Origin of the sequence: Pseudomonas cavernicola (assembly GCF_003596405.1) — a bacterium.
GTDB classification, from domain to species: Bacteria; Pseudomonadota; Gammaproteobacteria; order Pseudomonadales; family Pseudomonadaceae; genus Aquipseudomonas; species Aquipseudomonas cavernicola.
The window spans coordinates 2,451,993-2,509,663 of the sequence record NZ_QYUR01000002.1; the positions used below are offsets into that span (position 1 = coordinate 2,451,993).

A 57,671-nucleotide genomic window follows, 5' to 3' on the forward strand; every position below is an offset into this window, starting at 1 on the left:
CGGCCTTCGATCCCGACTATGCCAGCCTGCCACTGACATTCTTCGAGCCGATGCTGCGCCGAGTCTTCGCCCAGCCGAAAAACTCGATCTATACAGCAGCCATGGAACAGGGCCAACACTAAGCCCAGTTGACCACTGACGCCCCTTGCGCCGCCTTTCGGCAGCCATGCTTGGCTGCCGAACCTTTGCTGGTTATGATCCCCGACCAGTCAAAAGCTTGGCCTCTGTCTTGCAGAGTGCATAGACGTCCGCCAGAGACGTCAGAAAATCAGCAGGGATCGTGTCACCGCCATGAAGCCAGTCCATTTCGAGCGCCGCCATACCGATCTACCGTCGCTACCTCTGCGCGAGTACTACTCCCGCGTACTGGCGTATATCGCCACGGCAGCCAGCATCGCGGCGGGCACTTATGTGCAATATTTCGGTTACGACATCCTCTGGCTTGTGCCCTATGCCCTGCTCTACCCACACCTGGCACATCACCTGAGTCAACGATTCAAGGGCGAGCATCCACGACAGACCAACCTGGTACTGCTGTTCATCGATGCCCTGCATGCCGGTGCCGGTGTGGCGTTACTGGGTTTTTCAGTCGTCCCGAGTTCGATGTCCCTGCTCATCCTGAGTTTCACCGCGTTGATCGTTGGCGGCCTGCGCCACCTCGGGCTATCGCTGTTGATCGCAGTCAGCGGGCTGGTACTGACCAGCGTCGTCGTCCAACCCGAATTGAAAGCCACCACGCCAACCCTGGTGGCGCTGGTCAGCGTGCTGTTCACCACGCTGTACATCGGCATTACCGCCTACTTCATGCACCAACAGGGCATCCGCCTCGGTGTCGCGCGCAGCGAGATTAAACGCGAGCAGGAAAAGGCCGCGCGGCTGGCGCGCAACCTGGCCAAATACCTGTCGCCACAAGTCTGGGAATCGATCTTCAGCGGCAAAAAGAGCGTGCGCCTGGAAACCCAGCGCAAGAAGCTCACGGTGTTCTTCTCCGACATCAAAGGCTTCACCGAGCTGTCCGAGGAGCTGGAAGCCGAGGCCCTGACCGATCTGCTCAACACCTACCTGAACGAGATGTCGAAGATCACCCTGAAATACGGTGGCACCATCGACAAGTTCATCGGTGACTGCGTGATGGTGTTCTTCGGCGATCCGACCAGCCAGGGCGCGAAGAAGGACGCGGTAAACGCGGTGTCCATGGCCATCGCCATGCGCAAGCATATGAAAGTGCTGCGTCAACAATGGCGTGCCCAGGGCATCACCAAACCGCTGGAAATCCGCATGGGCCTGAACACCGGCTACTGCACCGTCGGTAACTTTGGCGCCGACACGCGCATGGACTACACCATCATCGGCCGCGACGTGAACCTCGCCAGCCGCCTGGAAAACGCCGCCGAGTCCGGCGAGATCCTGATCTCCCACGAGACTTATTCGTTGGTGAAAGACGTGATCATGTGCCGCGACAAAGGCCAGATCAGCGTCAAAGGCTTCACCCGCCCGGTGCAGATCTATCAAGTGGTGGATTTCCGTCGCGACCTCGGCTCCACCTCCAGCTATGTCGAGCACGAACTGCCGGGCTTCTCCATGTACCTGGACACCAACGGCATCCAGAACTTCGACAAGGAGCGGGTGATCCAGGCGCTCAACCTGGCGGCCGAGAAGCTGCGCGACAAAGTGATTCTCTAAGCCCGCGCAACGCTAAACCCTTGCTGGGTTTCGCCGAAAAACGGCTCTACCCAGCCTACGCCCACCAGGCCCGGCTACTACGGGTTGACGAATACCTCGCCTATTTCGCAAGGCCGACCATCCAGCAACGGCTGCTGCATCAGGAACTCCAGCGCCGAGGCCCGCCAGGACTGCCGCGCCGCCCTCTCGGCGCAGCCTGTACGGTCCAACTCCAGCGCCGCCAGGCAGGCCTTGGCCAAATCCTCATCCAGCACACCCGTCACGCCTGCCTCCAGCACATCCAGCGGCCCGGCTACCGGGAAGGCCGCGACCGGCGTGCCGCAGGCCAGCGCCTCCAACATCACCAAGCCATAGGTGTCGGTACGCGAGGGAAAGACCAGCACGCTGGCCTCACAGTACGCCTGGGCCAACGCCTGACCATGCCGATAGCCGAGAAAACGCACCTGCGGATAACCCGCCTCCAGTTCTGCGCGCTGTGGCCCGTCGCCGACCACGCGCTTCTCCCCCGGCAGCTCGAGGCGAAGAAATGCCTCCAGGTTCTTCTCCGGGGCGATCCGCCCGACATACAGAAACACCGGTTGTCTCGGCTGCGTGTGCGCCAGCGCCGGTTGGAATAGGCGCAGATCCACGCCCTTGCGCCACAACCGCAAACGCTGCAAGCCCCACCCGGCGAACTCACTGCGCAAGCGCTCGGTCGTCACCAGCACGGCCTGACTCGATCGGTGAAAGGCGCACAGATAGGCATAACCCCAGGCCAGCGGAATCCATGGCCAACGCGTGTGGAGGTATTCCGGAAAGCGCGTATGGATTGCCGTGGAAAAGGCCAAACCACGCTTGACCAACCAACGTCGCGCCGCCCAGCCGACCGGGCCTTCGGTGGCCAGGTGCACGCAATCCGGGCGGAACTCGCGGATCGCCGCGCCGACCTTCCACAGCTCCCACACCAGCGGGACTTCCGGGTAAGACGGACACGGCCGGTGGCGGAACTCCAGCGGCGACAGCAGTTTGACCAGATGCCCCAGTTCACGCAGCTCGGCGACCAGCGCTTGCAGGCTGGTCACCACGCCATTGACTTGCGGCAGCCAGGCGTCGCTGACGATCAGGATTCTCATGCCGCCGGCTCGACTGCCAGGAGTTGCTTGGCGTCCTGCTGAGCCAAGCGCGCCTGATCATCGGCCAGGCGATACAACTCGATCGTACCGTCCAGATGCTCGATCAAGGCCGTGCAGGACTCCACCCAGTCACCACAGTTCATGTATTCCACCTCGCCCATCTGGCGGATTTCGGCATGATGAATATGCCCGCAGACCACGCCATTGAAGCCCCGTTTGACGCATTCGTGGGCGATGGCCTCCTCGAAGTCGCTGATAAAGTTTACCGCACTTTTGACCTTGTGCTTGAGGTAGGCCGAGAGCGACCAGTAGCCATAGCCGTAACGGCGGCGCCAATGATTGAGCCAGCGATTCAGGGTCAGGGTGATTTCGTAAGCCGAATCACCGAGAAAGGCCAGCCAGCGGTGGTAGCGGGTGATAACGTCGAACTGGTCGCCATGCACGATCAGCAGGCGGCGGCCGTCAGCCGTGACGTGCTCTGCCTCGTCGACCAGTTGAATATTGCCCAGTACCAGTTTGGAGTAACGACGGAGAAACTCGTCATGGTTGCCGGTGACGTAGATAACCTCGGTGCCGCGCTTGCTCATGGTCAGTAAGCGGCGGATCACGTTGGTGTGCGCCTGCGGCCAGAATATCCCGCTGCGCAACCGCCAACCGTCGATGATGTCGCCGACCAGGTAGACCTTGTCCGCCTGATAACGTTTGAGAAACTGCGACAAATGCTCGGCCTGGCAATCGCGGGTGCCTAGGTGGACATCCGAGATCCAGAGGGTACGGACGCGTTGCTTACGACTGGGTTTGACAAGCTCAGCGCTGCTCATGGGGCGGCCTCCGGCAGGGTTTTTCCGAGCTTGAACGCCCGTGGTGAAACGCCCATGACAAGCAAACGACAAACTGATGACAGCGCCACCGCCAGCAACTGTAGGTAGACTGAGCACCTCCGCCGAGGATGCCGCGATGAGTTCGATTCTCTCCCTGCGCCAGTACAGCCATGACCTGATAGCCCACAGCCACGACCACGCCCAGATGGTGTTCGGCCTGATTGGCCAATTGGACTTTGAAGTCGCCGGGCATGGCAGCCAGGTCATCCGCCAAAGCCTGGTCGTGGTGCCCGGCGCGACCCACCATGCCTGCGGTAGCCCAAGTGGTAGCCAGTGCCTGGTGCTCGATGTGCCGCCCACCGAGTGGTTGCAGCACACCCTCGGCCCGCACGCAGACAGCAGTCGCCGCCTGCTGGAGAAACCCGCCGCCCTCACCCTCAGTCCGGCGCAAAACCAGTTGGTCAACTGGCTGGCCGCCAGCCCGATCAATGATCCGGTGATCGCTCAACAAGGCGCGGCCCTGCTCTTGGCCAGCCTGGCGACCGACTGCCACAGCGCCGGCGAAAGCCAGCGTCTGCCGCTCGCCGCGCTGGACACCTATATCGACCAACACGCCGCGCACCCGCTGCAGGTCGCCGACCTGGCACGCCTGACCGGCCTCTCTAGCGCGCGTTTTCACGCACGTTTTCTCAGTGAAACCGGGCAAACGCCGATGGACTACGTGCGCAGCCGTCGCCTGCAACAGGGCCTGGAACTGCTGCGCGGGACACAACTGGCGGTCGGTGAGATTGCCGCCCAGGTCGGCTACAGCTCGCAAAGCGCCTTCACCGCGGCCCTGGCCCGTGAGTTTGGCGCCACGCCTCGCACCCTGCGCCGCGAGTCGCGCGACAATTCCCGCTAGCCGCGCGACAGACAGCCCCGCGCGCAAGCTCTAGACTGCCGCCATCACTCAGGAAGACGCGTCATGGAGCCACTATGCAGACTATCGATTGGCAGGATTTCGAGCGTGTGGAACTACGCGTCGGCACCATCCGCAGCGCAAAACCCAACGAGAAAGCGCGCAAGCCCGCCTATGTGCTGGAAGTCGACCTCGGCCCACTCGGAGTGAAAACCTCCAGCGCGCAACTCACCGCCCTTTATGCAGCTGATAGCCTAATCGGCCGCCAAGTGCTCTGCGTGTGCAATTTTGCGCCGAAATCGATTGCCGGCGTGCGCTCGGAGATTCTCGTCACCGGCGCGTACGACGCGGAGAATCGCGTGGTCTTGGCCAGCTTCGAGCATTCCCTACCGAATGGCAGCCGCCTGGCCTAATTCCAGTTCTATTTCAGAGTAGAACGCGAAGGCGAGCGAGCAGCGACGAGACAGTACAGGTAGTACGGCGAGGAGCGGCGCAGCGCTGCCGACAAAGTTATACGAATGAAAGAGAACTGGAGTTCAGCATGAACCACCGCTCAGCCCTAACCGCCCTGCATTGCGGCGCCCTGTTCTTTGGCTTTACCGGTGTACTCGGCAAACTTGCTGCGACTACGCCCGCCATGATCGTCTTCGGCCGCGCCGCGTTTGCCGTCCTTGCGTTGGCTGTATTTGCCGGGCTGATCACGAGCACATCCTGGCAACGCCTGAAAACCAGCGACTGGGCACGCCTGACGCTGGGTGGTTTGCTCTTGGCCGGACACTGGGTCAGTTTTTTCATTTCGGTGAAAGTGGCCGGTGTCGCCATCGCGACCCTGGGCTTCACCAGCTTTCCGGCACTCACGGTGATACTCGAAGGGCTGATCTTTCGCGAACGCATTCGCCGCCATGAAATCATCCTGGTTGTGCTGGTGAGTGTCGGCCTGGTGCTGGTCACGCCGGATTTCAACCTGGACAGCGGCGCCACGGTCGGGCTGCTCTGGGGCGTGCTTTCAGGCTTGCTCTTCGCGTTGCTATCACTGACCAATCGCGCCGGCTCCGGCAAAGTGGCTCCGGTGCAGGCAGCCCTCTGTCAGAACCTGGTCGTCGCGGTGTGCCTGCTGCCTTTCGCCGCGCCAATCCTACCCACGGTTCAAGCGCTGGATTGGCTATGGCTGGCATTGCTCGGCGTGCTCTGCACCGGCTTGGCCCACAGCCTGTTCGTCGCCAGCCTGGACGTACTCAAGGCGCGCACCGCAGCCGTGGTGTTCGCCCTGGAGCCGGTCTATGGCATCACCTTCGCCTGGTTGATCTTCGCGGAAACACCGACGCTGCGGATGGTCGCCGGCGGTGCGCTGATCATCTTCGCCATCTTCCTCTCGGCGCGGATGGGCGGCACCAAGCATGCCGCGCCGGTCGATGGCCAAGTGGCGTAGTCCTGAAATAAAAAGGTTCAGTGCGTTTTGCCGGGTAATGCTGGCGAGGGACGCTCAATCCCCAGTCGGCGCAACCCGGTCGCTGTGACCCAGATCGCGCGCCGGGTCGATCTGATCCCGCAGCCGCTGCTTGAGCACCTTGGCCTCGGGGAAGCCGCCATCGGCTTTACGCTCCCAGATCTGCACGCCGTCGCAGGTGATGCGAAACACCCCTCCAGTGCCCGGCTCCAGGCTGACCTTGCCGAGATCGTCGCTAAAGGTACTGAGCAGCTCTTGCGCCAACCAGGCCGCGCGCAGCAACCATTGGCACTGCGTGCAGTAAGTGATTACGACTTCGGGTTTCGGCTGACTCATCTTAACGGCGCTCCAGGTTTGCCAGAATCCGCGCATGCACCTGCTGGCAGCGACGGAGTTCTTCCTCATCGATGCCATCGAAGAGTTCCAGGCGCAGCTGGGTGGAAATTGCCTCGATCTGCTCAATCAAGGGCCGTGCTGACGGGCTCAAAGCGATTTTCTTCGCCCGGCGATCTTCCACTACTGCCTGCCGGCGGACCAAACCCTGGGCTTCCAAACTGTCGAGCAAGCGCGCCAGGGTCGGCCCTTCAACCCCAACGCTCTGCGCCAGCTCACGCTGAGTCGGCAACTCGCTGAAACGTGCCAGGTGCAACAGTACGAGCCAACGTGCCTGGGACAAGCCAAGCCCGGCCAGGCGCCGATCCAGCTCGGCGCGCCAAGAACGCGACAGTTGGGCGAGCTGCATAGCAAAACGATGTTGATCAGTGTGCGACATAACGAAAGGCTCTTGATTACCGCCAAAGCTAATTATTAGCCAGCTAATCATAACCCCGACCACAGAGGCAAGACCCCAACGCCCCTCACCACTTCACATATTGCTCTTCAACAAAGCCCCAGAGATTGTCGATGCTGATTGCCGCTCGCCCGTGCGGCCGCAACACGCCACGGAACTGGCCGAAGATCTGCTTGAAGTTGCTGGCCAGCACGCCCAGATTCATCCGCTCCTGGTGTAAGCCACGCGCCTCGAACTGCAATGCCACCTGACCATCGTAAGAATCGATCCGCCAAGGCTGCAGCGGCTGCTCACGGTCATAGCTAAAGCGCACCGTATCGACCTTGATCAGCTCGCCATCCAGCCAAAAACAGTTCTCGGTAAAGCTGGTCTCGTTCACCCCGCAGGACAGGTTCAGCCCCACCCGTTGCGCACCGGCCTGGCCAGACAAACAGGCCCAGTTCCAGCAGGTCTCCGGGCGCATATAGCCAGCCGACCAGTCGTGATGGGCAAAGGCCTCGATGGCTGCCAGGTCGAAGTCACCCAGGGCGCTTTTGACCTGTCCGGTGCAGCGCACTCCGGCGACTTTTTGCGCATACACCCAGCCGTTCACCGCGGTAGGCGTATTGATGCACATCGACTGAAACGCCGGTGTGGCCTCGGTAAAACAGGCGTCGATCCGCGTGCCATCGTCCAACTCCACCAGCAGCCGCTTCTCTTGCGAGGCAGCATGATTTTCCAGGCGCAGGAGATTGCGCCCACTGCGCAGCTCACACACGCCGTCATTCGGCTGCTGTGAGAAGCGCGTGCCAAACCCCAGCGGTAACTTGAACTGCCGCTCGATCATCCGCCCGCTGGCGGGATGGAACAGGTAGACGAAGCCGATCCCCGCCAGGCTGAGGTTGGCCAGCGCGCAGCCACCGATCAGTTGATCGCTGATCAGGCCGAAGTACTGAAATTGGTGAAAGCGCCGCCACTTGGCCAGTGGCCCCAGCCGACGGCCCATGGGGGAACGAAAGTCGAAGTCGCGGTAATTGATCACGCTGGGCGCGGTAGGAAAGATACCGTAATGCGGCTGGCCGTTGGCCTGGATCAGTGGGTCCATCAAGGTGCGGCTCGCTGCGAGGGAATTTCGCGATGCTAGCACTCACGTGCCAAGCCCGGCATTCACCGCCTACGCCAACCCCAAGGACAAAATCGGCCAGCCGAGACGATTTAGATCAACGCACTATCGCGCTCCTAAGCCACTACCTGATTACGGCCAAAGGCTTTGGCCTCATACAGCGCGCGATCCGCGTGCTCATACAGCTTGGCTATCTCGCCACCGTCAGCCGGACGCAGACAGGCCACGCCGATTGACATGGTGACCATGCTGGCGGTATCCGAACGCTCATGGCGAATGTCCAGATGCTCCAATGCTGCCCGCAGAATCTCGGCACGCTGGCGCGCCTGCTCTTCGGTGATGTCATAGAGCAGCACCGCGAACTCTTCGCCGCCGAGGCGCACCGACATATCGAACGGTCGCCGCGCGGCCTCACTGAATACCGTGCCAACCCGTTGCAAGACGTTGTCCCCGGCCTGGTGACCGTAGCGGTCGTTGTAGGCCTTGAAGTGGTCGATATCGCAGAGCAGCAGGGCCAAGGGCTGGCTTTCCCGCTGGGCCTGGCGCCACAGACGTTCTAGTTGGCGGTTGAAACTGCGCCGGTTGTGCAGCCCGGTGAGGCTATCGCGCTCAGCCAGCACGCGCATCAGCCGGCTGACCAGGAAATGCTCCCGCGACTTGAACTCCAAGAGGTAACAACCCAGCGCCCCCATCAGGTTGCCAAACAACAGAAACAGTACATTGTTGACCAGCCGTGGGATCGGCAAACCGGCCAGCAGCTCAAAGCCGACATAGGCCAGCAGCAGCACCAGGGAGCTGGCGAGCGCCTCGGAAAGCCGCAGGCCGACCAGAAAGTAAGCCGCCATGCAGACCAGCAGCACACCTTCATAGGGATAGTTCGGATCGACCGTGTGGGCGATCGCCACGACGGCCGCCGAACCCAGCCCGAGCGCCCCGATGCAGGTCAGGCTCAAGGGCACCAACAGCTGTGTATGCCGGCGTTGCAGCATCAGCCCGCCGCAGGCCAGCAGCAGCAAGAGCACGCCCAAACGCACGGCAAGCATCCACCAGAGTGGCTGGGTTTGGATCAGGAATGAGTCGAGGCCGGCAAACGCCAGCCAGATGACCATGCCGACGCTTAGCGCAATGCGTTTGAGGTCGAAGCCGTCCTCGCGCATATGGGCGCGGTACTCACGCTCCAACGGACGGACGAAGCGCAGCAGGCGGAAACCAAGCGCTAACTGATCGGCATACGGATTGGGGCGGACATCGTCTAGCCAGGCATGATGGAACGACACCTTTACCTCTTCTCATTGTGGAGGCTTTCGAGACACCTTAGCCGCTGGTGACAGGCGTCACAAGTTTGTCGTTTTAATGCGCCAACGCTTTGGCGAAACTGCCCCCAGTAACAGCCGACTGAACCGTCTCAGACCTCAAACTCCGACTGCAACGCCGCACGCACGCAATAGAGCACCCCGTCCGCCACCCGCCCGGCGAACTGCTCGGATAACGCCGCCACCGCGGGCAGCTCGCCTTCGCCGTCGAGGAATGCGTCCTGAATCTCGCCAAGTAGCTCTTGTGGCAGATCCAGCGCCTGTTCCAGCGACAACTGTTGCCGGCCAATGGCTTCGGCCAGCAAGCTGTAGACGTTCTTTTCGCTGCACTTGAGCTGCCCCGCGATCTGCTGTGGGGTCATCCCTGCGCGCGCCAAGCTGATCAGTTCGTGACGTAGATCGACCACCACCTGCGGCGCCTCGACCGCGCCGTTGAGCACTTCGAGGAAGGCCTCGCCATAGCGCTCCAGCTTGCGCGCCCCGACCCCGCTGACTTGCGCCATTTCGGACAGCGAACCCGGTTTGCTGCGCAACATCTCCAACAAGGTCGCATCGGGAAAAATCACATAGGGCGGTACTGCATGCTCCTCGGCCAGTTTCCGCCGTAGTGCACGCAGGGCTTCCCACTGCTCGCGCTCCTCGCCACGCACCAGTTGGCTGGCGGCGCTGGCCGAGGGTTTGGCGCTCTGCTGCGGTTTCAGGTCCCGGCGCAACTGCAAAGCAACTTCACCGCGCAACAACGGCCGGCAACTGTCACTCAGGCGCAGGCCGCCATAGCCCTCGAGATCGACATCAGCCAAACCGCGGGCCACCAACTGGCGGAATAGCGAACGCCACTCGCCCTCGCTAAGCGCCTTGCCGACACCAAACACCGACAAGTGCTGATGGCCGAGGCTGCGCACTTTGTCGTTATCACGGCCCAGCAGCAGATCGACCAGATGACCGACACCATAACGCTGGCCGCTGCGGAAGATGGCCGAGAGCGCCTGGCGCGCCGGTTCGGTGGCGTCCCAAGTCTGCACACCGTCGACGCAGTTATCACAATGACCACAAGGTTGTGGCAACTCTTCATCGAAGTAGGCCAGCAGTGCCTGGCGGCGGCAACGAATCTGCTCACACAGGGCGAGCATGGCGTCGAGCTTGTGCTGTTCGAGGCGCTTATGGCGCTCATCGCCTTCGGAGTTCTGCAACATTTGCTTGAGCAACAGCACGTCCTGCAGCCCGTAGGCCATCCAGGCATCCGCCGGCAAGCCATCGCGACCGGCACGTCCGGTTTCCTGGTAATAGGCCTCGAGGGATTTCGGCAGATCCAGGTGCGCCACAAAACGCACGTTGGGTTTGTCGATCCCCATACCGAAAGCGATGGTCGCCACCATGATCAGACCCTCCTCGTTGAGGAAGCGCTTCTGGTGGTAGGCGCGCAACTCATGGGGCAAGCCCGCGTGATACGGCAGCGCCGGGTAACCCTGGGTACTTAGAAAGGCCGCGACTTCTTCGACTTTCTTGCGCGACAAGCAGTAGACAATCCCGGCATCGCCCTTGCGCTCGCTGAGGAAGGTCAGCAACTGCTTACGCGGCTGCTCTTTCGGCACGATGCGGTAGAAGATGTTGGGGCGGTCGAAGCTCGAGAGAAAGCGCTCGGCATTCTGCAAATGCAGGCGGGTGACGATTTCCTCACGGGTACGCATGTCCGCGGTGGCCGTCAGGGCGATCCGCGGCACCTGCGGGAACAGTTCGGCCAATTGCCCCAGCTGCAGGTACTCTGGGCGGAAGTCATGGCCCCACTGCGACACGCAATGCGCTTCATCGATAGCGAACAGTGCAATATCGAGGTTTTGCAGGAACGCCAGCATGCGCGGCTGCACCAGACGCTCGGGCGCCAGGTAAAGCAGCTTGATCTCGCCGCGCTTGATCCGCTCGGCGATCTCCCGCTGCTCATCGGCACTCAGGGTGGAATTCAGCGCGACAGCCGCCACCCCCAACTCGTCAAGCGTGGCGACCTGATCTTCCATCAGCGCGATCAGCGGCGAAACTACCACCGCCAATCCCTCACGCAGCAGCGCCGGAACCTGGAAGCACAGCGACTTGCCGCCACCCGTTGGCATCAACACCAGGGCATCGCCACCACTGGCAACGCACTCGATGATCGCACCCTGACGCCCACGGAAACTGTCGTAGCCGAAGATGTCTTTAAGGATGCGCAGAGCCGGTTCGAGCATATAAACCCCAAGCTGTTGCAAAAGAAGAGCCCCCGAAAAAGCCCACTCTTGAGCGTTTCCTTGGGATGCCCGCGCGGGCTGAAGAGCCGGCGGGTGGCGCCCGAGCGCCGTCACAAAGCCGCGCAGTATACGCGAGCGACCGCCTGCAGAGGTCGACGCCCATCGGCCATGGGCATGCCAACCCCCCAGGGTCAGACTGTGTAAAAACGTAGCGAGCGAAGGTTAGACAAGGCGCAACGCAGCGAAGCGGAGTAACAGCCGCAGGTTGGCCCGATGGGCGAGCGCCAGCGAGTCAAAACTGGCGAGAAAGCGCAGTTTACGTGGTGTAAATGAGCATTTTGAGCCTGTTTTTAACGCCGTATAACGGAGCGCAGTAGTTTTTACACGGTCTGGAATATCCGCCATTCCAGCCATCACGCCGGGTGGCGTGGGTTTAAATCGAAAAAAATCTCAGATCACGGCCGCTTTGCTGGGCTATCCGGGCTAAAATCCAGCCTTATTAAGTCCTTCTAAGGTAGTCCCACGATGTCCTTCGCTGAGCAACTATCCCGCCTGCAAGCCTTCCTCGACGCTGACGAACTGCACGACGAGGCCTTGGACTACGTGGCCGCTCACGGCTACCTGACCGCCTTGTCGATTTGCCCCGACCAAGCGCCAGAGCGCGAATGGATCGACGCGCTGTTCGCCGAACCGCCGCACTACCGCAGCGATGCCGAACGGGAAGAGATCGAAGCCACGCTGATCCAGCTCAAAGCCCACATCACCCGCCTGCTGGGCGCCGATGATGATCTGGAGCTGCCCTGCGAGCTCGACCTCGGTGAAGTGCCGGACGACTCCGACATTCGCGGCTGGTGCATTGGCTTTATGGAAGGCGTGTTCCTGCGCGAGGCCGCCTGGTTCGAAGACGCCGAAGACGAAGTCAGCGAGCTGCTGCTGCCGATCATGGTCGGTTCCGGCTTGTTCGATGAACAGCCCGAGTTCATCGATATCGCCCGTGATCGTAACCTGATGGACGACATGGTCGAGCAAATCCCGGAGCTGCTCACTGCGCTGTTCCTGCTCTGCAACGCCCCCGACGAGAAGCCAGCGCTGCTCAAGCCGCGCCACCATTAAGAAGGTGTTTTTCAAAATCGGCGAGCGAAGGTCAGGCAAGGCGCAACGTAGCGAAGCGGAGTAACAGCCGTAGGCTGGCCCGCAGGGCGAACGTAGTGAGTCAAAATGGCCGAGGAAGCGGAGTTTACGAGCTGTAAATGAGCATTCCGAAGCCATTTTTAACGCAGCATCACGCGCGAAGCCCGCAGACAATTTGAAAACAGCTTCTAAGGTTGCGAGGATGGACCACGAAGTCCGCGAAAGCCGTCACTCCGCCGTGCGCTATAGCCTGCTGACCGTCGGTTGGTTGAGCGTAGTGCTCGGCGTGATCGGCATCTTCGTTCCGGTGCTGCCGACCACACCCTTCCTGCTGCTGGCTGCCGCCTGCTTTGCCCGCAGCTCACAGCGCTTCTATCTCTGGCTGGTCGGCCATCCCAAGCTCGGCCCGTGGATTCGCGACTACCTCGACGGCCACGGTATCCCACTCAAGGGCAAGGTCTACGCCATCGGTTTGATGTGGCTAAGCATCGCTCTCTCTTGCTACCTGGTACCGCTACCCTGGGCCCGCGCGTTTATGCTCAGCTGTGCGGTCTTGGTCAGCCTCTACATCCTCAAGCAGAAAACCCTGCCCAATCGTTGATGCCTCGCCCCCAACGACCTGTTGAATAACCTCTGCCCGGCAAAACTCCGGCGTACTGCCTAGACTAAGGCCATCTTCGGCGGAGACGCGGCATATGCAGCCTCGGCAGCGCACTCATGGACGGCAACCGCGACCGCTAATGGCTTGCTTGGGCTGGTGCCTGCTGTTTTGCCTGATCATTGGCGTCGCTAGCGTTTGGGCTAACTGGGACTTTGACGTAATCATCCAGAATGCCGAAACCCGCTACGGCAGCCTCGGCCCCGCCAAGGGTCGGATCGAAGAGTGGAACGCATTGATCGAGAGCAGCGGCGAACTGCCTGAGAGTGAAAAGCTCAGCGCGGTTAATCGCTTCTTCAACCGCCAACTGCGCTTTGTCGACGACAGCCGCATCTGGCGTCAGAACGATTACTGGGCCACGCCGATCGAGGCGCTGGTCAAAGGTGCTGGCGACTGCGAGGACTACTCCATCGCCAAGTACTTCACCCTACGCCGCCTCGGCATCCCCAGCGAAAAGCTGCGGATCACCTACGTCAAGGCCCTGAACTACAACCAGGCCCATATGGTGCTGACTTATTACGCCAGCCCTATGGCGCAGCCGTTGGTACTGGATAACCTGATCGGCGACATCCGCCCCGCCTCACAACGTAAAGACTTGCTGCCGGTGTATGCCTTCAATGCCGAAGGCCTCTATCTACCTGGTTCCGCCGGCAAACGCCGTGACACCAAGAAGCTGTCGCGCTGGCAGGATTTGTTGAAAAAAATGCACGCCGAAGGCTTCGCCGTTGGCGAGGGTTAGGAGAACGTTATGTCGCTACTCAAGCAGCTATTTCTCGCCATCTGCCTGTTTCTGGTGGTGGCCTTCACCGGCAGTTTTATCGCTGGGGTAGAAAGTTCGCGTGCTCAGTTGCTCAGCCAACTGCGCTCCCACGCGCAAGACGCCGCTACCGCGCTTGGGCTGTCGATGACGCCACATGTGGACGACCCGGCGATGATCGAGCTGATGGTCAGCTCGATTTTCGATAGCGGCTACTTCGCCAGCATCCGCGTGATGCGTATCGCGGACGAACAGGTGATAGTCGAGCGGCGCAGCACCACGACTACGGAGACAGTGCCGAGCTGGTTCGCCAGCCTGGTCAACCTCCAGGCGCAAGGCGGCGATGCGCTGATCATGCGCGGCTGGGAACAGGTGGCGCGGGTCGAAGTGATCAGCCATCCACAATTCGCCCTGGCCAAGCTGTGGGACAGCGCCATCGGCAGCCTGCTCTGGCTGCTGCTGTGCGGGTTGCTCAGCGCTATCCTCGGCGGCTGGCTGCTGCGCACCCAGTTAAAGCCCTTGGACAACATGGTGCAGCAAGCTCAGGCCATCACCCGCCGCGAGTTCTTCACCCTGCCGCACGTACCACGGACACCCGAACTGAAACGGGTCGTTCTGGCCATGAACCAGATGGTCGAGAAACTGAAGAACCTGTTTGCCGAAGAAGCCGCACGTAGCGAAAAACTGCGCGAAGAAGCCTATCAGGACAGCCTGACTGGCCTGGCCAACCGTCGGTTGTTCGACATTAACCTGGCCAACCAGCTCGCCGTTAACGAACAGAACGCCGAGGGTTACCTGATTCTGTTGCGGGTCAATGACCTTGGCGGCTTGAACAAGCGCCTGGGCGGGCAACGCACCGATGCCCTGATCGCCGCCATCGGCGAGCAACTCAAACGGCTACTCGACCAGCCAAGCCGCGCCAACTGGCTGGCCTCACGCAGCCGCGGCGGCGAGTTCACCTTGCTCGCACCGGGTCTGGCTGGCGAGGATGCCGACCGGCTGGCGCTGGAGCTGAGTGATGGCTTGGAAAGCCTCCGGCAAACCGGTGCCAGCGATTGCACACCCGTCGCCCACCTTGGTATCGCCGCCTTCCGCCCTGGCGAAGAGGTTAACCACGTCATAAGTCGGGCCGATCAGGCTCTGGCGCAGGCTCAAAGCAACCCGAGCAAGCCTTGGGAGCGCCTGGATGATTTCAATGCCCTTCCCAGCCAGGGCCTGAACGACTGGCGCAACTGGATCGACGAAGCACTGAACAAAAGCAAGTTGCAGCTGTACTTCCAACCGGTGGTGGAGTGTGCAGACATCAGCAAGGTGCTGCATCAGAAGGTCCTTGCTCGCCTGCTCGACCCACAGGGCGAGGCCGTTGCGGCAGGCCGCTTCCTGCCCTGGATCGAGCGCCTGGGCTGGGCCGCGCGCTTCGACCTGGCGATGCTGGAGCACACCTTGGACCACCTCGCGCAACACCCTTACCCCGTCGCTCTCAGCCTATCGGCCGCGACCCTGCGTGAGCCGGACAGCCAAGCGCGGATGGTTGCCATACTCAAAGAACACCCGCAACAAGCCAGCCTGATGACCCTGGAGATCGACGAGCGCCACCTACCACCGCCAGCCGAGTTGGAGCGCCTGAGCCAGGCGCTGCATGACGCCGGCTTTAAACTTGGCCTGCAACACTTCGGTGGCCGCTTCAGCCTGATCGGTAATCTGACGCACCTCGGCCTCGCTTACCTGAAAGTCGACGGCACCTACATTCGCGCCATCGATCAGGAAAGCGACAAGCGCCTGTTTATCGAAGCCATGTTCCGCGCAACCAACAGTATTGATTTGCCGCTGATAGCGGAGATGGTGGAAACCGAAGGCGAACTCGCCGTACTCAACGAACTCGGCATTCACGGCGCCATGGGCCGTCTGATCGGCGCACCGGCGCCCTGGAAGGCGTAATTGTTGGCTGGCCTCGCCAAGCCCCCCGTTCGACCGCAGGCGCGGCTCGGGGGCAGTGCAGACATCAGGCTTTTGTTTTGTAGGAGCGGCTTTAGCCGCGAAGCGGGACAAAAGGTGGCGCTGTCCTCGCGAAAGAACACCCCCAGCCTTTGCGGGAGAGGCTTTAGCCGCGACGGCTGTATTGGCTGAGAGGGCCAATCGCGGATAAATCCGCTCCTACGCCCAGTTCGACTCCCCGGCAAGCCGAACGCTCTGCGCCTGCAGCCAAGCTAACGGCTACCCGCTAGATCAACTCGCTCTCACCATCTCCAAGCAAGCCACTTAAACCACCCAACTGCGAACGTGTCTCCGCCCGCTGGTGCAACTTACGCCGTGCCGCCTCCGGTAGATCGGTGTAGCGAATCACCCCACGGCTAACCAACACCCCCACCAAGTCCTCCAGCACCCGAACCAGCTCAAGATCCGAACCTTGCAAGCTAGCCAGCCGTGCCCGTACCTCTTCCTGCATCGTCAGCCAGGCCTGCAGCTCTTCATGCTCTTCCGCCAGGGTTGCCGTCATTCCCTCAAAAGGGTCGTGCGCCACCCGCAACAACCGCCCCTGCTCGTCACGCTGCACATAGACCATAGGTGCCTCCTGCAACCGCCCATAAAAAAGCCCGCCACCCGTGAAGATGGCGGGCTTGTCTGCTTGCTTGAGATTAGACGTTATCTACCTTGAGGGCGTTGTCGTTGAGCATGCCATCGATCATGGTCGCCGCATCGGTAGGGCCGTAGTAAGCGACGCTGGACAGATCCACGTCATCCAGCACGACCTGCTGTACCACAGCTCCACTGGGCGTCGCCCGTACATTGATGGTGGTGCTGGTGGCTGCGAAGGTGAAGCTCAGGTAGTCATCCAACACATTCCCGCTCGCAGTCTCGCCGACCAACAACTGCGATAGCTCCAACACATCGGAGTTGCCTCCTGCTACGTCGGGCCCGTCGATAAAGAAGTCGGTGATGTGATCGACGCCCGCGTCGCCGGAATTCCACACAAGGGTGTCTTTTCCATCTCCTCCCGTCAGGAGATCATCGCCATGACCTCCGACAAGCAAATCCAGACCAGATCCACCAGCAACTTGGTCATTGCCTCCGAGCCCATACAACTGGTCGTTACCCTCCCGGCCATTGATGACATCGTCAACATTGCCACCCGTCAAGCTATCGCCCGAGGTAGTACCGAAGATCAAGTTCGGCACACTAGGATCGCCGACCACCATGATGCCGGGGTCACCTGGACTGTTGTAAAAGAACTCGCCTTTCACGTAACGCGCCTGAAAATTCCCGCCATCGTTATCGAAATAGGTCAACGTCCATGTATCACCCGCCGCCGGCGGATTGGCGAGCAAGTAGTCATCCAGAGAGACCGATGGATTGCCAACCTGCATAGTTTGGGTAAAGCCGACCTCTGCGCGCATCAGTCCAGTTGCCGGATCAAAAAACCAATCCTGATCTATGCTGCCTGCCGGGTCGGCTTCAAGCACACTGAACTCAATGCCATCCACAGTAATTGAAACCGACACCTCAGTTTCCCGGTGATTGCCTACTTCACCTCCTATATCCCGCTCATTCGCGGGAATAGGGATAGCGAAGGGGGCCTTTTGGTAGTCGGTAAACAGCACCAGAGTCGCTGTTGCCAAATTATTGATGAGCCCGTTGGCGAACTCCTGAGTCAATAGAATATTTTTGTTCTGATCATTACCTGAAGTAAGGGGGGTCTTGCCATCGCCAATTACCACCTCCTGCGCCGGCTCGCTATTGGCGGGCACTGTGTGAATAACAAAATTGCCATTCACACTTTCCCCATCACTGGAACCGACAGTGAACTTGAATAAGAAATCACCGGGCGCCGCGCCTACCCCCGGAATGTAGATCAGATCGTCAACTAAATTCACATCAAGCACGCCCAGGCTGATTGGCACAAAGGCATTCGTTGCATCGTAGTAACCAATCTGTCCTGACAACGGCAACTCCGTGATGGTCAGACTTAGAGTTCCATCGATATCCGTTGGTACTTTAATTTGCAGCGGATAACCCTGCTCATACGGGTTCGTCATCTGTGCCACATCTGCCGGCATCCAGACTTCCTTAGCAAACTCACCCTGTATGGGGTCATTAATACCGTTAACGTCGATAATTAGCGTAGTGGTTGCCTGATCACCATCAGCGTCACGAATGGTATAGGTGAATTCATCACTCACATTTGAGTCGACGTTAAGCTGCTGTACCGCAAGACTGCTGTTATTGAGGGTATAGGTGTAGGAACCTAAAGCATTTAGCACCAGAGTGCCGTAAAGGCCGTTTATCACAATACCGACCCCGGTAGTGACCGGGTTTCCCACATCCGTGCCTGCCTTGACACCCACCACAACGCCGCCATCAGCACCGTAGTTATCATTGGCGACCACCACGTTGCCAGTCGCTGTTGTATCGAGGTCTTCAATAACCGAATCGGTATCAGCCATTGCCGTCGGCACATCGTCGACGATGTCGACGGTGATGCTGCCCGTGCGGGTGTTGCCGTTGGCGTCCGTCACCGTGTAGCTGAAGCTGTCGCGGTTGTCCTCGGTGTTGGCGCCGTCATCGGCGGCCGGATTGCTGGTGACCGGCGCGGTCAGCGTGTAGACATAGCTGCCGTTGCTGCTGATCTGGATCGTGCCGAAGCTGCCAACCCCGGTGCCCACCACCGCATAGCTCAGCGCCCCGAAGCCACCCGCAGCATTCAGCTGGTTGCTCGCATCCGTCTCGCCGCTGCTGCCCGGCAGGCTGCCGGTCACCGACCCAACCGCCAGGTCGGCGCCATCCGGCAGGGCATTCGTATCCAGCGCCTTCTCGTAGACCAGCGCGTCGTTATCGTCTGGGGCAGTCAGCCCGCTGTCGCTCAGGTTGATGGTCAGCGTGGTGGTCGACAGGTCGCCATCACCGTCCTGGACCGTGTACACAAACACGTCCGCGATATTGCCGCTGATCGTGTTCGCATTCGACTGGTAGCTGTAGGACCCGTCTGCCGCCAGGGTCAGGGTGCCATACAGCCCCACGATGCTGCCACCAACACCGCTCGTCACGGCCGTCGTCGTGTCGCCGCCCGCCGCCCGCACGCCGACAACGCCACCGCCCGCGGCAAAGCCGTCCGCGCCATCCTCGTCGTTGCTCAGCACACCGCCGGCCACATCCACCGTCAGCAGCGCACCTTCACCCACGCTGTTGCTGTCGGCATGCGCCGTCGGCACATCGTCGACGATGTCGACGGTGATGCTGCCTGTGCGGGTGTTGCCGTTGGCGTCCGTCACCGTGTAGCTGAAGCTGTCGCGGTTGTCCTCGGTGTTGGCGCCGTCATCGGCGGCCGGATTGCTGGTGACCGGCGCGGTCAGCGTGTAGACATAGCTGCCATTGCTGCTGATCTGGATCGTGCCGAAGCTGCCAACCCCGGTGCCCACCACCGCATAGCTCAGCGTCCCGAAGCCACCCGAAGCATTCAGCTGGTTGCTCGCATCCGTCTCGCCGCTGCTGCCCGGCAGGCTGCCGGTCACCGATCCGACCGCCAGGTCGGCGCCATCCGGCAGGGCATTCGTATCCAGCGCCTTCTCGTAGACCAGCGCATCGTTGTCGGCGGGGGCAGTCAGCCCGCTGTCGCTCAGGTTGATCGTCAGCGTGGTGGTTGACAGGTCGCCATCACCGTCCTGGACCGTGTAGGTGAATACATCCGTGGCACCGGCCGGCGGCGCCACGTTAGGGGTGCCGCCGTAGGTGTAGGTGCCGTTGGCATGCAGCGTCAACGTCCCGAAGCTGCCCTCCAAGGCTATACCCACACTGCCACTGGCCGGGGTCACGGTATCGTTGCCGACCTTCACGCCGACCACGCCGCCACCCGCCGTCGGGCCGTCCGCACCGAACACGTCATCAAGGCCATCGGTCAGCACGTTGCCACTGAGCACGCCCCCTTCCGTCACGCTGTTGCTGTCAGCATGCGCCGTCGGCACATCGTCGACGATGTTGATGTCGAGGAATGCGGTGTCCACGTCATGGTCCACGTCCTCGGCCACCACCTCGAAGTGCTCGGCCAGCAGGTTCTCGCCCGCACCCGGCGCGTGCTGTCCGTTGTTCAGCAGGGTGTAGCTGTAGCTGACGATGCCCTCATCCGCTTCATAGCCAGTGATGGTCAGTTTGCCCAGCGGGGTCGTTACCGACTGCGGGAAGTCGTTGACCACGCCACCCGCCACAACGCTGAGGCCATGCACACTCAGGTTCAGAATCCCATCCTGGGCCTCCACCTTGAAGCTGCCGCTGACCGTGGTGGGTTCCTTGTCCGGGTCCGAGCCGTCCGCTAGGTCGTCTTCGTCGACGCTATGCTCGCCGCCCGGGACATCCAGATCCTTGATCTGGATGTCATCGTCCTTGTTCCTGATCTGTAGCACCAGATCGGCAGTGTCGCTGTCGGTATCGGCATCGGTGTGGGTGTAGCCGAAGGTCTCGGTCGCGCTGCCGCCCCCGCCCAGGGCGAGGAAGTCCGGATCGTTCGGGTCCAGTTGGTAGTTGTAGGAGCCGTCTGCGTTCAGGGTCAGGGTGCCGTAGATGCCCTGCAAAACCGCCGGCTGGATTGGTCCACCAGCCACCCGGTCGGCGCCCTGCACGTCGTTGCTGAGCACGTTGCCGCTCAGGGTCGGATTGATCTCCGAGGCGAACGCGGCATTACTGTCGTCTACGGCGGACGGCATATCGTCGATGATCTCGATGACGATGCTCGCCGGCGCCGACGTGGTCGTACCGTCCGAGACAGTCAGGCTGAAGACGTCGCTCTCGATACCAGGGCCGTCCGTGGTTCGGCTGGTCAGTTCATAGGTGTAGCTGGCTACCCCATTCAGACTGTCGTAGGCGGTGACAGTCAGCTTTCCATGGCTACCGGTGAACACGCTGCCAGCCAGGTTGACCAGCAGCACAGGGGAGCCGTTGTTGATGGTGACGCTTTGCAGGTCGTCGAGGCCGTCGGCGTCGCTCAGGCGGAAAGTGCCGGTGGCGAACTCGCTGTTGCTGGCGGCATTCGAGCCGGTTGGCAGGCCCGCTTCGAAGACCTGATCGTTGCCAGCCTCGCTGCCCGGATCGACGCTGACCCCTGGCCCGTCGTTGCTGCCGGTGATCGTGATGGTCAGGGTCGCGATGCCAGGGTCTCCATCGGCGTCCTGCATGTTGTAGGTGAAGGTTTCGGTCAGGGTTTCACCGTTGTCCAACGCCTGTACCGCCGGGTTGGCGTTGTTCAGGACGTAGCTGTAGGTGCCGTTGCCGGTGTCGCTGAAGGTGCCGAAGTTGCCTGCGATGCTGTTCCAGGACACGAAGCTGGTCGCGATGTCCGCACCCGGTTGGCCATTGATGTGCAGGTCATTGCTCAGCACGTTGCCGGTGATCGCGGCGACCGTGTCTTCGGTGATGCCGTTGCTGTCGTCTACGGCGGACGGCAGGTCATCGATGATTTCGATGACGATGCTCGCCGGCGCCGACGTGGTCGTGCCGTCCGAGACGGTAAGGCTGAAGACGTCGCTCTCGCTATCGGCCCCATCGATGGTCGGGTTGGTCAACTCGTAGGTGTAGCTGACCAGCCCGGTCAGGCCGTCGTAGGCGTCGATGGTCAGGGTGCCGTTAGTGCCGGCGAACGATCTGCCGACCAGACTACTCAGCAGCACGGTGGTGCCGTTGATGGTGACGCTCTGCAGGTCGTCGAGGCCGTCGGCGTCGCTCAGGCTGAAGCTGCCAGTGGCGAACTCGCTGTTGCTGGCGGCAGCCGAACCACTCGCCAGGCCGGCTTCGGAGACCTGGTCGTTGCCGCCCTCGTTACCCGGATCGACGCTGAGCTGCGGCCCGTCGTTGCTGCCGGTGATAGTGAGGGTCAGGCTCGCGCTGGCGGTATCGCCATCGGCGTCCTGCATGGTGTAGCTGAAGCTCTCGCTCAGGGTTTCACCGCTGTCCAGGGCCTGCACCAGCAGGTTGAGGTTGTCCAGGCTGTAGCTGCCACTGCCGCCGCCGGTATCGCTGAAGCTGCCAAAGTTGGCCGCGGTGCTGCTCCAAGCCACGAAGCTGGTCGGGCTGTCGGCGCCCGCTTGGCCGTTGGCGTGCAGGTCGTTGCTCAGCACGTTGCCGATGAGCACGCTGAGCGCGCCTTGGACGATGCTGATACCCTCATCCGCGGCGTTCGGCACATCGTCGAGGATCTCGATGACGAGGCTCGCCGGGGCCGACGAGGCCGTGCCGTCCGAGACCGTCAGGCTGAAGCTGTCGGTTTCAAGCCCGGGGCCGTCGGTGGTCGGGGTGGTCAGCTCATAGCTGTAGCTGGCCACCCCGGTCAGGCTGTCGTAGGCGGTGATGGTCAGGCTGCCGTGAGTGCCGGTGAACACGCTGCCGACCAGGCTGCCCAGTGCCACGGTGGTGCCGTTGATGGTGACGCTCTGCAGGTCGTCGGGGCCATCGGCATCACTCAGGCTGAAGGTACCCGTAGCGAATTCGCTGTCGCTGGCGGCGTTCGAGCCGGCCGCCAGGCCGGCTTCGAAGACCTGGTCGTTACCCCCCTCACTGCCTGGATTGCCCGAATCGACCGTGATCTGCGGCCCATCGTTGCTGCCGGTGATGGTGATGGTCAGGGTCGCGGTGTCGGTGTCACCGTCGGCATCCTGCATCGTGTAGCTGAAGGTCTCGGTCAGGCTTTCACCGCTGTCCAACGCCTGCACCGCCGGGTTGGCGTTGTTCAGGCTGTAGCTGTAGGTACCACTGCCGGTGTCCGTAAAGCTGACGAAGCTGGCTGCGGTACTGCCCCAGGCCACGAAGCTGATCGGGGTGTCGGCGCCCGGTTGGCCATTGGCGTGCAGGTCGTTGCTCAGCACCTCGCCGCTAAGCGTGGCGAGCGCGTCTTCGGCGACGCTGCTGCTGTCGTTCACGGCGTTCGGTACATCGTCGACGATTTCGATGACGATGCTGGCCGGCGCCGACGTGGCGCTGCCGTCCGAGGCCGTCAGGCTGAAGCTGTCGGTTTCGATTCCAGGGCCGTCGGTGGTTGGGCTGGTCTGCTCATAGCTGTAGCTGGCCACCCCGGTCGCGCTGTCGTAGGCGGTGATGGTCAAGGTGCCGTTAGTGCCGGCAAACACACTGCCAACCAGGCTGGCCAGTGCCACGGTGGTGCCGTTGACGGTGACGCTCTGCAGGTCGTCGAGGCCGTCGGCATCGCTCAGGGTGAAGGTACCGGTGGCAAGCCCGGCGCCGCTGGCGGCGTTCGAGCCGGCGGCCAAATCTGCTTCCAAGGTTTGGTCATTGCCGCCCCCGTTGCCCGAATCCACCGTAATCCCGGGCACATTGTTCTCAGGCGGAGGGGCAGGCTCAGTTGCCCCAGCCACATCGGGATCCGGGAATTCAGGCCCCCTGTTGAGTCCCGCAGTAGGGAAGCCAATCACTGGCTCAACCGCGCCGCCCACTGCATCCAGCAACACAAAGGAGTGGCCGCCGCCAGCACCACCGGCACCACCTGCCCTTGGGCCCGCAGCTGTGGCTTCAGCCGCTTGAGTCGGGTCGACACCTGCCTCAATGGCGGCCTGCAGTTTTTCAACGTCGGTCAGTTGTTGATCACTAGGAACCGTTGCAGGGGCTGCTTCGGCATCAGTCGGGGAGCCATGGCCCCTGGCAATCATCTGCTCGTCGAGCGCCAAGTCGCTATCGCGGCCCAGAGTCAGCTCCTGACCGTTGGGCAGGGTGACCGCAACGGCGCCGGCCGCGCCAGTAACCAACCGTTCACCCGCGAAGACGCGATCACCTTCGGTAAGAGGTCGGCGCGATCCATCGCCAGCTACCGCGTAGACCTCGCCGACAACCTGACTGACGACACCGATTGAAGTAGCCATGATTCCTTCCTCACTACAGCTGTCGACAACCGTCGACAGGTATTTCAAAAGGGTCAAAACACCTTTCAAAACCGAGGGTGTGCGAAGAAATCAACTGAGAAAATGGAACGACACCCTCACATCAAAAAGCCATGACGTCAAAAAAATATCGCCATAGCCAGCATCGTACGACTCCATCAGATAAGTCCCCGCCCCTTACGCTTTAAACCGTATTTGACCGTCCGCTTTAGTCACACAAAAATCCTTATGCCGCGAACAACGTGGCTCTTAGGGAAAAACAGTGGGCTGGTTTTGGCAGAGTGCATAAGATTCTTTCGACATAATTATTGTGAGGATTTTGTCTTAGCTTCTCCTATAGATGTTCTTAGCTCTGATGTTACAAGGCTGAAACGGTTTAACGGGCAAATTAGCCAAATTATTGGCACAAGGACAAAACATCTGAACATGGAGAAGCACCTCATGCGCGTCTTGACCCCCCTGTGGAGCAGCATGCTACTGGCGATGGCCTGCGCTCAAACTCAAGCGATGACGCTATCGCAGGCGATTCAGAACACGGTGGATAACCATCCGGAGATTCAGGCCAGCATGAACGACCGGCTCTCCTCGGATGAAGAAGTAAAGGTCGCGAAGGGAGGTTATCTCCCGACTGTCGACGCACTCGCCGGTTATGGCCGCGAGAAATCTGACAACCCGACTACCCGCGGGCTGGTGGGCCACAACAAGGAAACGCTGACTTATGGCACTTCCGAGCTGCGCTTGCGGCAAATGCTCTTTGATGGGTTCAACACCCCGAATGAAGTCGCACGCACTAAAGCCGTGGTGAACTCGCGGGCCTATTTCGTTCAGGGCACCTCGGAAAGCCTGGCGTTACGCACCGTCGAGGTCTATCTGGACGTGCTTAAACGCCGTGAAATGGTCGTATTGGCCAAGAACAACCTGCAGGCGCACCAACGCATCAACGACCAGATTGGTCTGCGTAGCCAGCGTGGCGTGGGTAGCACGGCTGACCTTGACCAATCCCAAGCACGCCTGGCTCTGGCGGAAAACAACCTCTACACCGAACAGGTCAACCTGGCCGATGCCGAGTCCAGCTTCTTCAGTGCCGTCGGGCGCCTGCCGGATGAGCTAGAGTCGCCTACTACGATCAAGGGCGAAGTACCCGCCGACCTGGGTGCCGCGCGGCAGTCAGTGATGGCGAACAACCCCTTCCTGAAGTCCGCACAATCCGACGTGGTGGCTGCCGAGAAGCAATATGAAGCGGCCAAGGCACCGTTCTATCCACGCTTCGATGCGGAACTGGCGACTGCGGCCAATAACAACACTCAAGGTGACGAAGGCCACGACAACTCTTGGCGCGCCGGAGTAGTGATGAACTACAACTTGTTTAACGGCATGCGCGACAAGGCGCGGTTGCAGTCCTCCGCCTACCAGATCAACCAGTCGATGGATATTCGTAACAATGCGCTACGGATTATCAACGAGAACATCTCGCTGGCCTGGAACGCGATGGAAAATGCCCGCCTGCAAACCCCGAAAGCCCGCGACTATGCGGACTACACCGCACGGGTTCGCGAGGCCTATCAACAACAGTTCAGCCTGGGGCAACGCACCCTGCTCGACTTGCTAGACAGCGAGAACGAACTCTTCACCGCCAATCGGCGCTATACCGAGGTGCGCTACACCGAAGAGTTCTCCATGTACCGGGTGATGTCTGCCATGGGCGAGTTGCTGCGTACTCAAGGCACTGTTCTTCCGGCTGAAGCGACTGCTATGACCGAGGTGAAGAGTGAGGCTCAGCTACCGGAAATGAAGTAGTACTGGCTAATGACGAAGTACCGGCTTAGGAGCAGTAGACCGTGACGACCATGGAACGGACAGGACCAACCGGAGATCCGCGGCTTAGCCACGATGATCCGTTGCTGGACGGTTTGTTGATCCTCTGCAATCTGCACGATTGCTCCGTCAGCCGTGGCAGCCTGAGTGCAGGCTTACCCATGCCCGAGCAACGGCTTAGCGCCGAACTCCTGCCCCGGGCGGCGGCGCGGGCAGGGTTGCAGGGCCGGTTGCTGCGCCGCGAACTGGGCGCCATTTCAGCGCTCAATCTGCCTGTTCTGCTGCTGTTGAAAGACGGCCGCAGTGCGGTGCTGCGCCAATGGGGGCCAAAGAACCAGGCGCTGATTCTGCCCAGCGAGGCGGAAGGTGGTGAGCAGTGGGTCAGCCGCGAAACACTGGCTGCCGAGTACAGTGGCCAAGCGCTGTTCGCCCGACCACGACATGAACTGGAAGACCTGCGCACCCCCTTGGTACCTCGGGTCGAAGCCTGGTTCCGCGATACCCTCAAGCTTTCGCGCTGGCTATACACCGACGCGATTCTGGCCAGCTTGCTGATCAACCTGCTGGGGATGATGGTCCCGCTGTTTGTCATGCAAACCTACGACCGCGTCGTCCCCAACCAGGCCACCACGACCCTTTGGGTGCTGTCCATCGGCCTGCTGATCGGTACCGTGTTCGAACTGCTTTTACGCGTGATCCGTGCCCATCTGCTCGATGTCGCGGGAAAGAAAACCGACGTGGTGCTTTCTGCCACGCTCTTCGAGCGCATCACCGGCATGTCGATGAAAGCCCGGCCCGCCAGCGTCGGCGGTTTCGCCCAAAGCATCCATGACTTCCAAGGCCTGCGTGAATTTCTCACCGCCGTGACCCTGACCAGCATAATCGACCTGCCATTTGCGCTACTGATGATGGTGGTGATCGGCTTGCTCGGTGGCTGGATCGTGGTGATTCCGCTCTTGGCGTTCCCGATCACCATCCTCTTCGCCATGATCATCCAGTCGCGACTGCGGGACACCGTACAGAAGAGTCTGGCCCTCGGCGCCGAGCGCCAAGCCCTCTTGATCGAAACTCTTGGCGGCCTGGAAACACTGAAAGCCTGCAGTGCCGAAAGTGAGCGTCAGCACAAATGGGAAACCACCCATGGCGCGCTGACCCGCCTCGATGCGCACGCGCGCCACCTTTCCGCGCTGGCCACCAACGGCACCCTGTTCCTCCAGCAATTCACTGGCATGGCCACCATAGTCGCCGGCGTCTACAGCATCATCGCCGGCGACCTGAGCGTCGGCGCACTGGTTGCTTGCTACATGCTCGGCAGCCGGGTCATGGCCCCGCTTGGGCAGATAGCCGGGCTGATCACCCGCTACCAACAAGCTCAGGTCACCATGAAAAGCACCGACGCGCTGATGGCCCTGCCACAGGAGCGCCAGGCCAAACAACGGCCACTGGAACGTACCCATCTGAAAGGTGCACTGGATGTGCACCAGGTGAATTTCCGCTACCCAGGACAAAGCACTCCGGCACTGGCCAATATCAGCCTGCACATGGCGCCAGGCGAGCGCATCGGCATCATCGGCCGCAGTGGCTCAGGAAAAAGCACCCTGGCGCGACTGGTGATGGGTTTCTATACCCCGGATGAAGGCCAGGTCTTATTGGATGGTCTCGACTTGCGCCAACTCGACGTCGCCGACCTGCGCCATCAGGTTGGCTACGTCGCCCATGACCTGCCGCTACTCTCTGGCAGCCTGCGCGACAACCTGACCCTCGGCGCCCGCTATGTCAGCGATGCGCGCATGCTCGAAGTGGCCGAGATGACCGGGGTCAGTGAGTTGGCCCGGCAACATCCGCAAGGCTTCGACCGCCCAGTCGGCGAGCGCGGCCAACTGCTCTCCGGCGGCCAGCGTCAGGCGGTGCTACTCGCCCGCGCCCTGCTGCTCGACCCGCCGATTCTGCTGCTCGACGAACCGACCAGCGCGATGGATAACACCAGTGAGGAGATCCTCCGTAACCGCCTGCACACCTGGGCACAAGGCAAAACGCTGCTGCTAATCACCCATCGCTCCTCCATGCTCAGCCTGGTGGATCGACTGATCGTGCTGGATAACGGCCATATTGTCGCCGACGGTCCGAAAGAGGCGGTGATCGAAGCCTTGCGCAAGGGCCGCGTTGGCCCGGCAGCGGTTTAGGAGACAGCGCATGGAACTCTCTCAGTCGATACGCGGTTACTTCGCCAGCCTGCGCCAACAGAAGCAAGACACCGAATTCATGCCGGAAGTAGACGGCGCCGCGCTGGAAGACTCGCCGTGGCTTTCACGGGTAACGCTCTGGACGGTCAGCGCCCTCCTCCTCACCGCACTGGTATGGGCTAATTTCGCCGCACTCGAGGAAGTCACGACCGGCGAAGGCAAGGCCATCCCCTCCAGCAAAGTACAGGTCATCCAAAACCTGGAAGGTGGGATCGTCACGGAGATCTTCGTCCGTGAAGGTCAGGTGGTGAACAAGGGCGACAAGTTGCTGCGGTTGGATGACACCCGCTTCCTCTCCAACAAAGGTGAAACCGAGGCCGACCGCCTGGCCCTGGTCGCCCGCGTCGAGCGCCTGGCCGCCGAGGCCGAGGGCCGACCGATTGCCCTATCGGAAGACATCACCCGCGACGCGCCACAACTCGCCGAAGACGAAATGGCCCTGTACAGCTCGCGGCAAAGACGCCTGGATAGCGAACAACGTACCCTGGGCGAACAGTTACGACAGAAAACCCAGGAGCTAGCAGAGTTCCGCTCCAAACAGCAGCAGTATCGCTCAAGCCTGGGCCTGCTCCAGCAGGAACTGAACATGTCTGAACCCCTGGTCGCCAGCGGTGCCATCTCCCCGGTGGAAATTCTCCGGCTGCGCCGCAGTGCAGTCGAGATACGCGGTTCGATGGACGCCACCACCCTGGCAATTCCGCGCGCCGAGGCGGCCATCAACGAAATCAAAAGCAAGATCGAGGAATCCGAACTGGCGTTTCGATCAGACGCCGCCAAAGAGCTCAATGAAAAACGCACCGAGCTGCAAAAGATCACCGCCACCAGCGTCGCCATTCAGGATCGGGTCAGCCGTACCACTGTTATCTCTCCGGTACATGGCATCATCAAACAACTGAAGATCAACACCATCGGCGGCGTGGTGCAGCCAGGCAGCGACATGCTGGAAATTGTCCCGCTGGAAGACAACCTGCTGATCGAGGCCCGCGTGCGCCCGCAAGACGTGGCTTTTCTCCACCCGGGCCAGAGCGCCATGGTCAAGTTCACCGCCTATGACTACACCATCTACGGCGGGCTGAAGGCCAAGCTAGAACTGATCAGCGCCGATACCGTGACCGACGACAAGGACAACAGCTTCTACCTGATCCAGGTGCGCACCGATAAGAACCATCTGGGTAAGGCTGACCATCCCCTGCTGATCATCCCCGGCATGGTCGCCACGGTGGACATCATCACCGGCGAGAAAAGCGTACTGGACTACCTGCTCAAACCGGTACTCAAGGCCCGCTCCGAGGCCATGCGCGAACGCTGATTGGAATCTGTTCATTGGATCCCCGCCTTCGCGGAAATGACGTGAGGTATCTGTAGGCTGGGTAGAACGCAGTGAAACCCAGCGAGTGAAACCCGGCGGATGTATAGCTGGGTTTCACGAGGTGCATCCATGCACCTCGCCCTATGGGCAGCTAAAGCTGTGCAAAACGGCTTTCCTGCCGTTCTGTCGCCTAGCCCTACCCCCACAGCCTACGGCCTTAGCTCGCCGAGCCATGATTGCGCCTAAACGTCTCCTCCCCCATCGCTGCAATCTGCCCCTCGATCAACACCTCGAACGGCCGTAGCAAATCCGCAAAACCAGCCGGCGCCTCGATGATCTCCAACGCCTGCACAATCGCCTCGATAGTCGACAAAGCACCGGCCATCGGTGCTTTGCGCAGACGGTAGCGCGAGGAAGCGCCCTGCGGCAGCGTCACTCGTGGCAGAGCCGCCAACGCTGGGTTGAGGTGCAGCAGTTTGCTGGCTTTGCGCCAGGTGCCATCCGGCACCACCAGCAGTAACGGTGCCCCCTCACGCGCAGCGGCGTACTCGCTCAGCGGCTGTGCGAGCTCGCCGGGAAACAGCAGGCAAGCTTGATGCCCCGGCTGCTCCAGCAAGACCGCCAAATCGGTGAACACTTCGCCCACCACCAGCTCAGCATTGATCAACCCTAACGCCGCCAGCCGCGCCGTATTCAAGGCATGTTTGACTTCACTCGGGTGTTGCAAGATCAGCACGCGGGTGCGGCTATCCAGGGCTGGAATCAGCGGGCATAGACAATGGCTGGTAGGTCGTGAACAGCGGGGACATTGCGGACGGGACATGCAGGACTCTCCTCGGCGCGCAGTGTGCCACAAAGGCCTAAGAACCTGCTCAACCTAGGCCAGCGGCAGTCTGTAGGCTGGGCCAGAAGTAGTTGGGGCATCCCTGCCGCAGAGCCAACGCCCTGCTTTCCCACAGCAAATGCCTTGCCCCATGAGCATTTGCAGAGCCTTTCGGAGAGAAATTCCCTCCGCCCAGACAAAACCTTACTAAATATAAGGAATATTTACCCATCCCCCCTACAGGATGGTGAAACACGGCCGATAGCCGGGAATACCCACATAAAGGATGCGCCAATATGCCCAGCCTATCGATAAAACTGAAATTCATTCTCACCACCTTCCTGCTAATCGCCATGATCGCCTGCAACGCGTTCCTCGGTATCAAAGCCATGGATCTGCTCAACGACTCCAACAACCGCATCGCCCGCGCTACAGCGCCATCAGCGATCCAGTCCAACCGAGTGTTACGCCATACACTGCTCGCGATCCGCGAGGAAAAGAACATGCTCCTCGAAGCGGATCCGCAGCGTCAGGAAATATTCCGCAGCTCGCAGACAAAGGAGATAGCTGAAGCCAGGAAATCCCTGGATGAATTGCAAAAATTGCTCGTCAAGAAAGACGATCTGCGCATCCTGGAACAGGCGAAAACTGAATTCGAAGTCTTGGTGCAGAGCACCAACACAGTGTTCGAACTGATCCGCAGCGAGCGTAAAGAGGAAGGCTTTAAGATTTCGGTAAACAAGACCAGGGAAAAATTCAACGAGTTTCAAACCAGTATGCTAACGCTGGTCAAAACCGTCGAGGAGCAGCTAGCTTATGAGGCGGATTCAACCGATGTGCTCTACGACGAATACCGTTGGATCCTCATCTCAACTCTACTGTTCAGCGCCTTGGCTGGCGGGTTGGTGACCATCTTCCTGAGCCGCTACCTCAATCGCGGCTTCTCCGAGCTCATCGAAGCCTCGCGCAAGTTGGCCGATGGCGACCTGACCCACAAGCTGCCGATCCGCAACCACGACGAGATCGGTAGCATCGGCCAGGCACTGAACGATATCAGCAGCCGCATGGCAGACACCGTGCGTGGCATAGTCGATGCCAGCTCCCAATTAGCCTCGGCCGCAGAGCAGACCAATCAGGTAATCGACGAGACCGCGCGCAACGTCCAGCGGCAGAGCAACGAGACCCAGCAGGCAGCGACCGCCATCACCGAAATGTCCGCCAGCTCCGAGGAGGTTGCCGGCAATGCCTCCCTGGCCTCGAGGGCCGCGCAGCAGGCGTTGGATAACAGCACCATTGGACGGCAGAAGGTCGGCCACACCACCCAGGCCCTGGAACTGCTGAGACAGGAGATCGGCAACACCAGCACAGCGGTAGAACAACTGGCGCACAGTTCGCTGAGCATCACCGCCGTACTCGGTGTGATCCGCGATATCGCCGGGCAGACCAACCTGCTGGCGCTCAACGCCGCCATCGAGGCGGCACGGGCCGGCGAACAGGGGCGCGGTTTTGCGGTGGTCGCCGACGAGGTGCGCGCGCTGGCGCTACGTACCCAACAATCCACCGAAGAGATCGAGAAGATGGTGCAGGAAATCCAGAGCTGCTCGGACAGCGCCCTCAAGACCATGCAACGCAGCGCCCAACACTCCGAAACATCACTAGAACGCGCCGAAGAAGCCGCCACCAGCCTGGTCAGTATCGAAGAAAGCGTCAGCCAGATCACCGACATGAACTGCATGATCGCCACTGCCACCGAGGAACAGACCTCGGTAGCGCGTGAGGTCGACCGCAGCCTGGTATCGATCAGCGACATCTCGACCCAGACCGCTACCGCTGCGCAAGAGACCTCCGCCGCCAGCAACGAAGTGGCGCGACTGGCGGTCGAGCTGAGCAAGATGGTGGGCTATTTCAAGGTAAGTTGAGAGGAAGACCGGCGCCCTGGAATACCGCCCACTTAAGGACAGAGCCAGCCTCGTAGGTTGGCTCTGATGTTGGCGCTGAAGTAGGTTGGCGCTGAACGCAGTGATGCCCAACAAGGAGTCGCCCCGCGACTCCCTTTGCACGGTTTCGAACGTGAAAGCCCAGCCTTGCGGGCCGATTGTTGGGCATCGCCTCCGGCTCAGCAACAACCCACCCCTGCGCTCTCCTGACTCAACGCTGATTGAGTTGGGCCTTGAGCAGATCGCGGAAGGTCTGGATCAGCGGCTCGCGGGAACGGCCGCGACGCAAGGTCAGCGAGAAAGGTGCCTGATAGCCGAAAGTCGTCGGCAGCAAGGGACGCAAACGGCCTTGTTCGACCCAGGACTGCGCGTAATGCTCGGGCAGATAACCGATGTAAGCGCCGGACAACACCAGGATCAACTGCGCCTCCATACTCTCCACCGTCGCCGCGCTGTGCTTGAAGCCGTGCCGCGCCAGCTCCGCCTGACTCCAATAACCGCGGCCGACCATGCGCTGCTGGGTGATGACTTCCGCCGGAATTCGCCGCTCGGCAAATAAGGAGTGGCGGTCACTGCAATACAGCCAATGTTGCTCACGATAAAGCGGCTGATAAACCAGACCGTTCATCCGCGTCGAGAAGGCACCGATGGCCAGGTCCAGACGATTGTCCAACACCCCCAACTGCAGCTCGTAAGGGCTCATCACCGATAGGTGCAAGTGCACCGCGGGGTGTTCTTCACTGTAGGCGCCGATGGCCTCGGCCAAAGGCAGCGATGGGTCGCTGACCGTCGAGTCGAGCACGCCCAGATTGAGGGTGCCGCGCAGCTCACCTTTAAGCGCCGCCGCATAGCGCTCGAAACCTTCCATCTCACCGAGCAGACGCAAGGTTTCCTGGAAGAACAACTCGCCCTTGCTGGTCAGGCTGAAACCGCCACGGCCGCGATGACAAAGGCTGAGACCGAGCTGGCCTTCCAACTGGCTCATATAGGTACTGATCGCCGAGGTCGACAGGTTCAGCTCCTGTTGCGCCGCCGCGAAGCCCTGATGGCGCACCACGCTGACGAAGATCCGCAGCAGTTTCAGGTCGGGTAGGACGGTAGACATAAAGACTCCGGGCTTGCACTCCCCTCTCCCGCTCGCGGGGCGAGGCGGCATGTTTTTAGAGCCGCAGGCTCGTGTGCCGATGAGCGCCTGAACGCTCCGCGTTCAGGCTGGGGCGCAGAGCGGAGAGGGCTGTGTATGCGCCCCCTCTCCCCAACCCTCTCCCAGCGGGAGAGGGAGCAAAGCGAGTCTACCCGCAGCCCGTTAGTTTAGAAATCTATGAACTAAGTATTTGCCGCCAGCGATTTGTCCTACAAGCCGCTCTGAGCAGAATCCGCCCAACTCCTACAACCACAACAACCGTGAGGCCACCCCGTGGATAAGATCCTCCATCAGCCCCTGGGCGGTAACGAAATGCCCCGTTTCGGCGGCATCGCCACCATGATGCGCCTGCCACATATCCAGACTCCCGCCGAGCTCGACGCTCTGGACGCCGCCTTTGTCGGTGTGCCGCTGGACATCGGCACCTCGCTGCGCCCCGGCACCCGCTTCGGCCCCCGCGAAATCCGCGTCGAATCGGTGATGATCCGCCCGTACAACATGGCCACCGGCGCAGCACCGTTCGACTCGTTGAATATCGCCGATATCGGCGACGTGGCGATCAACACCTTCAACCTGCTGGACGCCGTACGCATCATCGAAGAAGCCTACGACAAGATTCTCGGTCACGGCATTCTGCCGCTGACCCTCGGTGGCGACCACACCATCACCCTGCCGATCCTGCGGGCCATCAAGAAGAAGCACGGCAAGGTCGGCCTGGTGCATATCGACGCCCACGCCGATGTAAACGACCACATGTTCGGCGAGAAAATCGCCCACGGCACCACCTTCCGCCGCGCGGTGGAGGAAGACCTGCTGGACTGCGACCGCGTCGTACAGATCGGCCTGCGTGCCCAGGGCTACACTGCCGAAGACTTCAACTGGAGCCGCAAACAGGGCTTTCGCGTAGTCCAGGCCGAAGAGTGCTGGCACAAGTCGCTGGCACCGCTGATGGCCGAAGTGCGCGAAAAAGTCGGCGGCGGCCCGGTCTACCTGAGCTTTGATATCGACGGTATCGACCCTGCCTGGGCACCCGGCACCGGCACCCCGGAAATCGGCGGCCTGACCACCATCCAGGCGATTGAAATCATCCGCGGCTGCCAGGGCCTGGACCTGATTGGTTGCGATGTGGTGGAAGTTTCCCCGCCCTACGACACCACCGGCAACACCTCGCTGCTCGGCGCCAACCTGCTGTACGAAATGCTCTGCGTGCTGCCGGGAGTGCAACGGCGATGAGCACCCAGCAAGTGCTCGAGGCTGCCCGCCAACTGGTGGCCGCCTTCGTCAGCAATGACACCGAAGCCTACTTCGGGGCATTCAGCGAAGACGCCAGCTTCGTTTTCCATACCTGCGAACAGCCGCTGCTCTCGCGCGCGGCTTATCGAGAGCTGTGGGAAAGCTGGCAACGCGAGGGTTTCGAAGTGCTCGCCTGCACCTCGAGCAATCAATTTGTCAGCTTGCAGGGCGATGTCGCGATTTTTATCCACGACGTCAGCACCCGGCTACGCATTCAGGGCAGCGAAAGCCTGAGTCTGGAGCGCGAGACCATCGTCTTTCGCCAGCAACCGCAAGCAGGCCGCTGGCTGGCCTGTCACGAACACTTGTCGGCGATGCCGGAGCCACGGCCATCGACCTGACCTGCTGAGTCACCCCCGGGAGGGAAATCATGAATAACAAAAACAATGAGCAAGCCATCACCCACATCGAAACCTTCGGCGTCGAACAGATTCCCGACACCGAACGCAACGCCAAACCGATCGATCTGTTTCGCCTGATCTTCGGCGGCGCCAACACCTTCGCCACTGCCGTGCTCGGCAGTTTCCCGGTACTCTTTGGCCTTTCGTTCCAGGCCGGAGTCTGGGCGATCCTGCTCGGCGTACTGGTCGGTTCGATCATCCTCGCGCCGATGGGCCTGTTCGGCCCGCTCAACGGCACCAACAACGCGGTCTCTTCCGGTGCGCACTTCGGCGTGCACGGGCGGATCGTCGGCTCCTTCCTGTCGCTACTCACCGCCATCGCCTTCTTCTCGCTGTCGGTGTGGAGCTCGGGTGATGCCCTGGTCGGTGGCGCCAAGCGCCTGTTCGGCCTGCCGGAAACCGACCTCAGCCTCGGCCTGGCTTACGGCTTGTTCGCCATTCTGGTGCTGACCGTGTGCATCTACGGTTTCCGCTTCATGCTCTGGGTCAACAAGATCGCGGTGTGGGCCGCCAGCCTGCTGTTCCTGCTCGGCACTTTCGCCTTCGCCGGGCCGTTCGACGCCAGCTTCGCCGGTAGCGTGAACCTGGGTGCCGAAGGCTTCTGGGCTGCCTTTATTGGCGCCACCCTGCTGGCGATGAGCAACCCGGTATCGTTCGGCGCGTTCCTCGGTGACTGGTCGCGCTACATCCCGCGGTCCACACCGAAAAGCCGGATCATGCTGGCCGTGGTCGCGGCACAGATCGCCACTCTGATCCCGTTCTTCTTCGGCCTGGTTACCGCCACCATCGTTGCGGCGAATGCACCGGACTACATCGCCGCGAACAACTATGTCGGCGGCCTGCTCGCCGTGTCGCCGGCCTGGTTCTTCCTGCCGGTGTGCCTGATCGCAGTGATCGGCGGCATGTCCACCGGCACCACCGCGCTGTATGGCACCGGCCTGGACATGTCCAGCGTATTTCCACGCGTCCTCAGCCGGGTCAAGGCCACGCTGCTGATCGGCGTGCTGTCGATCGCCTTCATCTTCATTGGCCGCTTCGCCTTCAACCTGGTGCAGAGCGTGTCGACCTTCGCCGTGCTAATCATCACCTGCACCAGCCCTTGGATGGTGATCATGATCCTCGGCCTGATCATTCGCCGCGGCTTCTACTGCCCGGATGATCTGCAAGTCTTCACCCGCGGTGAAACCGGCGGCCGCTACTGGTTCACCCACGGCTGGAACTGGCGCGGCATGGGTGCCTGGATTCCCAGCGCAATGCTCGGCCTGTGCTTCGTCAACCTGCCGGGGCAGTTCGTTGGCCCGCTGGGTGACCTGGCCGGCGGTATCGATATCAGCCTGCCCGTCACCCTCGGTCTGGCGTCCCTGCTTTACCTGGTGCTGCTGAACATGTTCCCGGAATCCGCCGACGTGTACGCAACCCAAGGGCCGCGCTGGGTCCGCAGCCGCAAGGCCAGCAAGCAACTAACCTCCAAAAGCTCCCCTGAAGCTGCATAACAACAAACGGCTTTACTTTGCTACTGCCAATAACCGATGCACCAAGCCTAATAAGGAGTTACTGATGCGCACACGTCCGACTCACCTGGTTGCCCTGCTGGGCCTGCTCGCCACAGCGCTATGCCCGACGCTGCAGGCTGCTGAAAGCAAACCGTCTTTCATCAGTTCCGGCAGCTTCCAGGTCTGCTCCGATCCGACCTTCCCGCCGCTGGAGTTCTTCGAGAAATCCGGCGACCGCGAGCCCAGCGGCTTCGATGCCGACCTGATCCGCGCCCTGGCCAAACACTGGGGGGTGCAAGCCCGCTTCATCGTCACCGAGTTCACCGGCCTGTTGCCGGGCCTGGAGTCCAAGCGTTGCGATGTGGTGATCAGCGGTACCTTGATCACCCCCGAGCGCACCCAGAAGCTCAACGCCGTGCCCTATCTGGCCAGCGCCACCATCGTCTTCGGCGGTGGTAAGAGCGACCTCAAGCTGAACACGCTGGATGATCTTTCCGGCAAGGTCGTCGCGGTGCAGTCCGGCACCCGTTATGTGGCGATCATGGAGAAGCTCAACGCGCAGCTGACAGCCGCCGGCAAGACTCCGGCAACCCTGCAGACCTACCCCAAGGGCAGCGACGTGGCCCAGCAGGTACTGGTTGGCCGTGCCGCCGCCGGGCTGTCCCAGGACACCGAAATCGCCTACCGCGAACTGCAGACTCCAGGTCAGTTCAAGACCCTCTACAGCTTCCCGGAAAAGGATATTTTCGGTGCCTATATGCTGCCGAACCCAGCAGACAAGCAGGCCGTCCAGGACGCCGTGAACGCGCTCAGGGCTGACGGCACGCTGAAGACCATCAGCGAGAAGTGGAAGCTCGATCCGGCCAACGTGGAAGTCACTGGGCAGTGATGCCGGCTTGACAACAAAGCTGTGCGAGCTGCGCCAACGCTAACGGCGGCGCAGCTCGCACAGCGTCGGACAGGTGCGTTGCCCAACGAGCGACGCCCTACATCGCCCCTCCACCAAAGGACACGCTCATGCACTTCGATGTAGCCGTCTTCTGGGACGCCCTGACGTCCTACCCGTTCTTCAAGGGCGCCTGCATCACTCTGGTGCTGGCACTGCTCGCGCACTCGGTCGGCATCGCCCTGTCAGTGCCTGCCGCACTGGCGCTGGATGGCCCGAACAACCCGGCGCGCATGCTGCTGCGTGGCATCCTCAGCGTATTCCGTGGCGCCCCCACCCTGCTGCAGTTGCTGTTCGTCTGGAATGCCCTGCCGCAATTCTTCCCGATTTTCCGCGAGGCTTGGTTCACCCCGTTCTTCGCCGCCTGGATCGCCTTGAGCTTGAACGAAGCGGCCTATCAGGTGGAGATCAACCGGGGTGCGCTGAAAGCCTTGGACAAGGGCCAGTACGCCGCCGGTCACGCGCTCGGCCTGTCGCGCTGGCAGATCTTCCGCTACATCACCCTGCCGCAAGCGGCGCGCATCGCTATTCCGCCGACCGCCAACGAGTTCATAACCCTGCTCAAGATCACCTCGCTGGCCTCGGTGATTTCCCTGCAGGAACTGATGGCGGTGACCTCACAAACGGTCTCCACCACCTTCCAGTTCTCCGAGTACTACGCGGTGGCGCTGGTCTACTACCTCGTCATGGTCTACACGCTGACCTGGCTGCAACACCGCCTGGAACGCCGTCTTTCCTGGGATCAAGTGAGCAGCGGTGCGAAGAGCGTCGGCCTGCTGCAACGCACCCTCGCCCGTATGCGGCGCATCTGAGGAGCTCGCCATGAACGAAATCATCCGTCTGGAAAACGTCGGCAAACGCTATGACGACTTTCAAGTGCTGCAAGGCATCAACCTCTCGGTCAGCCAGGGCGAAAAGATCGTCATCTGCGGTCCATCCGGCTCCGGCAAATCGACCCTGATCCGCTGCATCAACCGTCTGTCTCCGCACGATACCGGCACCATCACCGTGGAAAACCAGGATGTCTCCAGCAAGCACGGCAGCGCCAATGTGCGCCGTGAGGTCGGCATGGTGTTCCAGAACTTCAACCTGTTCCCGCACCTGACGGTGCTGGAGAACTGCACCCTGGCGCCGATGAAAGTCCGCGGCCTATCCCGCGCTGCGGCCGAGGAGCAGGCCCTGCGTTACCTGAACCGCGTGCATATCGGCTCCCAGGCGCACAAGAAACCCGGCCAACTCTCCGGTGGCCAACAGCAACGCGTGGCCATCGCCCGGGCGCTGTGCATGAACCCGAAAGTGATGCTGTTCGACGAACCCACCTCGGCGCTCGACCCGGAAATGGTCGGCGAGGTCCTCGATGTGATGACCGAACTGGCCCTGGAGGGCATGACCATGCTCTGCGTCACCCACGAGATGGGGTTCGCCCGCAAGGTTGCCGACCGCGTGGTGTTCATGGATGCCGGCCAAATCGTCGAGACCGCCACCCCGGCCGAGTTCTTCGACCATCCGAAACATGCGCGCACCCGCGCCTTTCTCTCACAGATCAGCCACTGATACCGACACCCATGCACACACCGACCGAAGCCACCCTGCGCCGCGACCTGGCCGCAGCCTACCGCCTGGCCGCCCTTTTCGGCTGGGACGACACCCTGTACACGCATTTCTCGGTACGTTTGCCTGGCCATGAGCCACGCTTTTTGATCAATCCATTTGGCCTGTTGTTCGAAGAAGTGCGCGCCAGCGACCTGATCGTCGTCGACATGCACGGCCGGGTGCTCGACGGTAATGCGGACTACAACGTCGCCGGCTTCACCATCCACAGCGCGATGCACATGGCGCGTGAGGATGCGCACTGCGTGATCCACACCCACACGCTCGCCGGCATGGCGGTGGCCGCGGCGGACGCTGGCCTGGCGCAGTTGAACCAGATCAGTGCCGAGTTCTATCAGCGGGTCGGTTACCACGACTACGAAGGCATTGCCCTCGACCTCGGCGAGCGCGAACGCCTGGTCGCCTCGCTCGGCGACAACATCGCACTGATCCTGCGCCATCACGGCCTGCTCAGCGTCGGCGCCAGCGTCGCCGATGCCTTCTACGTCATGTACTACCTGAACAAGTCCTGCGAGATCCAACTGAGCGCCGCAGCGCTGCAAGGCGTGCGGGAAATGCCGGGCAAACTCAGCCAGCACGCCTGCGAGCAATTCCAGGGCGCAGAGTGGCAACGCCAACTGCTCTGGGAAGCCTGGCTACGCAAGCTCGAGCGCCTCGACCCGGATTATAAAAACTGAGGCCTCGTCGAACATCCGCAACATCCCCCGTTTGACCCTTTTGCCAATGGCGCAGTGTGAGCAATAACGCGCCATGACCTGCCTGGTACAGGCCTGACCGGTTTGTGCCTATAACAATGAAAAAGAGAGACCTGTAATGGCTTTGGATATTTTTGTAGTACTGCTCTATGTAGCCGGCATGCTGGCGCTCGGCTGGTACGGTATGCGCCGCGCCAAGACCCACGAAGACTTTGTGGTGGCAGGGCGCAACCTCGGCCCGGCCTTCTACATGGGCACCATGGCGGCAACCGTACTCGGCGGAGCCTGCACCGTAGGCACCGTGCGCCTGGGCTATGTCCACGGCATTTCCGGCTTCTGGCTGTGCGCCGCGCTGGGCTTCGGCATCATCGCGCTCAACCTGTTCCTGGCCAAACCGCTGTTGAAGCTGAAAATCTTCACCGTTACCCAGGTGCTGGAACGCCGCTACAACTCGATGGCCCGCCAGGCCAGCGCGGTGATCATGCTGGTTTACGCATTGATGATTGGCGTGACCTCGACCCTGGCCATGGTGACCGTGCTGCAAGTGCTGTTCGACCTGCCGTTCTGGGCTTGTCTGCTGCTCGGCGGCGGTGTCGTGGTGGTGTATTCGACCATCGGCGGCATGTGGTCGCTGACCCTGACCGACATCGTCCAGTTCATCATCAAGACCGTTGGTTTGATGTTCATCCTGCTGCCCATCTGCCTGTACCGCGTCGGCGGTTGGGACGAACTGGTGGCCAAGCTGCCGGCTGCAAGCTTCAGCTTCACCGCCATCGGCTGGGATACCATCATCACTTACTTCCTGATCTACTTCTTCGGCATCCTCATCGGCCAGGACATCTGGCAGCGCGTGTTCACCGCGCGTAGCGAGAAGGTCGCCAAATATGCAGGCACCGCCGCCGGCATTTACTGCGTGCTCTACGGCCTGGTCGGTGCGCTGATCGGCATGGCCGCCAAGGTACTGCTGCCGGATCTGGACAACGTCAACAATGCCTTCGCCGCCATCGTTCAATCCACACTGCCTGACGGCATCCGTGGCCTGGTGATCGCCGCCGCACTGGCCGCGATGATGTCCACCGCCAGCGCCGGCCTGCTCGCCGCTGCCACCACAGTGACCGAAGACCTGCTGCCAAAACTGCGTGGTGGTAAACAGTCCAGCCTCAACGTCATGCGTCTGTTCACCCTGCTCACCGGCATCGTGGTGCTGGCTATCGCCATGGTCGTCAGCGACGTGCTCAGCGCCCTGACCCTGGCCTACAACCTGCTGGTCGGCAGCATGCTGATCCCGCTGATGGGCGCAATTTTCTGGAAGCGCGCCAACACCGCCGGCGCCATCGCCAGCATGGCCACAGGCAGCCTGACTGCCCTGTTCTTCATGTTCAAAGACGGTCTCGATGCCAACACACCGATCTACTACAGCCTGGCTGTCGGCCTGGTCAGCTTCGTGCTGGTCAGCCTGCTCTCGCCGCGCCAAGCGGCCGCCCCCAGCGTTGCCTAACCGCCTATCCTGAGCGTACGGAAAGTCCGCTCTCATCAGCCCTCTCGCCTCCCGGCGAGAGGGCTTTGCCACTATTAGTTAAGGAGTGCCGATGACTACTTGCGGCGAATTTCTGGTCAAACAACTCGAAGCCTGGGGCGTCGATACCGTGTTCGGCATTCCCGGTGTGCATACCGTTGAGCTGTATCGCGGCCTGCCGCACAGCTCGATCCGCCACATCACGCCACGGCATGAACAGGGCGCCGGCTTCATGGCCGATGGTTATGCCCGCGTCACCGGTAAGCCTGGTGTCTGCTTCATCATCACCGGTCCAGGGATGACCAATATCCTCACCGCCATGGCCCAGGCTTACGCCGACTCGATCCCGATGCTGGTGATTTCCAGCGTCAACGAACGTTCGCGCCTCGGCCACGGCAACGGCTACCTGCACGAGCTGCCCAATCAGCGCGCGATGGTCGCCGGGGTCAGCGCCTTCAGCCACACCCTGCTCGATGTCGATCAACTGCCGGCCGTACTGGCCCGAGCTTTCGCCGTGTTCGACAGCGAGCGCCCACGCCCGGTACACATCGAGCTACCGCTGGACATCATCACCGCTTCGGCCGAGCACATGCGCGTGCAGCCGCGCCCACAGATCGCTCGCCCGGCCGGTGCCATGGCGCAACTGCGCGAGGCGGCCGCCAAATTGCGCGCTGCCAAACGCCCGTTATTGCTACTCGGCGGCGGCTGCGTGGATACGCAGCAGGAAGCTCGCGCCCTGGCAGTCGCCCTGGATGCACCGACGGCGCTGACCATCAACGCCAAAGGTCTACTGCCGCCGGAGCACCCACTGCTACTGGGCAGCAATCAATCGCTGGTGCCGGTACGCGAGTTGGCAGCGGATGCCGACGTGATCCTGGCCATCGGCACGGAACTTGGCGAAACCGATTACGACGTGGTCTTCGATGGCGGCTTCAAACTCAACGGCGAGCTGATCCGCATCGACATCGACTCGCAGCAGTTGGTGCGTAACTTCGCCCCGACCCTGGCCATTCACAGTGATGCGCGGCTGGCCATGCGCGTGCTGCTGGCCGAACTGCCTACCCGCGAGATCGATGCCAACAGCCCCGGCGCACAACGCGCCGCGACAGTACGCAGCCAACTGGCGGAAGACTTTACCGGCTGGGCGCATTACCGCCAGTTGTTCGACAACATCCTGGCGGTGCTGCCCGAGGCTCGCTTTGTCGGCGACTCGACCCAAACCGTCTACAGCGGCAACCACCTGGTCGACTTGAACGGCCCACGCCGCTGGTTCAACTCCTCCACCGGCTACGGCACCCTCGGCTACGGCTTGCCGGCGGCGATTGGTGCCAAGCTTGCGGAGCCTACTCGCCCGGTGATCTGCCTGATCGGCGACGGTGGCCTGCAGTTCAGCCTGCCGGAACTGGCCAGCGCGGTGGAAGCCAAAGTCGGCATCGTCGTGTTGCTGTGGAATAACCATGGCTACGGCGAGATCAAGCGCTACATGGAGCGCCGCGACATCACGCCGCTCGGCGTCGACATCTACACCCCGGACTTCCTCACCATTGCCCGTGGCTTTGGCTGCGCCGCCGAGCGAGCCCTCGACCTGGCGCACCTGCGCCAACTGTTGCGCGATGCGCCGAGCGACCGGCCGCTGATCATCGAGGTGATGGAGGCGCCGCCTTTCGCGCCTTGAGCGGTCTCGCGAGCTAACGTCTAGCAAGGCCGTAGGATGGGGAGGAAGCGTTGAGATCTACCCGCCGCCAAGTTCAGCCTGGCGCGTGGGTTTACAGAGAAATCGCCGCGGAGGACGCCTACCACGCGAATCTGCAGGATTACGCCCATAGCCTGGCACCGCTACGTGAACTACCGGTGCGCACCATGCACGGCGGGCATTTTCCCAGTTTCTCCGGTGAGCACCTGAACGCGTTGATCGACAACTGGTTCAGGGCTCACGGTTGACGGATCACCGACGACGTCACTGCTAGGCGAGGCGGCGCTGCTTTTCACTGCGGACCGGGATGGGTTGCAGGCGCGGCGCTTCGATCAGGCCCAGCGCGACACCCAGTTGCCACATCCACGCATTCAGCCGACGTTTCATGCTGTACCCCCTTGCTGGGTAGGTGGTCGGAGCGCCCTTGCCTCTTGGCCGCCCCTACTCAGGAGCTTAGTAGCTTCCTGTAGGAAAAAGACTACTTCATGGTGAAATTTCTTAGCTGATGGGGATCAAATCATCGGGATTTCCTTTCCATCGTCAGCAACTAGAAAGCCCTTCACACGGAGCCATGCAAGACCTCCACACCGCGAATCCGGGTGGCTGCACTCGCAACGCGATCCAAGCGATCTACCCCGCCACAACCTGTCCGGCGTGGGCACCTCGCCCACGCAGAACCAAAGCACCCAGGGCGGCACGCCGCCATCGCTCAGCGCGCCTTTATCGCCCGCTGATTGGACAAGTAGACGTTGTCCGCCTGCGGCACCTCGCCGCTTTCCAGGGCATTCAGCCATTCATCGGTGCTGAGCACGGCGGCGAAGCCGGTGTGCATGACGATGGTAAAGACCCGGTGAATTTCCTCGGCGGTCGCCGTACCCAGGTTGTTGGTGTAGGGCAACGAGCCGGCGGCGTCATGCAGCAGTTCGACCTTCCAGCCTTCATGGTGGGCCTGGCGCACGGTGGCGTCGTCGCAGTTTTGGGTCATGTAGCCGACCACGCTGAGGGTGTCGATTTCCCGCTCGCGCAGCCATTGGCCGAGGTCAGTGCCGGTCAGGGCGCTGGCGACGCTCTTCTCGACAAAATGGTCGTACGGCCGCTCGGCGACCAGCGGATGCACCTTGGCGAACTCGCTACCACGGGCGAACAGCGGCGAAGTGGCTGGCTCCAGGTGCTGCACCACCACGACAGGAATCCCGACGGCGTGGGCGGCGTCCATGGCCTTGGCGATGTTGGCCAGGGATTGGTTCACCTCGGGGTATTCGATGCGCAGGTTGCCGGTGACGTATTCGTTCTGCACGTCGATGACGATCAGGGCGCGCTTGGGTTGTTGCTGCCTCATGGCGGTATTCCTTATGGGTTGGATTTGCGTTGGAGCGATTCTTCACCTGTCGGCGTACCCGTCGTGAGTGGCCCGAAAGTCAAACTACGCTAAGATCGGGCCAAACCCATGTATGAGACGAAACCGTGCAGCCCCACCGCATCGCCGTGATCGCCTATGACCGCATCAGCCCTTTTCACCTCTCCGTGCCGTGCCTGGTATTCGGCGAGTCCAGGCCGGGCGAGCCGGCGTACGAACTGGTGGTGTGCGCCACCGATCCCGGCCGGCTGACCACCACCGCCGGTTTCGAGCTGATCGTCAGCCATGGCCTGGAGGCCATCGAAAGTGCGCAAACGGTCATAGTGCCGGCCTGGTCCAACCCGCACGAACAGCCGCCTAGAGCGCTGCTGGATGCGCTGATCGCCGCCCATGCGCGCGGCGCGCATGTAGTGGGTCTTTGCCTGGGAGCCTTCGTGCTCGCCGAGGCAGGCCTGCTCGACGGTCGCCAAGCCACCACCCACTGGGCCTGGGCCGAAGTATTCGCCGAACGCTACCCCGCAGTGCAGGTGGATGCCGATGTGCTCTACGTGGACGACGGCTGCCTTCTCACCTCGGCCGGCACCGCCGCCGCCATCGACTGCTGCCTGCACCTGCTGCGCCAGCACAGCGGCGCCGAGATGGCGAACAAGGTGGCGCGACGCCTGGTGGTGCCGCCCCATCGCCAGGGTGGGCAAGCGCAGTTCATCGAACAACCGCTGCCGGCCACGGCGCGCGACGACCGTCTCTCCGACCTAACTCGACTGGGTACGCGCCAACCTGGACAAGCCGCATAGCCTGGACAGCCTGGCGGAAAAATCGCTGATGAGCCGAAGAACCTTCACCCGTCACTTCCGCCAACTCACCGGCACCACAGTGGGCGACTGGCTACTGGCCGAGCGCCTGGCCCTGAGTCAGCGCCTGCTGGAGCGCACCGACCAGCCCATCGACGCCATCGCCGGGCTGGCCGGGTTCGGCTCGCCGGTATCGCTGCGGCACCATTTCGCCAAGGCGCTGGGTGTATCGCCAAGCGCCTACCGGCAGACTTTTCAGAGCGCCTGATCAGCGTCCTGCAGAAGCTCGATCCAGGCGCGCAGGTTGGCACCGAGCATGCCCGCCTGCGTCTGCTCGGCGGGCTGTAGGCCTGCGTGCTGCTCTACGGTGGGCCGCTCCTCGCCGGCATGCAGCTGGTGATGCAATACGCCCGTGAGCTGGCCCCGCAATCGCCCCCGGCAGAACGCCGGCCTGCTGACCACCGGCTTCGCCATCGGGCAATTGCTCGGCCCCCTGCTGGCGGCGCTTCGCAGTCACTTCAGCAGCGGCTTGCAGCCGGCTCTGCTGCTTGCCGGGTTGGGTCTGTTGGTTGCCGGCGGTTTGCTGGTGCCGCAACTGAGCCACCAGCGGGCCTGCCTGGCGTGAGCGCTTATGACCCTCGGCGGAACCCGCGCCAGCCGCTGGCCAGGAGGATGCCGAGCAGCACCAGCACTGCGCCGATCAAGAAGCTTATGGTCAGCGGCTCGCCAAGCAGCAGCGCGCCGAAGGTGACGCCAAACAATGGCGTCATGAACGAGAACACCGCGAGGTTCGAGGCGAGGTAGCGGCGCAACAACCAGAACCAGGCGAAATAGCTGATAAAGGACACCAGCACGCCCTGAAACAACAGACTGCCGATGCTGATCGGGGTCAATTCGACCTTGCCGATCTGCCCGGTGGCCGCAGCAATTGCCAGCAGTACGACGAATCCCACGAACAGTTGGTAGAACAAGGTCAGGGTCGGCGGCGCTTCCGACAACTTCGATGCCCGCACCACCACCGTGGTGGCGCCCCAAGCCATACCGCCGAGGACACCCAGCGCATCGCCGATGAGTATCTGTGTGTCGATTTCCGACATCAGCATGCCCGCACCGAAGGCCACGGCGATACCGATGAAGCACACACCGATTCCCAGCCATTGCTGCGCGCACAAACGCTCGCTCGGCAACAGAAAGTGCAGACCCAGCGCGGAGAAGATCGGCGCGGTATAGAGGAACACCGCCATGTGCGAGGCCGTGGTGTATTGCAGGCCCACGGCGATCAGCAGGAACTCCAGGGCAAACAAGCCGCCGGCGAGCAAACCGGCGCCCAGGGTGTCCCTCCTCATCCTCGCCCAGCCACCGCGCCAGCACATCAGCAGGCCCACCAGCAGCGCGGCGATACCGGAACGTCCGGCGGCCTGCATGATCGGCACGATATCCGCTGCGGCCAATTTGATCGCCACCTGCTGCATGCCCCAGATCACGCAGAGAACCGTCATCAGCTGAAAGGCGAAGACATCGGCTCCGCGCCGCTGGGCGCTCATGGCTGGCTGCAACCATCAGCTAAGTGCAGGGATACAGCGCAGACAGACCGCTTCATTGCAGGGACTCGGCAGGCTAGTGAAAAGGCTATGTCTGAGTTAGCTGTTGCAGAAAGTGCTTTCGAAAAGCACATAACCTGTAGGAGCGAGCTCTGCTCGCGATGCTCTTGCCTGAAGAGCTTCGCGAGCAGAGCTCGCTCCTACGAAGAACTGAAACCCAGCTCAACAATGGCGGAATTATCCGATTAAGCTGGCCGAGGTTGCCAAGCAGAAACCGACATCGATGGCGACAAAGGCGTCGGTTCCGGCAAACACCCAGCTGGACGCGAGGGAAACTCCGGGGCTGAGTCATCTGACTGGCTCCCGCAACGTCCCTCAGCCGGCCAACTCAACTGGCCACCCCATCCCGAAGCGTGCAGAAATCGCCCGTCACTGACCCGTCTTGATCTTCGTCCAGGTCCGTGTACGCAGGCGCTCCAGGCTCGGCGGCAGCATTTCCACCGAATACAACTTGGCGCGCATCTCGGCCGGCGGATAAACGTTGGGGTTGTCGCGCAAATCCGCCGAAATCAGCTTATCCGCCGCCCGGTTGGGGTTGGCGTAAGCCACATAGTCGGAAATCGGCGCCACCACTTCTGGCCGCAGCAGGTAGTTGAGGAAGGCGTGCGCCTCGTCGATATTTTTCGCATCCCGCGGGATAGCCAGCACGTCGAACCAGGCCGCGGTGCCTTCCTTCGGAATGCGGTACTCGACCTTCACTCCGTTGCCGGCTTCCTTCGCCCGATTGGCCGCCTGCATAGCGCCACCGGACCAGGCCAGGGCCACGCAGACTTCACCATTGGCCAGGTCGCTGACGAACTTCGACGAGCTGAAATAGGTCACGTACGGACGCAGCTTGCTCAGGTGCTCCTCGGCCTTCTTGTAGTCCGCGGGGTTGCGGCTATTCGGCGACAGACCGAGGTACTGCAGCACTTCCGGGATCACTTCGGTGGGCGAGTCGAGGAAGGCCACGCCGCACTGTTTCAGCTTGGCCAGGTTTTCCGGCTTGAAGATCAGCTCCCAGGAGTCCAGCGGCGCATCGTTGCCGAGTATCGCCTTGACCTTGTCGACGTTGTAAGCGATGCCGTTAGTGCCCCACATGTAAGGCATCACGTACTGGTTGCCGGGGTCTTTCGCCGCCAGCACCTTGAGCAGATCCGGATTGAGGTTCTTCCAGTTCGGCAGCTTGCTCTTGTCCAGTGGCTGGAACACCTGGGCTTTCATGTAGTTGGGTAGAAAGCTGTCGCTCGGCACCACCAGGTCGTAGCCGGAACGCCCGGACAGCAGCTTGGCCTCCAACACCTCGTTGCTGTCGTAGACATCGTATTTCGGCTGGATGCCGGCTTCTTTCTGGAAGCTTTTCAGGGTGTCCGGACCGATGTAATCGAACCAGTTATAGATACGCACGACGGGCTCGGCGGCGGCACTCAGCGCCGTACCGAGGATGGCGCCAGTCAGGGCATAGCGAATCAGGTTTTTCTTATTCATTTCTCGCTCCTCTGGCGCCGCCCTTACTGGGCGGCGGCCTCGTAACCTTGCAGCACGTTGACCGCGTTGACGCCGATGGCTTCCACCGCATAGCCCCCTTCCATGACGAACAGGGTCGGCAGGCCCAGGGCCGCGATGCGCGCGCCCATCGCCAGGTAATCGGGGGAGTCCAGCTTGAACTGGGAGATCGGATCGTCTTTGTAGGTATCCACCCCCAGGGAGATCACCAGCGCATCGGGAGCGTAAGCCGCGATCTTGCCGCAGGCATCTTCCAGCGCTGCGCTCCAGGTGGCCCAGCCACTGCCCAGCGGCAGTGGGTAGTTGTGGTTGAAGCCTTCGCCGGCACCTTCGCCGTGCTCATCGGCGTGGCCGAGGAAATACGGGTATTCCTCCAGCGGATCGCCATGAATCGAGGCGAACAGCACGTCGTTGCGCTGGTAGAACAGCTCCTGGGTGCCGTTGCCGTGGTGATAGTCGACATCGAGGATCGCCACCCGCTTGGCGCCCTGATCGAGGAAAGCCTGGGCGGCGATGGCAACGTTGTTGAGGAAGCAGTAGCCGCCCATGAAGTCGCTACCGGCATGGTGGCCCGGTGGCCGGCACAGAGCGAACGCCGTACGGGCGCCTTGGCGCATGTGATCTTGAGCGGTCAGCGCGACCTGCGCCGAGCTATAGATCGCCTGCCAGGTGCCGGCGGTGATCGGCGCCTCGGTATCGAAGCAGTAGTGGCCGAGCTGGCCGATCAGCGCACTCGGCACCGGCCCGTCGCGGCGCAGCCGGCGTGCGGGAAAGGTCGAGGGCAGCAGATCGCAGCTGTGGCCTTCGGCGGCCCAACGTGCCCAGGCCCCCAACAGGAACTCGAGATAGCCACTATCGTGAATCCGGCGAATCGGCCCGAGACCGAAATCCTGCGGGGCAATCACCTCACCCAGCGCTTGCTGGCGAACCCGCGCCATTACCTGGTCGGCCCGGCTGGGCATCTCGAAGCAGGGTTGCAGTTGGCCATCGACCAATTCCGACTGGCCATGGTGAAGACGGTGATCGTCGCTGTAGACGGTCAGCATAGGGAAACCTCACGCAGTTCTAATAGGGGCGCAGCCACTTGCTGCACAAAGTGTTGGGCAGCTTGAGCCACCGGCCTGAGGCACATTCTGTACACACAAGCGCACTGACAAGAACGGCGTGCACGGCCAAAAGGGGATTGATATGGCCAATAACTTTGGCCAGCAGGGTACGGCGGCTGCCCGTTCCGATTCGTAGGGTGGGCTTTAGCCCACCATGGTGCCTGGGCTGGTGGGCTGAAGCCCACCCTATGGGGCTTTATCTGGATGCGCGGTTCAGACGCGGAAATGACTGGGCGGCTGCCCGCTCCAGATTCGTAGGGTGGGCTTTAGCCCACCATGGTGCCTGGGCTGGTGGGCTGAAGCCCACCCTACGGGGCTTTATCTGGATGCGCGGTTCAGACGCGGAAGTGACTGGGCGGCTGCCCGCTCCAGCGCTGGAAGGCATGCCGCAGGCTGGCGGTTTCGCTGAAGCCAAGCTCCTCGGCGATGCGGTAGATCGGCATCTCGCCCTGCTGCAGCAACTCCTTGGCGCGGGCGAAGCGCAGCTCATCGAGCAATTGCTGGTAGCTGGTCTGCTGCTGTTGCAGGTAACGGCGCAGGCTGCGGGCCGAGCAGTTCATCTGCCGCGCCAGTTCCTCCAGTCCCGGTGGTTGCTGCAAGCGCTGCGCGAGCAAGCCGCGCACGCGCTCGAGCCAGGCGCGCTTGGCAGCGAACTCGACATTCTGCCGACGGCATTGTTCGAGCATTTCCAGGTGGGTCACCGGGTCGGCCAACGGCAAGGGCTGTTCCAGCCAGCGCGCAGCAAAGCCGATGGCACTGCGCGGCTGCTCGAACTGCAGCGCGCAAGCGAAGCCTTGCCCGTAGGCCTCACACAATCCAGGGGACTCGGGGTAGTCCAGCTGAGTAGCTTCCAGCGGCAGCGGCTGGCCAAGCAGGTCGGCGCAAATCACCTTCAGCGAGCCCAGACACAGCTCGGTATTGAACGGGCGCAAGGCCTCGTCCTCGCCATAACCGGTGGCTACCAGCCAGGCGCGCTCACCCTCGACTTGCAGGCTTAAGTGGAAGTAGGTGCCGAGCAACACCGGGTAACTCAGACCGATGCGCAGCGCTTCACCGAGGGTTGGCGCGGACAGCAGCGCATAACCGAGCAGGCCATAAGCGGAGACCCGCGTACGCAGGCCGAGGCGCATGCCCAGCGCCGGCTGTGGGCTCAAGCGCAGGGCATTGGCGAACACCTGCTGCTCCTGCCTGGGGCTGATCAACCGCTTCAGCCCGCGCAGGTCGGCTTCGGAGATACCGCTGCCCTCGAGCAGCGCACCGGCCGAGTGGCCCTCGCCTTGCAGCATCGCCACGGTCAGCGAGGACATATGCAGCGAGTTGAGCCAGGACGAGCGGGAAAAGATCGGATCGGGCATGGCGTGCTCAGCTCAGCGAAAACGGCGCGGCAGAACTCAGTTCAGTTGCTCCTTGCGCCGATAGGGGAATACGTCGATCACCTTGCCAGCACGAATCGCCTCCTGCAGCCCCTGCCAGTATTCGGCTTGATACAAATCGCCGTGCAGTTGGCTGAATAGACGGCGCTGGCCCATGTCCGCGAACAGGAACGGCGGAAACTCCTCCGGGAACACATCCAGCGGGCCGATCGAATACCACGGCTCGGAGGCCATTTCGTCCTCCGGGTAGCGCGGCGGCGGAATGCGGCGGAAGTTCGCTTCGGTCAGGTGGCAGATTTCGTCGTAATCGTAGAACACCACGCGGCCATGCCGGGTGACGCCAAAGTTCTTCAGCAGCATATCGCCGGGGAAGATATTCGCCGCCGCCAGTTGCTTGATCGCCAGCCCGTAGTCCTCCAATGCCTCAAGCACTTGCGCCTCGTTGGCGTGCTCAAGATAGATGTTCAGCGGGGTCATCCGCCGTTCTGTCCAGCAATGGCGGATCAGCACGATATCGCCTTCCAGCTCGACGGTGGATGCCGCCACTTCCAGCAGTTCGGCCAGGCATTCCGGCTCGAACTTGGCTTTCGGGAAGCGGAAATCGGCGAATTCCTGGGTATCGGCCATGCGCCCGACGCGGTCGACGCTTTTGACCATACGGTACTTCTCGATCACCGTGGCGCGGTCGACGTTCTTCGACGGCGAGAAGCGATCCTTGATGATCTTGAACACCGTATTGAAGCCCGGCAGGGTAAACACGCTCATGACCATGCCGCGCACGCCGGGGGCCATGATGAAGCGGTCGTCGGTATTCGCCAGGTGGTTGATCAGCGCACGGTAGAACTCCGACTTACCGTGCTTGTAGAAACCGATCGAGGTGTACAGCTCGGCGATGTGCTTGCCCGGCAGGATGCGCTTGAGAAAGCCGACGAACTCCGCCGGAATCGCCACATCGACCATGAAATAGGAACGGGTGAAGGAGAAGATGATCGACACCTCCGCCTCGTCGGTGATCAACGCATCGACCTGCACGCCCTGCCCTTCGCGGTGCAACAGCGGAATCACCAGCGGCCACTGCTCATCGCGGGTGTAGATGCGCCCGACCAGATAAGCACCCTTGTTGCGATAGAGCACCGAGGAAAACAGTTCGATACACAGCTCCGGGTCTTTGCAGACCCAGTCCGGCAGGCTGGTACGCAATTGCGTTTCCAGGCGCCGCAGGTCACGCGGCAGGTCTTCATACGGCACGCTGAAGCGGTAGTCGGCGAATACTTGCTCAAGCATGCCGCCCAGGTTGATCTGCGGCAGGTAACTGCGGGTTTGCGCGGCACGCTCATGGCTGCGCAGCGACGGCCGCGTGGTGTGGATAAACATGCAACCGTCGCTGATGCAGTCATGGCTGAACAGCCCGCAGAAGATCGAGTTGAACCAGGTTTCCGCCAGTTCGTCGTCGAAACGGGTGTCGATCAAATTGATATAGGCACTCTTCACCAAGGGCCAGAACTGCACATCCAGCAACACCTCGGCGCTGATCGCCTGGTGCAGGCGTGCGCCGACCTCGCTGACTTTTTCCTCATACAGATTGATCCGCGCGGCCGAGGCCTGCTGTGTTTCCTGCCACTGCGCCTGCTCAAAACGCGTCCGCGCGCCATCGGTGATCTGGCGGAAATGCTCGCGATAGTCGTCGAAGCCGTCGAGGATCAAACGGGCGATATCGGCGGCCGGCCATTGCTGTGGCATAAGAAAGTCTCTGCTGGGAAACGAACGCCGAGCTTAGCCAGTGGCCGCCGCCTAGGAAAGCCTCAACTGAGTCCGCGCGCGCCGAGAAAGGCCGTTAGATGCTCGATAAAGGCCCGCACCTTGTGCGTAGAGCGCCGGTGACTGAGGTACAGGGCATGCACCCAAGGGCCGAGAGCATCCGGTTCGAGGCGGTATTCGCCGAGCAGCTGCACCAGCTGCCCACTGGCCAAATAGGGGGCCGCGCTCCACTGCGGACAGAACTGCAGGCCCTGACCGGCCAGCAGGTGCGCCAGCAGGAAGTCATAGCTGTCGCTGGTCAGCCGCGGCGCGGGTTGCTCGATACGCAGGCGTTGCTCGCCCAACCTCAGCCACCAGTAATTGCGGTTCAGCGCGGGATGCCGATAAATCAGCCAGTCGTGTTGGGCGAAGGTCTCCGGCAGCACCGGGAGCGGGTTGCGTTGCAGATAGTCCGGGCTGGCGCACAGCAGGATACGGTTCTCGGTAAGTGGGCGGGCGATCAGGCCCGGCAGATCGATGGGGCCATCGCGCAGGGCCAGGTCATAGCCGCCCTCGACCAGATCGACGAACGCCTCATTCAGATCGACCTGCAGCCTGATCTGCGGATGCGCCCTGAGGAAGCCGATGCTGGCCTCGTTGAGAAAGGCCGGGCCGAACGACGGCGGCGCGCTCAAGCGCAAGCTGCCACGCAACTCGGACTGCAACTGGTCGATTTCGTCGGCCGCCTCATGCAGGTTCTGCAGGGCCTGGCGGGCGCCTTCCAAGTAGATATGCCCGGCTTCGGTCAGTGCCATGCGCCGCGTCGAGCGCTCGAACAGGCGCGCCCCGAGCTCGCCTTCCAGATGCGCCACGGCCTTGGTCAGCGCCGAGGGCGTCTTACCCAAGTGCTCGGCGGCGCGGCTGAAACTGCCGTGGTCGGCGGTGGCGACGAACATGGTCAGGGCACTCAGTTTGTCCATCGATTATTTCCTGTCAGGCACAGAAGTTGTGCGCAATAGCGGCTTTCCGCCAGCCCCGGCGCTTCGCTAGTCTCGCGGCTATTCCAAGAAAAACAAAGAGGTATCCCGATGCGCAGGTTTCTTCCCAAGGTGCTGAGCGCCGCACTGGCTTTTTCCTCTCTACAGGCCATGGCTGCCGCCGACCTGGTGCTACTCAACGGCAAGGTGTTCACCGCCGAACCCGGCCAGCCGCTGGCCCAGGCGGTGGCGGTGGAGAACGGCAAGATCCTCAAGGTCGGCTCCAACGCCGAGATCAAGGCCCTGGCCGAGAGCGGCGCCAAGACCATCGACCTGGGCGGCAGAGTGCTGATGCCAGGCCTGATCGACAGCCACTCCCACGCCATCATGGGCGGCTTGGAGCTGGCCTCCGCCAATATGGCCAGCGAGCAGGTCAGCCTGGAGGAGCTGGAACAGCGCCTGCGCAAATGGCGTGACGACGGCAGCGCCAAACATGGCGACATCCTCAGCGTCGGCGGCATGCACTCCAGCTACTGGAGCCAGATCGAAGGTTTCGCCGAGCGCTTCAATAAGGGCGAGTGGGCCGAACAGCCGCTGGTCTTCATCGGCTGGGATCACCATACCGGCTGGGCCAACGATGCCCTGCTGAAACATGCCGGGATAGATGCGGCACGGGTCCGCGCCTTGCCGGAGGCCGAACGTGACACCATCGGTCACCGCGCAGACCTCAGCCCCAACGGCTTCCTCGCCGATGCCGGTCTCGACCCGGTGCTGGCCAAGCTACCCGCGGCTACCGACGCCGAGTTGCTCCACGCCGCCCAGGCGGCCGTGCGCTACAACAATGAACTCGGCATCACCGCCTGGATGGACCCGGCCGCCAACGCCGCACCGGGCGCGGCGCTGTTCGACCTGAAACCCACGGAGAAAACCGTCGGCGTGCTGCCGGTGTACAAGGCGCTGGCCGACAAGGGCGAGCTGAACGCCCACGTCGCGGCCCTGCTGGTGGCGCATCCGAAGAGCACTCCGGCCGATCTGGCGACCCTGGACAAGGTCCGCCAGCAGTTCCAGGGCATCCCCAACTTGAGCCTGCCGGGGATCAAGATCTTCGCCGACGGCGTACCCGAGTATCCTGCGCAGACGGCCGCGATGATTGATCCCTACAGCAACTCGCAGAAACGCGGCGAGCTGCTGATCGACCCGGCGCACTTTGGTGAACTGGTCAGCGCGGCGGACCAGCGCGGCTGGCTGGTGCATATCCATGCCCTCGGCGATCGCGCGGTGCGCGAGTCACTGAACGGCATCGAGCAGGCACGCAAGGACCGCCAGAGCGGCATTGCCCACTCGATCACCCACCTGCAAATGGTCAATCCCAAGGAGTTTGCGCGCTTCAAGCCGCTCGACGTGATCGCCTCCATGCAGCTGTACTGGGCCAGCGCGGATGACGTCACCATCGATCTGGTCAAACCCTATATCAACGCCCTCGCCTTCCATTACCAGTATCCGGCCCACTCGCTGCACGCCAAGGGCGCCACCATCGCCGGCGCCAGCGACTGGCCGGTGACCACCCCAAACCCCTGGTACGCCATCTACCAGGCGGTAACCCGCAAGGGGCCGAAGGGGGTGCTTAACGAGGCCGAGCGTATCGACCGCGAGACCATGTTCTACGCCTACACCCGCAATGCCGCGCGCACCTTGGGTCTGGAGCAGCAGATCGGCTCCCTTGCCCCCGGCAAACAGGCCGATCTGATCCTGCTCGATCGCGACGTGTTTGAGGTCCCCGCGCAAGCATTGAAAGATACCCAGGTCCTCAAGACCTTCTTCGCCGGCCGCGAAGTCTACTCGCGCGCCGAATAAACAGGACTCCGCCTAGCCCCGTTCGCAAGAGGCTCGCTCCGCCCGGTTAGGACGGGGCCGGGCGGAGCCTTGCCCGCGCTCTGTCACACCGCTCTGCCTAAAACAATCACAACAATGGGGAACCCCGCATGAACCGCCTCACCCTGCTCTGCCTCGCCGGTCTGGCCCTGACACCGCTGACCTCGCAAGCGCTGACGCTCAACGATGACTTCAGCCTGCAGATCGACCTGGCCGCGCTCAGCGACTATCGCACCCGTGGTATCAGCCAGACCCAAGGCGATCCCGCGGCCCAGGCCGGCGCCACGCTGCTGCACAGCAGCGGGCTGTATGCCGGGGCCTGGACCTCCAACGTGGATTTCGGCCTGGATCTCAAGACCCGCCAGGAGCTCGATCTCTACGCCGGTTACTACTGGCAAGCGACCGACGCCGTCAGTCTCGATCTCGGCTACGTCAAATACAGCTACCCGAAGGAGAGCCAGTTCAACCAGAGCGAGGTCTACGCCATCCTCGACGCCTATGGCGTGCAACTCGCCGCCTATTACTCCAACGATGCGCCGAACCTCTTCGGCGTAGACCAGGACACCCTCTACACCTACCTCGGCTACAAGACCACGCTGCCGGCCGAGCTGGGCCTGGAGTTGCGCTACGGGCGGATGGACTTCAAGGACCCGCTGTTCTGGACCAGCAGCGGCGAGAGCAGCGAGTCCTACTACGAGTGGGAAGCCAAGCTGAGCCGCGACCTGTTCGGCGTCACCTGGGGCCTGAGCTACGTCGACACCGACATCTCGGAAAGCGAGTGCGCCAGCTTCTACGGCTTTACCGACGTCTGCACGGCGACTGTTGTCGCCAGCGTCAGCAAGAGTTTCTAAGACCCTGTCCAATATCTACTGCGCTTGGCCATGCTGCGTTGCAAACCGGCTCGGACGAGCGCTTGCGGGTGAACGTCCGCAGGACGGTCCTGCGGGCCAGCCTTCAGCTGTTACTCCGCTTTGCTGCGTTTGATCTGGTCAAACGATTCTGGACACCCCATGGTGGAAAACCGCTTTGCGGATTTTCCACCCTGCGCAACTGCATATCGCCTACGGCGTGCTCAAATCGGGGCAACCTTTTGATGCTCGACGGGCTCTTGTTCACTGACTAGAGAAACGGTATCTGCGGGGCAATCTGAACCTTAGTGGGGAAAAGCCCTATCCACTCAGGCCAGGCCACGCCTCTCGAGGAAAGCCGCGAGATAGTCGATAAACGCCAGCACCTTGCGCGTGGCGCGGCGGTGGCTGGGGTAGACGGCGAGGATCAGTGGGCCGAAAGCGTCCGGATCGAAGTCGTACTCCGTCATCACCTGCAGCAACTGACCACTCTCTAGATAGGGCTTCACGCTCCACAACGGACAGCAATACAGACCAGCCCCCATCAGGGTATTGGCCAGTAGCAGGTCGTAATTATCGCTTTGCAGGCGAGCCCCTGGCTGGGGGACGCGCATGCGCACCCCAGCCAGGGACATCCACCAGTAGCTCTGGTCTAGTGCCGGATGGCGGTAGATCAGCCACTGATGGCGGTCGAAGTTTTCCGGGCTGACCGGTGTCGGATTGGCGGCCAGATACGCAGGGCTGGCGCAAAGCACTATGCGGTTTTGCCCCAGAGGTTTGGCGATCAGCCCTGGCAAGTCACTGCGACCCTCGCGCATTGCCAGGTCGTAACCACCCTCGACCAGATCAACGAAGGCATCGCACAGATCCACCCGCAGCTTAATCTGCGGATGGGCGACGAGAAAGCCGGCACAGACCTCATCGAGAAAGGCCCGGCCGAAGGCCAGCGGTGCGGTCAACCTCAGGTTGCCATGCAAACCGTGCTGCAACTGGCCGATCTCCTCACCGGCATCATGCAGACGCTGCAGCACCTGGCGGGCGGTTTCCAGATAGAGCCGGCCGGCCTCGGTCAACGCCGTGCGTCGGGTGCTGCGCTCGAACAGCTGCGCGCCCAGTTCGGCCTCCAGATGGCTGACGGCCTTGGTCAAAGCCGAGGGCGTCTTGCCCAGCTGCTCGGCCGCACGGCTGAAGCTGCCGTGCTCGGCGGTGGCGACAAACATGCTCAGGGCGCCGAGCTTGTCCATGTTGCTTTTCCTATTTGGCAAAAGGGTTTTGCGCTGCAGCGGTGTTCTGCCGGCCTGCGCCAGGCGCTAGTCTGGCGGCCAGCTCAATAAAAACAACTCAATAAAAACATGAGGCTGCCCCGATGCAACGATTTATTCCAAGCTTGTTGGCCACTGCGATGGCTTTTTCCTCGATGGAAGCAATGGCCGCCGCCGATCTACTGCTGTTCAACGGCAAGGTGTTCACCGCCGAACCTGGCCAGCCACTGGCCCAGGCGGTGGCGGTGGAGAACGGCAAGATCCTTAAGGTCGGTAGCGATGCCGAGGTCAAGGCCCTGGCCGATGCCGATACGCAACGGATCGATCTCGCCGGCAAGGTCCTGATGCCCGGCATGATCGACACCCACAGCCATCCGGTGATTGCCGCCTACGACAGCATGGGCTCCAACCTGTATGACACAGTAAAACCGCTACCCGACCTTGAGCAATGGATCATCGCCGAGGATCAGGCCGGTCACGCGCGCCTGGCTGACGTGGTCAGCATTGCCGGAGTTAGCTCGGCCTATTGGGAACAAAGCCGTG

At 61.7% G+C, this 57,671-nt stretch carries 45 protein-coding genes and 5 pseudogenes (2 of these 50 cut by a window edge); 29 read left to right on the forward strand and 21 right to left on the reverse strand.

The genetic code is table 11. From position 1 onward, the window contains the following. A protein-coding gene (locus D3879_RS11695) for an HD domain-containing protein (RefSeq protein WP_119954404.1) crosses the window boundary here: on the forward strand, nucleotides 1-122 show its final stretch. Its footprint begins 466 nt before the window's first position; 122 of the gene's 588 nt are visible here — the last part of the coding sequence; the start codon falls outside the window, past its left edge; the stop codon is at nucleotides 120-122. 169 nt (nucleotides 123-291) lie between these two features. After that, the gene (locus D3879_RS11700; RefSeq protein ID WP_119954405.1) at nucleotides 292-1,683 is read left to right on the forward strand and encodes an adenylate/guanylate cyclase domain-containing protein; all 1,392 of its coding nucleotides are present in this window, start codon (nucleotides 292-294) and stop codon (nucleotides 1,681-1,683) included. 77 nt (nucleotides 1,684-1,760) lie between these two features. Here D3879_RS11700 and D3879_RS11705 read toward each other — a convergent pair whose 3' ends face one another. After that, complete coding sequence (locus D3879_RS11705; RefSeq protein ID WP_119954406.1) at nucleotides 1,761-2,795, reverse strand: glycosyltransferase family 4 protein; 1,035 nt, start codon at nucleotides 2,793-2,795, stop codon at nucleotides 1,761-1,763. Further along, the gene (locus tag D3879_RS11710; RefSeq protein WP_119954407.1) at nucleotides 2,792-3,616 is read right to left on the reverse strand and encodes a UDP-2,3-diacylglucosamine diphosphatase; all 825 of its coding nucleotides are present in this window, start codon (nucleotides 3,614-3,616) and stop codon (nucleotides 2,792-2,794) included. The genes D3879_RS11705 and D3879_RS11710 overlap by 4 nt, the downstream gene beginning before the upstream one ends. Before the next feature lie 136 nt (nucleotides 3,617-3,752). On the opposite strand from D3879_RS11710, the gene D3879_RS11715 reads away from it, so the two are divergent. The 3 genes from D3879_RS11715 to D3879_RS11725 all read left to right on the forward strand — a co-directional run bounded on the left by D3879_RS11715 (nucleotide 3,753) and on the right by D3879_RS11725 (nucleotide 5,943). After that, nucleotides 3,753-4,517, forward strand: coding sequence for a helix-turn-helix transcriptional regulator (locus tag D3879_RS11715; RefSeq protein ID WP_119954408.1), 765 nt, complete (start codon nucleotides 3,753-3,755; stop codon nucleotides 4,515-4,517). 74 nt (nucleotides 4,518-4,591) lie between these two features. Then, nucleotides 4,592-4,927, forward strand: a complete 336-nt coding sequence (locus D3879_RS11720; RefSeq protein ID WP_119954409.1) for a tRNA-binding protein — start codon at nucleotides 4,592-4,594, stop codon at nucleotides 4,925-4,927. A 128-nt stretch (nucleotides 4,928-5,055) separates the two neighbouring features. Beyond that, on the forward strand, nucleotides 5,056-5,943 hold the full coding sequence (locus D3879_RS11725) for a DMT family transporter (RefSeq protein ID WP_119954410.1): 888 nt from the start codon (nucleotides 5,056-5,058) through the stop codon (nucleotides 5,941-5,943). A gap of 54 nt (nucleotides 5,944-5,997) precedes the next feature. Here D3879_RS11725 and D3879_RS11730 read toward each other — a convergent pair whose 3' ends face one another. The 5 genes from D3879_RS11730 to recQ all read right to left on the reverse strand — a co-directional run bounded on the left by D3879_RS11730 (nucleotide 5,998) and on the right by recQ (nucleotide 11,385). Further along, entirely contained in the window at nucleotides 5,998-6,297 is a 300-nt protein-coding gene (locus D3879_RS11730) for an Rdx family protein (protein ID WP_119954411.1), read from the reverse strand. A gap of 1 nt (nucleotide 6,298) precedes the next feature. After that, complete coding sequence (locus tag D3879_RS11735; RefSeq protein WP_119954412.1) at nucleotides 6,299-6,733, reverse strand: MarR family transcriptional regulator; 435 nt, start codon at nucleotides 6,731-6,733, stop codon at nucleotides 6,299-6,301. An 85-nt stretch (nucleotides 6,734-6,818) separates the two neighbouring features. Further along, on the reverse strand, nucleotides 6,819-7,835 hold the full coding sequence (locus tag D3879_RS11740; RefSeq protein ID WP_119954413.1) for a DUF2804 domain-containing protein: 1,017 nt from the start codon (nucleotides 7,833-7,835) through the stop codon (nucleotides 6,819-6,821). Between the two features lie 134 nt (nucleotides 7,836-7,969). Beyond that, nucleotides 7,970-9,130, reverse strand: coding sequence for a GGDEF domain-containing protein (locus tag D3879_RS11745; protein ID WP_119954414.1), 1,161 nt, complete (start codon nucleotides 9,128-9,130; stop codon nucleotides 7,970-7,972). Between the two features lie 128 nt (nucleotides 9,131-9,258). Beyond that, complete coding sequence (recQ, locus tag D3879_RS11750) at nucleotides 9,259-11,385, reverse strand: DNA helicase RecQ (RefSeq protein ID WP_119954415.1); 2,127 nt, start codon at nucleotides 11,383-11,385, stop codon at nucleotides 9,259-9,261. A gap of 525 nt (nucleotides 11,386-11,910) precedes the next feature. Between recQ and D3879_RS11755 the strand changes: the two genes are divergently transcribed. The 4 genes from D3879_RS11755 to lapD all read left to right on the forward strand — a co-directional run bounded on the left by D3879_RS11755 (nucleotide 11,911) and on the right by lapD (nucleotide 15,869). Beyond that, entirely contained in the window at nucleotides 11,911-12,498 is a 588-nt protein-coding gene (locus D3879_RS11755; protein ID WP_119954416.1) for a UPF0149 family protein, read from the forward strand. A gap of 220 nt (nucleotides 12,499-12,718) precedes the next feature. Further along, nucleotides 12,719-13,117 carry a YbaN family protein gene (locus D3879_RS11760; RefSeq protein WP_119954417.1) on the forward strand — a complete coding sequence of 133 codons (399 nt, stop codon included), beginning with the start codon at nucleotides 12,719-12,721 and terminating at the stop codon, nucleotides 13,115-13,117. A 139-nt stretch (nucleotides 13,118-13,256) separates the two neighbouring features. Beyond that, on the forward strand, nucleotides 13,257-13,913 hold the full coding sequence (gene lapG / locus D3879_RS11765; protein ID WP_238474225.1) for a cysteine protease LapG: 657 nt from the start codon (nucleotides 13,257-13,259) through the stop codon (nucleotides 13,911-13,913). A gap of 9 nt (nucleotides 13,914-13,922) precedes the next feature. Continuing rightward, nucleotides 13,923-15,869 (forward strand): cyclic di-GMP receptor LapD, encoded by a 1,947-nt coding sequence (lapD, locus tag D3879_RS11770; protein WP_119954419.1) that lies wholly within the window; start codon nucleotides 13,923-13,925, stop codon nucleotides 15,867-15,869. Nucleotides 15,870-16,152: 283 nt separating this feature from the next. On the opposite strand, the gene D3879_RS11775 is transcribed toward lapD, so the two are convergent. The 3 genes and pseudogenes from D3879_RS11775 to D3879_RS27840 form a co-directional block, all read right to left on the reverse strand. Continuing rightward, nucleotides 16,153-16,494 (reverse strand): tryptophan synthase subunit beta, encoded by a 342-nt coding sequence (locus D3879_RS11775; RefSeq protein WP_119954420.1) that lies wholly within the window; start codon nucleotides 16,492-16,494, stop codon nucleotides 16,153-16,155. Between the two features lie 73 nt (nucleotides 16,495-16,567). Then, nucleotides 16,568-23,188, reverse strand: coding sequence for a VCBS domain-containing protein (locus D3879_RS11780; protein WP_238474226.1), 6,621 nt, complete (start codon nucleotides 23,186-23,188; stop codon nucleotides 16,568-16,570). 186 nt (nucleotides 23,189-23,374) lie between these two features. Continuing rightward, a pseudogene (locus D3879_RS27840) lies at nucleotides 23,375-23,782 on the reverse strand (retention module-containing protein); the annotation flags it as partial. A gap of 459 nt (nucleotides 23,783-24,241) precedes the next feature. Here D3879_RS27840 and D3879_RS11785 point away from each other — a divergent pair. From D3879_RS11785 to D3879_RS11795, 3 genes are read left to right on the forward strand one after another with little or no spacing between them, the layout of a single operon-like run. Beyond that, a complete protein-coding gene (locus tag D3879_RS11785; RefSeq protein WP_119954422.1) occupies nucleotides 24,242-25,597 on the forward strand; it encodes a TolC family outer membrane protein in 1,356 nt (451 codons plus the stop codon). Nucleotides 25,598-25,638: 41 nt separating this feature from the next. Further along, nucleotides 25,639-27,798, forward strand: coding sequence for a type I secretion system permease/ATPase (locus D3879_RS11790; protein ID WP_119954423.1), 2,160 nt, complete (start codon nucleotides 25,639-25,641; stop codon nucleotides 27,796-27,798). Nucleotides 27,799-27,808: 10 nt separating this feature from the next. Continuing rightward, complete coding sequence (locus tag D3879_RS11795) at nucleotides 27,809-29,167, forward strand: HlyD family type I secretion periplasmic adaptor subunit (RefSeq protein WP_119954424.1); 1,359 nt, start codon at nucleotides 27,809-27,811, stop codon at nucleotides 29,165-29,167. A gap of 217 nt (nucleotides 29,168-29,384) precedes the next feature. Here the strand turns inward: D3879_RS11795 and D3879_RS11800 are convergent, their stop codons facing one another. Beyond that, nucleotides 29,385-29,990: a tRNA-uridine aminocarboxypropyltransferase gene (locus D3879_RS11800; RefSeq protein ID WP_119954425.1), complete on the reverse strand. Its 606-nt coding sequence runs from the start codon at nucleotides 29,988-29,990 to the stop codon at nucleotides 29,385-29,387. Between the two features lie 296 nt (nucleotides 29,991-30,286). Here D3879_RS11800 and D3879_RS28010 point away from each other — a divergent pair. Together D3879_RS28010 and D3879_RS28015 are read left to right on the forward strand one after the other, a co-directional pair. Then, nucleotides 30,287-31,042, forward strand: a pseudogene (locus D3879_RS28010) (HAMP domain-containing protein); the annotation flags it as partial. Between the two features lie 12 nt (nucleotides 31,043-31,054). Next, on the forward strand, nucleotides 31,055-31,909 hold the full coding sequence (locus tag D3879_RS28015) for a methyl-accepting chemotaxis protein (RefSeq protein WP_476644158.1): 855 nt from the start codon (nucleotides 31,055-31,057) through the stop codon (nucleotides 31,907-31,909). A gap of 229 nt (nucleotides 31,910-32,138) precedes the next feature. Here D3879_RS28015 and D3879_RS11810 read toward each other — a convergent pair whose 3' ends face one another. Beyond that, nucleotides 32,139-33,032 (reverse strand): LysR family transcriptional regulator, encoded by an 894-nt coding sequence (locus tag D3879_RS11810; protein WP_119954427.1) that lies wholly within the window; start codon nucleotides 33,030-33,032, stop codon nucleotides 32,139-32,141. Nucleotides 33,033-33,344: 312 nt separating this feature from the next. Between D3879_RS11810 and speB the strand changes: the two genes are divergently transcribed. The 10 genes and pseudogenes from speB to D3879_RS11860 all read left to right on the forward strand — a co-directional run. Continuing rightward, on the forward strand, nucleotides 33,345-34,304 hold the full coding sequence (speB, locus tag D3879_RS11815; RefSeq protein ID WP_119954428.1) for an agmatinase: 960 nt from the start codon (nucleotides 33,345-33,347) through the stop codon (nucleotides 34,302-34,304). Further along, on the forward strand, nucleotides 34,301-34,705 hold the full coding sequence (locus D3879_RS11820) for a YybH family protein (protein WP_119954429.1): 405 nt from the start codon (nucleotides 34,301-34,303) through the stop codon (nucleotides 34,703-34,705). The genes speB and D3879_RS11820 overlap by 4 nt, the downstream gene beginning before the upstream one ends. Before the next feature lie 29 nt (nucleotides 34,706-34,734). Then, a complete protein-coding gene (locus tag D3879_RS11825) occupies nucleotides 34,735-36,258 on the forward strand; it encodes a purine-cytosine permease family protein (RefSeq protein ID WP_119954430.1) in 1,524 nt (507 codons plus the stop codon). 64 nt (nucleotides 36,259-36,322) lie between these two features. Then, nucleotides 36,323-37,147, forward strand: a complete 825-nt coding sequence (locus D3879_RS11830; RefSeq protein ID WP_119954431.1) for an ABC transporter substrate-binding protein — start codon at nucleotides 36,323-36,325, stop codon at nucleotides 37,145-37,147. Nucleotides 37,148-37,275: 128 nt separating this feature from the next. Further along, entirely contained in the window at nucleotides 37,276-38,016 is a 741-nt protein-coding gene (locus D3879_RS11835) for an amino acid ABC transporter permease (protein WP_119954432.1), read from the forward strand. A gap of 10 nt (nucleotides 38,017-38,026) precedes the next feature. Beyond that, complete coding sequence (locus D3879_RS11840; protein WP_119954433.1) at nucleotides 38,027-38,758, forward strand: amino acid ABC transporter ATP-binding protein; 732 nt, start codon at nucleotides 38,027-38,029, stop codon at nucleotides 38,756-38,758. An 11-nt stretch (nucleotides 38,759-38,769) separates the two neighbouring features. Then, entirely contained in the window at nucleotides 38,770-39,492 is a 723-nt protein-coding gene (locus D3879_RS11845; protein WP_119954434.1) for a class II aldolase/adducin family protein, read from the forward strand. Nucleotides 39,493-39,628: 136 nt separating this feature from the next. Beyond that, nucleotides 39,629-41,008: a sodium:solute symporter family protein gene (locus D3879_RS11850; protein ID WP_119954435.1), complete on the forward strand. Its 1,380-nt coding sequence runs from the start codon at nucleotides 39,629-39,631 to the stop codon at nucleotides 41,006-41,008. A 91-nt stretch (nucleotides 41,009-41,099) separates the two neighbouring features. Next, nucleotides 41,100-42,701 carry a 5-guanidino-2-oxopentanoate decarboxylase gene (locus D3879_RS11855; protein WP_119954436.1) on the forward strand — a complete coding sequence of 534 codons (1,602 nt, stop codon included), beginning with the start codon at nucleotides 41,100-41,102 and terminating at the stop codon, nucleotides 42,699-42,701. Between the two features lie 107 nt (nucleotides 42,702-42,808). Then, nucleotides 42,809-42,967, forward strand: a pseudogene (locus D3879_RS11860) (MBL fold metallo-hydrolase); the annotation flags it as partial. A gap of 22 nt (nucleotides 42,968-42,989) precedes the next feature. On the opposite strand, the gene D3879_RS27610 reads toward D3879_RS11860, so the two are convergent. Together D3879_RS27610 and D3879_RS11865 are read right to left on the reverse strand one after the other, a co-directional pair. After that, nucleotides 42,990-43,106, reverse strand: a complete 117-nt coding sequence (locus tag D3879_RS27610; protein ID WP_338014874.1) for a PA1414 family protein — start codon at nucleotides 43,104-43,106, stop codon at nucleotides 42,990-42,992. 322 nt (nucleotides 43,107-43,428) lie between these two features. Then, nucleotides 43,429-44,058, reverse strand: a complete 630-nt coding sequence (locus D3879_RS11865) for a cysteine hydrolase family protein (protein ID WP_119954437.1) — start codon at nucleotides 44,056-44,058, stop codon at nucleotides 43,429-43,431. Between the two features lie 125 nt (nucleotides 44,059-44,183). Between D3879_RS11865 and D3879_RS11870 the strand changes: the two are divergent. Then, a pseudogene (locus D3879_RS11870) lies at nucleotides 44,184-45,135 on the forward strand (helix-turn-helix domain-containing protein). Nucleotides 45,136-45,221: 86 nt separating this feature from the next. Then, a pseudogene (locus D3879_RS11875) lies at nucleotides 45,222-45,492 on the forward strand (YbfB/YjiJ family MFS transporter); the annotation flags it as partial. Between the two features lie 4 nt (nucleotides 45,493-45,496). Here the strand turns inward: D3879_RS11875 and D3879_RS11880 are convergent. From D3879_RS11880 to D3879_RS11905, 6 genes are all read right to left on the reverse strand, one after another. Then, entirely contained in the window at nucleotides 45,497-46,411 is a 915-nt protein-coding gene (locus D3879_RS11880) for a DMT family transporter (protein WP_119954438.1), read from the reverse strand. Between the two features lie 426 nt (nucleotides 46,412-46,837). Then, nucleotides 46,838-47,935, reverse strand: coding sequence for an extracellular solute-binding protein (locus D3879_RS11885; RefSeq protein ID WP_119954439.1), 1,098 nt, complete (start codon nucleotides 47,933-47,935; stop codon nucleotides 46,838-46,840). A gap of 23 nt (nucleotides 47,936-47,958) precedes the next feature. Next, a complete protein-coding gene (locus D3879_RS11890; protein WP_119954440.1) occupies nucleotides 47,959-48,999 on the reverse strand; it encodes a histone deacetylase family protein in 1,041 nt (346 codons plus the stop codon). 395 nt (nucleotides 49,000-49,394) lie between these two features. Beyond that, entirely contained in the window at nucleotides 49,395-50,414 is a 1,020-nt protein-coding gene (locus tag D3879_RS11895; RefSeq protein WP_119954441.1) for an AraC family transcriptional regulator, read from the reverse strand. A gap of 36 nt (nucleotides 50,415-50,450) precedes the next feature. After that, on the reverse strand, nucleotides 50,451-52,172 hold the full coding sequence (gene aceK / locus D3879_RS11900) for a bifunctional isocitrate dehydrogenase kinase/phosphatase (RefSeq protein ID WP_119954442.1): 1,722 nt from the start codon (nucleotides 52,170-52,172) through the stop codon (nucleotides 50,451-50,453). A gap of 62 nt (nucleotides 52,173-52,234) precedes the next feature. Next, nucleotides 52,235-53,149, reverse strand: a complete 915-nt coding sequence (locus tag D3879_RS11905) for a LysR family transcriptional regulator (RefSeq protein WP_119954443.1) — start codon at nucleotides 53,147-53,149, stop codon at nucleotides 52,235-52,237. Between the two features lie 108 nt (nucleotides 53,150-53,257). On the opposite strand from D3879_RS11905, the gene D3879_RS11910 reads away from it, so the two are divergent. Then, nucleotides 53,258-55,000: an amidohydrolase gene (locus D3879_RS11910; RefSeq protein WP_119954444.1), complete on the forward strand. Its 1,743-nt coding sequence runs from the start codon at nucleotides 53,258-53,260 to the stop codon at nucleotides 54,998-55,000. Nucleotides 55,001-55,128: 128 nt separating this feature from the next. Continuing rightward, entirely contained in the window at nucleotides 55,129-55,869 is a 741-nt protein-coding gene (locus D3879_RS11915) for a TorF family putative porin (RefSeq protein ID WP_119954445.1), read from the forward strand. A 326-nt stretch (nucleotides 55,870-56,195) separates the two neighbouring features. Here D3879_RS11915 and D3879_RS11920 read toward each other — a convergent pair whose 3' ends face one another. Continuing rightward, nucleotides 56,196-57,110: a LysR family transcriptional regulator gene (locus D3879_RS11920; protein WP_119954446.1), complete on the reverse strand. Its 915-nt coding sequence runs from the start codon at nucleotides 57,108-57,110 to the stop codon at nucleotides 56,196-56,198. A gap of 122 nt (nucleotides 57,111-57,232) precedes the next feature. Here D3879_RS11920 and D3879_RS11925 point away from each other — a divergent pair, with 122 nt between their 5' ends. Then, nucleotides 57,233-57,671, forward strand: the start of a protein-coding gene (locus tag D3879_RS11925) for an amidohydrolase (protein WP_119954447.1). Its footprint extends 1,304 nt past the window's final position; only the first 439 of its 1,743 coding nucleotides appear in the window; the start codon lies at nucleotides 57,233-57,235; its stop codon lies beyond the right edge, outside the window.

Bases quoted from the DNA above. Each gene is read 5' to 3' on its own strand.
- D3879_RS11700 (WP_119954405.1), top strand. From the start codon at position 292: ATGAAGCCAGTCCATTTCGAGCGCCGCCATACCGATCTACCGTCGCTA.
- D3879_RS11705 (WP_119954406.1), bottom strand. From the start codon at position 2,795: ATGAGAATCCTGATCGTCAGCGACGCCTGGCTGCCGCAAGTCAATGGC.
- D3879_RS11710 (WP_119954407.1), bottom strand. From the start codon at position 3,616: ATGAGCAGCGCTGAGCTTGTCAAACCCAGTCGTAAGCAACGCGTCCGT.
- D3879_RS11715 (WP_119954408.1), top strand. From the start codon at position 3,753: ATGAGTTCGATTCTCTCCCTGCGCCAGTACAGCCATGACCTGATAGCC.
- D3879_RS11720 (WP_119954409.1), top strand. From the start codon at position 4,592: ATGCAGACTATCGATTGGCAGGATTTCGAGCGTGTGGAACTACGCGTC.
- D3879_RS11725 (WP_119954410.1), top strand. From the start codon at position 5,056: ATGAACCACCGCTCAGCCCTAACCGCCCTGCATTGCGGCGCCCTGTTC.
- D3879_RS11730 (WP_119954411.1), bottom strand. From the start codon at position 6,297: ATGAGTCAGCCGAAACCCGAAGTCGTAATCACTTACTGCACGCAGTGC.
- D3879_RS11735 (WP_119954412.1), bottom strand. From the start codon at position 6,733: ATGTCGCACACTGATCAACATCGTTTTGCTATGCAGCTCGCCCAACTG.
- D3879_RS11740 (WP_119954413.1), bottom strand. From the start codon at position 7,835: ATGGACCCACTGATCCAGGCCAACGGCCAGCCGCATTACGGTATCTTT.
- recQ (WP_119954415.1), bottom strand. From the start codon at position 11,385: ATGCTCGAACCGGCTCTGCGCATCCTTAAAGACATCTTCGGCTACGAC.
- D3879_RS11755 (WP_119954416.1), top strand. From the start codon at position 11,911: ATGTCCTTCGCTGAGCAACTATCCCGCCTGCAAGCCTTCCTCGACGCT.
- D3879_RS11760 (WP_119954417.1), top strand. From the start codon at position 12,719: ATGGACCACGAAGTCCGCGAAAGCCGTCACTCCGCCGTGCGCTATAGC.
- lapG (WP_238474225.1), top strand. From the start codon at position 13,257: ATGGCTTGCTTGGGCTGGTGCCTGCTGTTTTGCCTGATCATTGGCGTC.
- lapD (WP_119954419.1), top strand. From the start codon at position 13,923: ATGTCGCTACTCAAGCAGCTATTTCTCGCCATCTGCCTGTTTCTGGTG.
- D3879_RS11775 (WP_119954420.1), bottom strand. From the start codon at position 16,494: ATGGTCTATGTGCAGCGTGACGAGCAGGGGCGGTTGTTGCGGGTGGCG.
- D3879_RS11785 (WP_119954422.1), top strand. From the start codon at position 24,242: ATGCGCGTCTTGACCCCCCTGTGGAGCAGCATGCTACTGGCGATGGCC.
- D3879_RS11795 (WP_119954424.1), top strand. From the start codon at position 27,809: ATGGAACTCTCTCAGTCGATACGCGGTTACTTCGCCAGCCTGCGCCAA.
- D3879_RS11800 (WP_119954425.1), bottom strand. From the start codon at position 29,990: ATGTCCCGTCCGCAATGTCCCCGCTGTTCACGACCTACCAGCCATTGT.
- D3879_RS28015 (WP_476644158.1), top strand. From the start codon at position 31,055: ATGGCAGACACCGTGCGTGGCATAGTCGATGCCAGCTCCCAATTAGCC.
- D3879_RS11810 (WP_119954427.1), bottom strand. From the start codon at position 33,032: ATGTCTACCGTCCTACCCGACCTGAAACTGCTGCGGATCTTCGTCAGC.
- D3879_RS11820 (WP_119954429.1), top strand. From the start codon at position 34,301: ATGAGCACCCAGCAAGTGCTCGAGGCTGCCCGCCAACTGGTGGCCGCC.
- D3879_RS11825 (WP_119954430.1), top strand. From the start codon at position 34,735: ATGAATAACAAAAACAATGAGCAAGCCATCACCCACATCGAAACCTTC.
- D3879_RS11830 (WP_119954431.1), top strand. From the start codon at position 36,323: ATGCGCACACGTCCGACTCACCTGGTTGCCCTGCTGGGCCTGCTCGCC.
- D3879_RS11835 (WP_119954432.1), top strand. From the start codon at position 37,276: ATGCACTTCGATGTAGCCGTCTTCTGGGACGCCCTGACGTCCTACCCG.
- D3879_RS11840 (WP_119954433.1), top strand. From the start codon at position 38,027: ATGAACGAAATCATCCGTCTGGAAAACGTCGGCAAACGCTATGACGAC.
- D3879_RS11845 (WP_119954434.1), top strand. From the start codon at position 38,770: ATGCACACACCGACCGAAGCCACCCTGCGCCGCGACCTGGCCGCAGCC.
- D3879_RS11850 (WP_119954435.1), top strand. From the start codon at position 39,629: ATGGCTTTGGATATTTTTGTAGTACTGCTCTATGTAGCCGGCATGCTG.
- D3879_RS11855 (WP_119954436.1), top strand. From the start codon at position 41,100: ATGACTACTTGCGGCGAATTTCTGGTCAAACAACTCGAAGCCTGGGGC.
- D3879_RS27610 (WP_338014874.1), bottom strand. From the start codon at position 43,106: ATGAAACGTCGGCTGAATGCGTGGATGTGGCAACTGGGTGTCGCGCTG.
- D3879_RS11865 (WP_119954437.1), bottom strand. From the start codon at position 44,058: ATGAGGCAGCAACAACCCAAGCGCGCCCTGATCGTCATCGACGTGCAG.
- D3879_RS11880 (WP_119954438.1), bottom strand. From the start codon at position 46,411: ATGAGCGCCCAGCGGCGCGGAGCCGATGTCTTCGCCTTTCAGCTGATG.
- D3879_RS11885 (WP_119954439.1), bottom strand. From the start codon at position 47,935: ATGAATAAGAAAAACCTGATTCGCTATGCCCTGACTGGCGCCATCCTC.
- D3879_RS11890 (WP_119954440.1), bottom strand. From the start codon at position 48,999: ATGCTGACCGTCTACAGCGACGATCACCGTCTTCACCATGGCCAGTCG.
- D3879_RS11895 (WP_119954441.1), bottom strand. From the start codon at position 50,414: ATGCCCGATCCGATCTTTTCCCGCTCGTCCTGGCTCAACTCGCTGCAT.
- aceK (WP_119954442.1), bottom strand. From the start codon at position 52,172: ATGCCACAGCAATGGCCGGCCGCCGATATCGCCCGTTTGATCCTCGAC.
- D3879_RS11905 (WP_119954443.1), bottom strand. From the start codon at position 53,149: ATGGACAAACTGAGTGCCCTGACCATGTTCGTCGCCACCGCCGACCAC.
- D3879_RS11910 (WP_119954444.1), top strand. From the start codon at position 53,258: ATGCGCAGGTTTCTTCCCAAGGTGCTGAGCGCCGCACTGGCTTTTTCC.
- D3879_RS11915 (WP_119954445.1), top strand. From the start codon at position 55,129: ATGAACCGCCTCACCCTGCTCTGCCTCGCCGGTCTGGCCCTGACACCG.
- D3879_RS11920 (WP_119954446.1), bottom strand. From the start codon at position 57,110: ATGGACAAGCTCGGCGCCCTGAGCATGTTTGTCGCCACCGCCGAGCAC.